The 55,264-nt window shown below is 64.4% G+C and carries 56 protein-coding genes, 1 tRNA gene and 1 pseudogene (1 of these 58 running past the window's edge); 34 read left to right on the top strand and 24 right to left on the bottom strand.

Features of this window, described 5'->3' with window-relative positions; genetic code table 11:
- The first annotated feature begins 264 nt into the window (after positions 1 to 264).
- Positions 265 to 4,020, top strand: coding sequence for a hypothetical protein (locus RT513_RS01810; RefSeq protein ID WP_290689720.1), 3,756 nt, complete (start codon positions 265 to 267; stop codon positions 4,018 to 4,020).
- Positions 4,021 to 4,215: 195 nt separating this feature from the next.
- Here the strand turns inward: RT513_RS01810 and RT513_RS01805 are convergent.
- A tRNA-Ser gene (locus tag RT513_RS01805) sits at positions 4,216 to 4,305 on the bottom strand.
- 152 nt (positions 4,306 to 4,457) lie between these two features.
- Here RT513_RS01805 and RT513_RS01800 point away from each other — a divergent pair.
- From RT513_RS01800 to RT513_RS01770, 7 genes are all read left to right on the top strand, one after another.
- On the top strand, positions 4,458 to 5,324 hold the full coding sequence (locus tag RT513_RS01800) for a hypothetical protein (protein ID WP_290689719.1): 867 nt from the start codon (positions 4,458 to 4,460) through the stop codon (positions 5,322 to 5,324).
- Positions 5,325 to 5,492: 168 nt separating this feature from the next.
- A complete protein-coding gene (rplU, locus tag RT513_RS01795; protein WP_035706553.1) occupies positions 5,493 to 5,873 on the top strand; it encodes a 50S ribosomal protein L21 in 381 nt (126 codons plus the stop codon).
- An 11-nt stretch (positions 5,874 to 5,884) separates the two neighbouring features.
- Entirely contained in the window at positions 5,885 to 6,154 is a 270-nt protein-coding gene (gene rpmA / locus RT513_RS01790) for a 50S ribosomal protein L27 (protein WP_035706550.1), read from the top strand.
- A 213-nt stretch (positions 6,155 to 6,367) separates the two neighbouring features.
- Positions 6,368 to 6,934, top strand: a complete 567-nt coding sequence (locus RT513_RS01785) for a GNAT family N-acetyltransferase (protein ID WP_088216196.1) — start codon at positions 6,368 to 6,370, stop codon at positions 6,932 to 6,934.
- A 91-nt stretch (positions 6,935 to 7,025) separates the two neighbouring features.
- Positions 7,026 to 8,069, top strand: a complete 1,044-nt coding sequence (gene obgE / locus RT513_RS01780; RefSeq protein ID WP_290689717.1) for a GTPase ObgE — start codon at positions 7,026 to 7,028, stop codon at positions 8,067 to 8,069.
- Positions 8,057 to 9,202, top strand: a complete 1,146-nt coding sequence (gene proB, locus RT513_RS01775; RefSeq protein WP_290689716.1) for a glutamate 5-kinase — start codon at positions 8,057 to 8,059, stop codon at positions 9,200 to 9,202. The genes obgE and proB overlap by 13 nt, the downstream gene beginning before the upstream one ends.
- Before the next feature lie 158 nt (positions 9,203 to 9,360).
- Positions 9,361 to 10,596: a glutamate-5-semialdehyde dehydrogenase gene (locus RT513_RS01770; protein WP_409518387.1), complete on the top strand. Its 1,236-nt coding sequence runs from the start codon at positions 9,361 to 9,363 to the stop codon at positions 10,594 to 10,596.
- Positions 10,597 to 10,739: 143 nt separating this feature from the next.
- Here the strand turns inward: RT513_RS01770 and RT513_RS01765 are convergent, their stop codons facing one another.
- The gene (locus tag RT513_RS01765) at positions 10,740 to 10,892 is read right to left on the bottom strand and encodes a hypothetical protein (protein ID WP_290689714.1); all 153 of its coding nucleotides are present in this window, start codon (positions 10,890 to 10,892) and stop codon (positions 10,740 to 10,742) included.
- Positions 10,893 to 10,962: 70 nt separating this feature from the next.
- Here RT513_RS01765 and RT513_RS01760 point away from each other — a divergent pair, with 70 nt between their 5' ends.
- Positions 10,963 to 11,127 (top strand): hypothetical protein, encoded by a 165-nt coding sequence (locus RT513_RS01760; RefSeq protein WP_290689712.1) that lies wholly within the window; start codon positions 10,963 to 10,965, stop codon positions 11,125 to 11,127.
- Positions 11,128 to 11,134: 7 nt separating this feature from the next.
- Here RT513_RS01760 and serS read toward each other — a convergent pair whose 3' ends face one another.
- On the bottom strand, positions 11,135 to 12,427 hold the full coding sequence (gene serS / locus RT513_RS01755) for a serine--tRNA ligase (protein ID WP_290689711.1): 1,293 nt from the start codon (positions 12,425 to 12,427) through the stop codon (positions 11,135 to 11,137).
- Between the two features lie 287 nt (positions 12,428 to 12,714).
- Between serS and yajC the strand changes: the two genes are divergently transcribed.
- From yajC to secF, 3 genes are all read left to right on the top strand, one after another.
- Complete coding sequence (yajC, locus tag RT513_RS01750) at positions 12,715 to 13,047, top strand: preprotein translocase subunit YajC (protein WP_088216191.1); 333 nt, start codon at positions 12,715 to 12,717, stop codon at positions 13,045 to 13,047.
- Positions 13,048 to 13,114: 67 nt separating this feature from the next.
- Entirely contained in the window at positions 13,115 to 14,782 is a 1,668-nt protein-coding gene (gene secD, locus RT513_RS01745; protein ID WP_088216190.1) for a protein translocase subunit SecD, read from the top strand.
- A gap of 1 nt (position 14,783) precedes the next feature.
- The gene (gene secF, locus RT513_RS01740) at positions 14,784 to 15,749 is read left to right on the top strand and encodes a protein translocase subunit SecF (RefSeq protein ID WP_088216189.1); all 966 of its coding nucleotides are present in this window, start codon (positions 14,784 to 14,786) and stop codon (positions 15,747 to 15,749) included.
- Between the two features lie 3 nt (positions 15,750 to 15,752).
- Here the strand turns inward: secF and RT513_RS01735 are convergent, their stop codons facing one another.
- Positions 15,753 to 16,757 (bottom strand): alpha/beta fold hydrolase, encoded by a 1,005-nt coding sequence (locus RT513_RS01735; protein WP_313533456.1) that lies wholly within the window; start codon positions 16,755 to 16,757, stop codon positions 15,753 to 15,755.
- Between the two features lie 109 nt (positions 16,758 to 16,866).
- Between RT513_RS01735 and RT513_RS01730 the strand changes: the two genes are divergently transcribed.
- Genes RT513_RS01730 through RT513_RS01705 form a run of 6 tightly spaced genes read left to right on the top strand, consistent with a single transcriptional unit; the run spans position 16,867 to position 20,050 of the window.
- Positions 16,867 to 17,241 carry an Mth938-like domain-containing protein gene (locus RT513_RS01730; protein ID WP_290689708.1) on the top strand — a complete coding sequence of 125 codons (375 nt, stop codon included), beginning with the start codon at positions 16,867 to 16,869 and terminating at the stop codon, positions 17,239 to 17,241.
- A 60-nt stretch (positions 17,242 to 17,301) separates the two neighbouring features.
- Entirely contained in the window at positions 17,302 to 17,928 is a 627-nt protein-coding gene (gene ccmA / locus RT513_RS01725; protein ID WP_290689706.1) for a heme ABC exporter ATP-binding protein CcmA, read from the top strand.
- Positions 17,925 to 18,581 carry a heme exporter protein CcmB gene (gene ccmB, locus RT513_RS01720; RefSeq protein ID WP_290689704.1) on the top strand — a complete coding sequence of 219 codons (657 nt, stop codon included), beginning with the start codon at positions 17,925 to 17,927 and terminating at the stop codon, positions 18,579 to 18,581. The genes ccmA and ccmB overlap by 4 nt, the downstream gene beginning before the upstream one ends.
- 56 nt (positions 18,582 to 18,637) lie before the next feature.
- Positions 18,638 to 19,375, top strand: coding sequence for a heme ABC transporter permease (locus tag RT513_RS01715; protein ID WP_088216184.1), 738 nt, complete (start codon positions 18,638 to 18,640; stop codon positions 19,373 to 19,375).
- Positions 19,372 to 19,530 (top strand): heme exporter protein CcmD, encoded by a 159-nt coding sequence (gene ccmD, locus RT513_RS01710; RefSeq protein WP_179209232.1) that lies wholly within the window; start codon positions 19,372 to 19,374, stop codon positions 19,528 to 19,530. Before RT513_RS01715 ends, ccmD begins: the two co-directional genes overlap by 4 nt.
- Positions 19,523 to 20,050 carry a DsbE family thiol:disulfide interchange protein gene (locus RT513_RS01705; protein WP_088216183.1) on the top strand — a complete coding sequence of 176 codons (528 nt, stop codon included), beginning with the start codon at positions 19,523 to 19,525 and terminating at the stop codon, positions 20,048 to 20,050. Before ccmD ends, RT513_RS01705 begins: the two co-directional genes overlap by 8 nt.
- Here the strand turns inward: RT513_RS01705 and RT513_RS01700 are convergent.
- Positions 20,047 to 20,757 carry a DUF599 domain-containing protein gene (locus tag RT513_RS01700; RefSeq protein WP_290689701.1) on the bottom strand — a complete coding sequence of 237 codons (711 nt, stop codon included), beginning with the start codon at positions 20,755 to 20,757 and terminating at the stop codon, positions 20,047 to 20,049. The genes RT513_RS01705 and RT513_RS01700 overlap by 4 nt on opposite strands.
- 142 nt (positions 20,758 to 20,899) lie before the next feature.
- Here RT513_RS01700 and RT513_RS01695 point away from each other — a divergent pair, with 142 nt between their 5' ends.
- The gene (locus RT513_RS01695; protein WP_290689699.1) at positions 20,900 to 21,592 is read left to right on the top strand and encodes a serine protease; all 693 of its coding nucleotides are present in this window, start codon (positions 20,900 to 20,902) and stop codon (positions 21,590 to 21,592) included.
- 118 nt (positions 21,593 to 21,710) lie between these two features.
- A complete protein-coding gene (locus RT513_RS01690) occupies positions 21,711 to 22,193 on the top strand; it encodes an Hsp20 family protein (RefSeq protein WP_088216180.1) in 483 nt (160 codons plus the stop codon).
- Between the two features lie 106 nt (positions 22,194 to 22,299).
- Here the strand turns inward: RT513_RS01690 and RT513_RS01685 are convergent, their stop codons facing one another.
- From RT513_RS01685 to RT513_RS01645, 9 genes are all read right to left on the bottom strand, one after another.
- Complete coding sequence (locus RT513_RS01685; RefSeq protein ID WP_290689698.1) at positions 22,300 to 23,595, bottom strand: hemolysin family protein; 1,296 nt, start codon at positions 23,593 to 23,595, stop codon at positions 22,300 to 22,302.
- A gap of 26 nt (positions 23,596 to 23,621) precedes the next feature.
- A complete protein-coding gene (locus tag RT513_RS01680) occupies positions 23,622 to 24,617 on the bottom strand; it encodes a P1 family peptidase (RefSeq protein WP_290689696.1) in 996 nt (331 codons plus the stop codon).
- On the bottom strand, positions 24,617 to 26,215 hold the full coding sequence (locus RT513_RS01675; RefSeq protein ID WP_290689694.1) for an ABC transporter ATP-binding protein: 1,599 nt from the start codon (positions 26,213 to 26,215) through the stop codon (positions 24,617 to 24,619). The genes RT513_RS01680 and RT513_RS01675 overlap by 1 nt, the downstream gene beginning before the upstream one ends.
- Positions 26,212 to 27,033 (bottom strand): ABC transporter permease, encoded by an 822-nt coding sequence (locus RT513_RS01670; protein ID WP_290689692.1) that lies wholly within the window; start codon positions 27,031 to 27,033, stop codon positions 26,212 to 26,214. Before RT513_RS01670 ends, RT513_RS01675 begins: the two co-directional genes overlap by 4 nt.
- Positions 27,030 to 27,977 (bottom strand): ABC transporter permease, encoded by a 948-nt coding sequence (locus tag RT513_RS01665; protein WP_290689691.1) that lies wholly within the window; start codon positions 27,975 to 27,977, stop codon positions 27,030 to 27,032. The genes RT513_RS01670 and RT513_RS01665 overlap by 4 nt, the downstream gene beginning before the upstream one ends.
- A gap of 630 nt (positions 27,978 to 28,607) precedes the next feature.
- Entirely contained in the window at positions 28,608 to 29,924 is a 1,317-nt protein-coding gene (locus RT513_RS01660) for a pyruvate dehydrogenase complex dihydrolipoamide acetyltransferase (RefSeq protein WP_088216176.1), read from the bottom strand.
- An 11-nt stretch (positions 29,925 to 29,935) separates the two neighbouring features.
- Positions 29,936 to 31,315 carry a pyruvate dehydrogenase complex E1 component subunit beta gene (locus RT513_RS01655; protein WP_290689690.1) on the bottom strand — a complete coding sequence of 460 codons (1,380 nt, stop codon included), beginning with the start codon at positions 31,313 to 31,315 and terminating at the stop codon, positions 29,936 to 29,938.
- A 13-nt stretch (positions 31,316 to 31,328) separates the two neighbouring features.
- Positions 31,329 to 32,318 (bottom strand): pyruvate dehydrogenase (acetyl-transferring) E1 component subunit alpha, encoded by a 990-nt coding sequence (gene pdhA, locus RT513_RS01650; protein ID WP_088216174.1) that lies wholly within the window; start codon positions 32,316 to 32,318, stop codon positions 31,329 to 31,331.
- A gap of 159 nt (positions 32,319 to 32,477) precedes the next feature.
- A complete protein-coding gene (locus RT513_RS01645; RefSeq protein WP_088216273.1) occupies positions 32,478 to 32,780 on the bottom strand; it encodes an FtsB family cell division protein in 303 nt (100 codons plus the stop codon).
- Between the two features lie 173 nt (positions 32,781 to 32,953).
- Between RT513_RS01645 and RT513_RS01640 the strand changes: the two genes are divergently transcribed.
- Positions 32,954 to 34,552 (top strand): acyl-CoA dehydrogenase family protein, encoded by a 1,599-nt coding sequence (locus RT513_RS01640; RefSeq protein WP_290689688.1) that lies wholly within the window; start codon positions 32,954 to 32,956, stop codon positions 34,550 to 34,552.
- A gap of 123 nt (positions 34,553 to 34,675) precedes the next feature.
- On the opposite strand, the pseudogene RT513_RS01635 reads toward RT513_RS01640, so the two are convergent.
- The 3 genes and pseudogenes from RT513_RS01635 to RT513_RS01625 form a co-directional block, all read right to left on the bottom strand.
- Positions 34,676 to 34,827 (bottom strand): annotated as a pseudogene (locus tag RT513_RS01635) (pyruvate dehydrogenase (acetyl-transferring) E1 component subunit alpha); the annotation flags it as partial.
- 232 nt (positions 34,828 to 35,059) lie between these two features.
- Positions 35,060 to 35,947, bottom strand: a complete 888-nt coding sequence (locus RT513_RS01630) for a fructose bisphosphate aldolase (protein WP_290689686.1) — start codon at positions 35,945 to 35,947, stop codon at positions 35,060 to 35,062.
- A gap of 102 nt (positions 35,948 to 36,049) precedes the next feature.
- Positions 36,050 to 37,243, bottom strand: a complete 1,194-nt coding sequence (locus tag RT513_RS01625) for a phosphoglycerate kinase (protein ID WP_290689684.1) — start codon at positions 37,241 to 37,243, stop codon at positions 36,050 to 36,052.
- 158 nt (positions 37,244 to 37,401) lie between these two features.
- Here RT513_RS01625 and RT513_RS01620 point away from each other — a divergent pair, with 158 nt between their 5' ends.
- The 4 genes from RT513_RS01620 to RT513_RS01605 all read left to right on the top strand — a co-directional run bounded on the left by RT513_RS01620 (position 37,402) and on the right by RT513_RS01605 (position 40,358).
- Positions 37,402 to 37,911: a peptidylprolyl isomerase gene (locus RT513_RS01620; RefSeq protein WP_035740777.1), complete on the top strand. Its 510-nt coding sequence runs from the start codon at positions 37,402 to 37,404 to the stop codon at positions 37,909 to 37,911.
- The gene (locus RT513_RS01615) at positions 37,904 to 38,536 is read left to right on the top strand and encodes a peptidylprolyl isomerase (RefSeq protein WP_256947357.1); all 633 of its coding nucleotides are present in this window, start codon (positions 37,904 to 37,906) and stop codon (positions 38,534 to 38,536) included. Before RT513_RS01620 ends, RT513_RS01615 begins: the two co-directional genes overlap by 8 nt.
- Before the next feature lie 86 nt (positions 38,537 to 38,622).
- Entirely contained in the window at positions 38,623 to 38,940 is a 318-nt protein-coding gene (locus RT513_RS01610; RefSeq protein WP_290689683.1) for a TraR/DksA family transcriptional regulator, read from the top strand.
- A 62-nt stretch (positions 38,941 to 39,002) separates the two neighbouring features.
- Positions 39,003 to 40,358 carry an MATE family efflux transporter gene (locus tag RT513_RS01605; protein ID WP_088216170.1) on the top strand — a complete coding sequence of 452 codons (1,356 nt, stop codon included), beginning with the start codon at positions 39,003 to 39,005 and terminating at the stop codon, positions 40,356 to 40,358.
- A 30-nt stretch (positions 40,359 to 40,388) separates the two neighbouring features.
- Here RT513_RS01605 and RT513_RS01600 read toward each other — a convergent pair whose 3' ends face one another.
- On the bottom strand, positions 40,389 to 41,747 hold the full coding sequence (locus RT513_RS01600) for a dicarboxylate/amino acid:cation symporter (protein WP_088216169.1): 1,359 nt from the start codon (positions 41,745 to 41,747) through the stop codon (positions 40,389 to 40,391).
- Between the two features lie 215 nt (positions 41,748 to 41,962).
- On the bottom strand, positions 41,963 to 43,165 hold the full coding sequence (locus tag RT513_RS01595) for a pyridoxal phosphate-dependent aminotransferase (RefSeq protein ID WP_290689681.1): 1,203 nt from the start codon (positions 43,163 to 43,165) through the stop codon (positions 41,963 to 41,965).
- Positions 43,166 to 43,241: 76 nt separating this feature from the next.
- On the opposite strand from RT513_RS01595, the gene RT513_RS01590 reads away from it, so the two are divergent.
- Both RT513_RS01590 and RT513_RS01585 read left to right on the top strand, forming a co-directional pair.
- Positions 43,242 to 43,508, top strand: coding sequence for a succinate dehydrogenase assembly factor 2 (locus RT513_RS01590; RefSeq protein ID WP_088216270.1), 267 nt, complete (start codon positions 43,242 to 43,244; stop codon positions 43,506 to 43,508).
- A 78-nt stretch (positions 43,509 to 43,586) separates the two neighbouring features.
- Complete coding sequence (locus tag RT513_RS01585; protein ID WP_290689680.1) at positions 43,587 to 44,087, top strand: MarR family winged helix-turn-helix transcriptional regulator; 501 nt, start codon at positions 43,587 to 43,589, stop codon at positions 44,085 to 44,087.
- A gap of 4 nt (positions 44,088 to 44,091) precedes the next feature.
- Here RT513_RS01585 and RT513_RS01580 read toward each other — a convergent pair whose 3' ends face one another.
- Positions 44,092 to 44,514 (bottom strand): VOC family protein, encoded by a 423-nt coding sequence (locus tag RT513_RS01580; protein ID WP_290689679.1) that lies wholly within the window; start codon positions 44,512 to 44,514, stop codon positions 44,092 to 44,094.
- A gap of 135 nt (positions 44,515 to 44,649) precedes the next feature.
- Here RT513_RS01580 and thyX point away from each other — a divergent pair, with 135 nt between their 5' ends.
- Together thyX and RT513_RS01570 are read left to right on the top strand one after the other, a co-directional pair.
- Positions 44,650 to 45,564, top strand: a complete 915-nt coding sequence (gene thyX, locus RT513_RS01575) for an FAD-dependent thymidylate synthase (protein ID WP_088216166.1) — start codon at positions 44,650 to 44,652, stop codon at positions 45,562 to 45,564.
- Positions 45,564 to 45,884: an arsenate reductase family protein gene (locus tag RT513_RS01570; protein WP_088216269.1), complete on the top strand. Its 321-nt coding sequence runs from the start codon at positions 45,564 to 45,566 to the stop codon at positions 45,882 to 45,884. Before thyX ends, RT513_RS01570 begins: the two co-directional genes overlap by 1 nt.
- Before the next feature lie 252 nt (positions 45,885 to 46,136).
- On the opposite strand, the gene RT513_RS01565 is transcribed toward RT513_RS01570, so the two are convergent.
- Positions 46,137 to 46,343: a cold-shock protein gene (locus tag RT513_RS01565; RefSeq protein ID WP_035706451.1), complete on the bottom strand. Its 207-nt coding sequence runs from the start codon at positions 46,341 to 46,343 to the stop codon at positions 46,137 to 46,139.
- 188 nt (positions 46,344 to 46,531) lie between these two features.
- Positions 46,532 to 48,496 carry a threonine--tRNA ligase gene (gene thrS, locus RT513_RS01560; protein ID WP_290689675.1) on the bottom strand — a complete coding sequence of 655 codons (1,965 nt, stop codon included), beginning with the start codon at positions 48,494 to 48,496 and terminating at the stop codon, positions 46,532 to 46,534.
- Positions 48,497 to 48,642: 146 nt separating this feature from the next.
- Between thrS and RT513_RS01555 the strand changes: the two genes are divergently transcribed.
- Entirely contained in the window at positions 48,643 to 49,200 is a 558-nt protein-coding gene (locus RT513_RS01555) for a cysteine hydrolase family protein (protein WP_290689674.1), read from the top strand.
- 61 nt (positions 49,201 to 49,261) lie between these two features.
- Positions 49,262 to 49,999 carry a carboxylesterase gene (locus RT513_RS01550; protein ID WP_290689673.1) on the top strand — a complete coding sequence of 246 codons (738 nt, stop codon included), beginning with the start codon at positions 49,262 to 49,264 and terminating at the stop codon, positions 49,997 to 49,999.
- 47 nt (positions 50,000 to 50,046) lie between these two features.
- Here RT513_RS01550 and phaZ read toward each other — a convergent pair whose 3' ends face one another.
- Positions 50,047 to 51,375, bottom strand: a complete 1,329-nt coding sequence (gene phaZ / locus RT513_RS01545) for a polyhydroxyalkanoate depolymerase (protein ID WP_290689812.1) — start codon at positions 51,373 to 51,375, stop codon at positions 50,047 to 50,049.
- 206 nt (positions 51,376 to 51,581) lie between these two features.
- Here phaZ and RT513_RS01540 point away from each other — a divergent pair, with 206 nt between their 5' ends.
- The 3 genes from RT513_RS01540 to phaR all read left to right on the top strand — a co-directional run bounded on the left by RT513_RS01540 (position 51,582) and on the right by phaR (position 54,594).
- Positions 51,582 to 53,336 (top strand): PHA/PHB synthase family protein, encoded by a 1,755-nt coding sequence (locus tag RT513_RS01540; protein WP_290689810.1) that lies wholly within the window; start codon positions 51,582 to 51,584, stop codon positions 53,334 to 53,336.
- 117 nt (positions 53,337 to 53,453) lie between these two features.
- Positions 53,454 to 53,918, top strand: coding sequence for a phasin family protein (locus RT513_RS01535; protein ID WP_088216162.1), 465 nt, complete (start codon positions 53,454 to 53,456; stop codon positions 53,916 to 53,918).
- Positions 53,919 to 54,048: 130 nt separating this feature from the next.
- Complete coding sequence (gene phaR / locus RT513_RS01530; RefSeq protein ID WP_088216161.1) at positions 54,049 to 54,594, top strand: polyhydroxyalkanoate synthesis repressor PhaR; 546 nt, start codon at positions 54,049 to 54,051, stop codon at positions 54,592 to 54,594.
- 42 nt (positions 54,595 to 54,636) lie between these two features.
- Here the strand turns inward: phaR and RT513_RS01525 are convergent, their stop codons facing one another.
- A protein-coding gene (locus RT513_RS01525; RefSeq protein WP_290689672.1) for an aminotransferase crosses the window boundary here: on the bottom strand, positions 54,637 to 55,264 show its end. It continues 740 nt past the right edge of the window; only the last 628 of its 1,368 coding nucleotides appear in the window; the start codon falls outside the window, past its right edge; the stop codon is at positions 54,637 to 54,639.

Raw genomic sequence — 55,264 nt, 5'->3', positions numbered from 1 at the left:
TTTTATCCAGATTTGACTGATCCATTGCGCGCGCTGGACCGCAAGCGCCAGCGGGCGAGGAGTACGCCTCTACGCGAGAAATAGTAGTCAATCGGAGGGCGTAGAGCGCTCGTGGAGAGGCGCACTGAAAACTCTCCTCGAACGATTGATCAACTCATGCCGATAAACGTAGATTTCCGGTGGCTAGTACTCCGACCGTTCTCAGTTTGCTCCAAGCTAGTTGCGCTCTCTGGCCGAGAGGCGCCCCAATAAGGACGATCATTCGTGACCCTTTTCGATATCCCATCTTCGCGCTTGGTTGATCTCGGCGACGAGGATCTTCGGGAGCTCGTCGCGCGGCTCTGTGAGGCTGAGAGGGAAGCGCAAGGCGGTCGTCGTACCGACGTCACATGGGGCGGAAGTCAGACCGCCCCCGACGGCGGATTAGACGTGGTTGTGGAGGCGGTAGGAACATTCAGCCCGGCCGGCTTGTTGGTAAGAAAGAAAGTCGGCATCCAAGTCAAAGCGGGCGATCTGCCTCCTGCAGACGTTGGCAAGGAGATGACCAAAGGTGGTATCGTCCGTCCGGCGATATCCGAGCTCGCAAGTCAGCGCGGCGCGTATCTGATCGCTAGCGCGGGTGCGGACTGCTCGGAAGCGATGCTGCAACGACGGCTTGAAGCCATGCGCCAAGCCGTAGGAGACGATCCCAATGGCACCCATCTGCATGTAGCTTTCCTCGATCGCAACGCTCTCGCACGTTGGGTGAGCGCGCATCCGTCGGTCGCCGCGTGGCTCCGTCCAAAGCTCAATCTTCCAACTCTGATGGGTTGGAGGCCATACGGCCGATGGTCTTCAACTCCGAATGGCGAGAACGATGACCTGATATGCGAGGGGGGCCTTGTCTTCCACATTCCGGGCGGCGAAACGACCCGGAGCGTTCCCGATGCGCTCGATGCCATTCGGGATCTGGTTCGCAACGGAAACAAGGCGATACGCATCGCTGGACTTTCCGGGATCGGCAAGAGCCGCATTGTGCAAGCGCTTTTTGAGTCGTCTGGAGCGCGCGGCGTTCTTCCTCAAGGCCAAGCCGTCTATACCGATATCGGAGACTCTCCTGACCCTATCCCCTCGGAAATGCTCGAGGCGCTGATCCAGCGCGGTGTTCCGATGATAATGGTTGTCGACAACTGCCCTCCAGAGACACACCAGCGGCTGGCCCGTAAGCTGTCTGAGAGGCAAGCGAATCCCGTGCGTCTGATCACAATCGAGTACGATGTGCGCACCGACAGACCGGAAGAAACCAACCTCGTTCGCATCGAGGCCGAAGGCTCCGATATTGTGGAGGCCCTACTTAAGCGCCGTCGGGGAACTCTTTCAGCCGGAGATGCAAGTCGCCTTGCCGAACTGGCCCAGGGTAATGCCCGGCTGGCATTCGCGCTCAGTGAAGCTTTGCCTGAGACCGGTACGCTTTCCACATTCAAGGATAGTGAATTGTTCCGTCGGCTTTTCTGGCAACGTAATGCGCCAGACCCGAGCGTCGAGCGCGCGGCGGAGGTTTTGTCGCTCGTCTATTCCTTCAATATGCGTCGCTACGCAGATATTAATGAGTTGGGCTTCCTCGGTGCGTTTGCCGAACTGTCGCGCGTGGCCATGTTTCGACATGCCCAAACCCTTTGCGATAAGGGGCTAGCTCAAACGAGAGGTGATTGGCGGGCAGTGCTGCCACATGCGCTTGCCAACCGTCTCGCCCAGCAGGCGCTGCAATCCATTTCCTGGGAAGATATCGCCGATAATTTTTCCGACAAGCCACGCCTCCGTCTCTCTCTTGCCCGACGTCTGTCCTACCTCCACGCTTGCGATCAAGCGCGCCGGATCGTTAATCGTTGGATGGAGGTTGGCGGGCCGCTTTACGGCGCGGATTGTGACATGGAATTGCTCGGAGCAGTTTGCCATCTGGCGCCGGACGAGACCTTGCGCATTGCGGACGGAGTGATAGCCGCGATCAAGGCTGCGCCCATCGACCTCGCTCACGTCGACGTCTTGACACGGATGATCCTGAAGATCGCGCATGATGAGGCGATGTTCGCCGCTGCATGTGACAGGCTATTCGCGCTTTGGGAGGCTCTCGCAGATAAAGGGACCCATCACGCAGACAGCGCATTGGGAAATCTGTTCGGTCTCTTTCTATCTGGCACGACGGCGCAGACTCAAACACGTCTCGCAGTCGCTCGCAGATACCTCTTCTCGAGCAATTCGAACAAGAACGGTCGTGGCATGACCATGCTACGCTCAGCGTTGCAAACGGGCTCTTGGACTTCGTCCTACTTCTCAAGCGACGATGCGCGGCCCAACCCATATGGCTGGGAACCCACTGAAACCCAGCGGATAGGTTGGTATGAAAACTGGCTGGAACTCGCGGCAAATGTCGCCCTCCATGGGCCTCCGACGATCGTGGCAAGTGCCCGGGATACGTTGGCAGGGGAAATCGACGAAATCTGGAGAGGGTATCCCAGTCTTCGGCCGCAAATCATTCGCATAGCACAACAACTCCATGCATCAACCACTTGGAGCGAGGGGTTGGTTGCGTTCAGGCGCATGCTCTTTGCCATCAGGAGGCAGGGCGCAACGTATCCGGAGAAGGATTTAGCCACGGTTCGCGACCTTGTTGCGTCGATGTCCCCAAAGGACTTGGTGGCTAGTGTTCGCTTAGAGATGACGCAGGGCAGCAATCTGGAGGAAGAATACGAGAATTACCAAGTGGCAGAGAACCAACGGGCAGAACGGCTGGAGGCACTGGGACGAGAACTGGCGGGCTCTCCGGACGTATTGAAGTCCATCGGCCGCAGCTTGCTCGAATGCGAGAACAGGTCCTTCTATTCACTCGGCATCGGTTTAGCGAATGGCGGGGCAGCGCCATCAGCGACGTGGTTAATTCTCCGGGATCTCCATCTGAGCGATGCATCCCGAACGCGACAAACCGGCATACTGACCGGCTTTCTGCAGGGTCTCGACATTGCGGATCCAGCCGCGGCGGCGGGGATTCGCGCTGAATGTCGGGACAACCCCACCTTACGTCGCGAATATGCAGTGTTCTTGCCACGTGGCGCTCTGGCCGCCGACGAAGTGGATCATTTGGTCACGATTGCTGCCGAGGCCCGAACTGCTGCGTCACAGTTAGGCGACTTAATCTGGCGTCCGGACCGCGAATTTACGGATCAAAACCGTGTTCGCTTGTTGCAGGCCATCCTAGACGGCGGGCACGATCCTGAACTAGTTGTGGGCGCGCTTCAGATGCTTGGTCACACTGAAAAGGCGGCCCGCGAAGCCTGGCCGGAGGATCTTCGTGTATTGGGAATCGATGCGGCTGTCGCTTTCATCGGACGAAATAGCATAAGCGCCAAACTTGATCATGACATCGCCGAGGCCCTTTTATACTCCTTGCGGGGCGACGATGGGACAGGCGCGAACCGCGTCATGAGTGAGATCATCGCTAGAGCAAATCGGATGCTCGGCTATGTCCATGATCTGCGCGAAACGCTTGGTGCCTTAGCTGTGCGGACGCCCATCACTTTCCTCAACCATGTCTTCCCTGATGGCATCGAGAAACCGGCGATCAGATTACGTGACGGCTTGCGGTCTGGACCACTGCAACGCCTGCCAGCCGAATCCGTCATTGAGTGGTGCAACCAGAATCCTGATCGTTGGATGCGAATCGCCAACCATGTCTCGCCCTTCGTTGGTGAGAACGGAGGCGATAAACTTTCTCAGTTGGCGACCGCGCTGGTCGATGCCGCGCCTCGATCTCAAGACGTTGTTACAGCATTCTTCGAACGTCTTCGTCCATCCTCCTACTCGCCAGGAGACCTCGCAAATATCGTCGAACGACGCCTCTTTGCGATCGAGGGCCTTCAATGCCATCGCGAAGAGGAGGTCGGGCGCACAATTGCCCGACTCGCGCCGGAGGCGCGCGATTGGATAGCACGTACGCGAGAGTACGAGCGACGCGATATACGCAAAGTGGATGAGAGCTTTGAGTGAGGGAAGCGCCCCGCCGTGCCGCGAGGCATGTCAGGTTTGGGCTCCGGCTCCCCACCGACAGTATCAACTTGCCGGAGTGCATCCCTTCCACCAGTTCCGTTACGCCCCGGTGCATCCAAGCGCATTTCGCATGGCGGGGCTTATGGCGGGTGACTGCCGCAATCGAGAAAATAAAGCAGCAATATCAATGATGATTGGCGGAGAGGGTGGGATTCGAACCCACGGAACGCTTGCACGCTCAACGGTTTTCGAGACCGCCCCGATCGACCACTCCGGCACCTCTCCGCATTTGAGGGTCGTCGCGGCGCTATTAGAGGGTTGATGCAGCGGCTGCAAGTGGTTTTCCGCGTGCGGCAAGCGCTTGGCCTTGGAAATCGGAGGAGGGGCGCATAGAGTTTTGCGGTGTCGATCTCGGCATATCCATCGAGGAGCGCCGGATGTATCGCTTTTCCATCCTTGTCTTGTCTCTCGTGCTGGCGTTCCCGGCGGCGACGGTGACGCCTGTTCGGGCGGAGGGAGCGCCGATTGCGACATCCCGGGCGGAGGTGACACTTCTTCTGGAAGCACTCCATATCGATGAGACGCTCGACACCCTGCGGCAAGAGGGGCTGGCCTATGGGGCTTCCATCGAGGAGGACTTGTTCCCCGGACGCGGTGGCAACCGATGGGCGGAGCTTGTCGCGTCCATCTACGCCCCCGAGCGGCTCAAGCAGGATTTTCTAGCGGGGTTCGCTCCTGCGTTCCTGCGGATGGGTGCGGCCGATCGTCAGGCGGCGCAGATGTTCTTCGCTGGCGCTCTTGGCCAGAAGGTGGTCATGCTCGAGAATGAGGCGCGCGTTGCGCAGCTCGACGAGGCGGTGGAGGATGCCAGCCGCGACCGGGCCGAGGAGATGATCGCACAGGAAGATCCGCGCGTGGCCCTGATCGACCGCTTCGTGGAGGCGAATGATCTCACGGAGGCCAATGTGGTAGGGGCGCTGAACGCGAATATCGCTTTCTACGCCGGGCTGAACGAAGGGCGCGCCTTCGGATCTCCCTTGAGCCAGGAGGACATCCTGAAGGATGTCACCTCTCAGGCAGACGATGTGCGGCAGGAGACGGAGGACTGGCTCTATTCCTATCTGCTTATGGCCTACCAGCCCTTGACGGATGCGGAACTGGAGCGCTACACGGCCTTCACCCTCACTCCAGCGGGGCAGGGGCTCAACCGCGCGCTTTTCGCGGCCTATGACGGCCTGTTCGACGGGGTCTCCCACGATCTTGGCCGAAATGCCGCGCGCTTCCTGTCCGGGCAGGATCTCTAGGCTTTACTTGTCGTCCGACGCTCGCTATAGGACTGCCTCCGGCGGGGAATCTCTCCGTTCCGGGTAATTCTATGTCGTCCCGAAGGGGGCGCGCTGTCCGAGGTGCGGCGATTGCCGCGTGAACGCCGGGTATCGGGACCGAAAGACGCGGTTGAGAAAGGGAAGACCATGTTTGCGGTCCTGAAGACCGGTGGCAAGCAGTACAAGGTGCAGGCGGGTGACGTTCTGCGCGTGGAAAAGCTTGCGGCAGAAGCCGGTGAGAAAGTCCAGTTCAACGATATTCTGGCCGTGGGTGGCGACAGCCTGACCCTCGGTGCGCCCTTCGTCGCCGGTGCTGCCGTGCAGGCGGAAGTGATCGACCAGATCAAGGGCGACAAGGTGATCCACTTCGTCAAACGCCGCCGGAAGCACTCGTCGCAGCGTACCCGTGGGCACCGTCAGCAACTGACGCTCGTCCGCGTGACGGACATTCTGGCCTCCGGCGCTGACGCGAGCGGCGTCAAGGCCGCGATCGGCTCGGGCACCAAACAGCCCGTCGCCGCGGAATAAGGAGAGAGCAGATGGCACACAAGAAGGCAGGCGGTTCGTCCCGCAACGGCCGCGACTCCGCGGGCCGTCGTCTCGGCGTGAAGCTCTATGGTGGCCAGGCGGTCATTCCGGGCAACATCATCGTGCGTCAACGCGGCACCACCTGGTGGCCGGGCGATAATGTCGGCATGGGCCGTGACCATACGATCTTTGCGCTGACCGAAGGCCGCGTGGAGTTCAAGAAGGGCCTCAAGGGCCGCACGTTCATTTCGGTGCGCCCCGCGGTGGAGGCCGCCGAATAAGCCGAACCTTTACATTTCGGATGTAAGCGGGGGTCGGCGTAAAAGCCGGCCCCCCTTCCGCTTCCGGCGGCGCTGCAAGGGCAGGGGGAGCCCGGCGTGCAGGATGCGACAATTTTCCGCTGGGCTCATGGCAAGAATGTGTCTTGCCGCAAAGCCTTCGGGATACAGATCTTTTTGACCGGGTGACGCCCGGAAGGGAATTGGAGGGTTGGAATGAGTGTCAATGCGATCCTGGATGGAAGCGCGGTTACGCCGGTGGAGCCTCAGCCCGTGATTCGGGCGGAGCGGCTCGTGCTGCGTCCGCTGCGAAAATCCGACGCGGGGCTTCTTTCGCTCTACTCCGGCGACCGGCGCGTGGCCGAAGGCACCCGCGCCATCCCCCATCCCTTGCCGCCCGGCATGACGGAGGCCTATATCGCGCGCGCTGAATCGCCCAAGCGGGTGGAGGATGTCTGGGCGCTTGATGGCTCGGAGCAGGGACTGGCCGAGCTTCTGGGCGTGATCAGCCTCACCCACATCGACAACAACCAGTCGGAAGTCGGCTATTGGGTGGCGCCCGCGTTCTGGAATGCGGGTTTCGCATCCGAGGCGATGGCCGCTCTGCTTGGCGCGAACCCGCACAAGTCGCGCACGCTTTTTGCCGAGGCCTTTCAGGACAATCCCATCTCCGCCCGCGTGCTGACCAACGCCGGGTTCCGGTATCTCGGCGATGCCGAAGCCTATTCCATCGCCCGGGGGAGCAATGTGCCCACCTGGACCTATCTCCGCCCGATGACCTGATACGCGCGTCAGCGCAGCTTCCAAAGGGCCGGCTTGAGACTTGCCGGCCCTTCGCCTATTCAAGACCATTCCGCAGACAAGGCGCGCCAGCATGAAATTCCTCGATCTCGCCAAGGTATATATCCGTTCCGGCGGCGGTGGCTCCGGTTGCGTCAGCTTCCGGCGGGAGAAGTTCGTGGAGTTCGGCGGGCCGGACGGCGGGGATGGCGGCCGCGGCGGCGATGTCTGGGTGGAGGCGGTTGACGGGCTGAACACGCTCATCGACTTCCGTTACCAGCAGCATTTCTTTGCGACCTCGGGTCAGCCCGGCATGGGCCGCCAGCGGACGGGCAAGGACGGTGACGACATCGTGCTGCGCGTCCCCGTCGGCACGGAGGTGCTGGAGGAGGACGAGGAAACCGTCATCGCCGATCTGGTGGAGATCGGTCAGAAGGTGCTGCTGGGCCGTGGCGGCAACGGCGGCTTCGGCAACCTGCATTTCAAGAGCTCGACCAACCAGGCCCCGCGCCGCGCCAATCCCGGCCAGCCGGGAATAGAGCGGACGATCTGGCTCCGCCTGAAGCTGATTGCCGATGCGGGGCTGGTCGGGTTGCCGAACGCGGGCAAGTCCACCTTCCTGTCGGCTGTGTCGAATGCGCGGCCCAAGATCGCGGACTATCCCTTCACCACGCTGCATCCGAACCTTGGCGTCGTCGGGGTCGATGGCAAGGAATTCGTGATGGCCGACATCCCCGGCCTGATCGAGGGGGCAAGCGAGGGCAGGGGGCTGGGCGACCAGTTCCTCGGCCATGTGGAGCGTTGTGCGGTGCTGCTTCACCTTGTGGATGGCACGTCCTCCACCATCACGAAGGACTACCGCACCATCATTGCTGAGCTTGAGGCCTATTCGGAAATCCTCGCCGACAAGCCCCGCATCCTCGCGCTGAACAAGGCCGACGCGCTGGATGCGAAGACCCGCTCCTCCCGCCGCCGCGCGCTGGAGAAGGCGTCGGGCGGGCCGGTGCATGTCATCTCCGGTGTGTCCGGCGAGGGGGTGCAGGACGTGCTGCGCATCCTCTGGGCCAAGATCGCCGCCGCACGCGGCGAGACGCCGGAGGGCGAGGAGATCGCGGAGCCCGGCGCATGGCAGCCCTGACCTCGACCGTCGCGGATACCGCTGAACGCCCGGATATTCGCGCGGCGCGGCGGCTGGTCATCAAGATCGGCTCGGCCCTGCTGGTGGATGCCGTATCGGGGCAGCTGCGATCCGACTGGCTGGAGGGGCTCGCCGCCGATGTGGCGGAGGCCAAGGGACGGGGGACGCAGATGATCCTCGTCTCCTCCGGTTCCATCGCCCTGGGACGGCGGGTGCTGGACCTTCCACCGGGCGTTCTGTCGCTGGAGCAGAGCCAGGCCTCTGCCGCCGTCGGGCAGATCCGGCTGGCGCGGGCCTATGAGGAGGCGCTCTCGCCGCATGGGATCACCACGGCGCAGGTTCTGGTGACGCTGGAGGATACGGAGGATCGCCGGCGTTACCTCAATTCCCGCGCGACGATGGAGACGCTCCTCTCTCTGGGCGTCGTGCCGATCGTGAACGAGAACGACACGGTTGCGACGGATGAAATCCGCTATGGCGACAACGACCGCCTCGCCGCCCAGATCGCGGTGACGGTGGGCGCGGACATGCTTGTCCTGCTGTCCGACGTGGATGGCTTCTATACTGCCAACCCCAAGGAAGACCCGACCGCCCGACGGTTCGACCTGGTGGCGCGCATCACGCCGGAAATCGAGGCGATGGCGGGCGATCCGATCTCCGGCCTGTCCAAAGGCGGGATGAAGACGAAGATCATGGCCGCGAAAACCGCCGTCGCGGGCGGCTGCGCCATGGCCATCATGGAAGGTTCGGTGAACCGGCCGCTTACCGCATTGCTGGAGGGCGCGAATTCGACGTGGTTCGTCGGTGAACGCGACCCGCAGGCCGCCCGGAAGCGCTGGATCGGGGCGATGAAGCCGCGGGGCAGCTTCGCGATTGACGCAGGGGCCGCGCGGGCGCTGTCGGCGGGAAAATCGCTGCTCCCCGCCGGAGTCACCGCGGTCTCCGGCCGCTTCGGGAGGGGAGAGCCGGTGGCGATCCACGGACCGGAGGGGGAACGGCTGGGCCTTGGCCTGACACGATACACGGCGGATGAGGCGCGGGCGATCTGCGGGCGCCACAGCGATGAGATCGAGGGCATCCTCGGCTATGCGGGCCGTGCAGCGCTGATTCACCGGGACGACATGGTGCTGTGACGCTGTGACGGTCCTCGGGGGCGCGCTGGCCTGCTGACGGCAGCGCGCGGGTTTTCCAGCGGGATCCGGGTGGCAAAACCCCCGGGACTCCCCTATCTCCAAAGCCTCAGCAGAGGGCCAGAGCCATGGATATTGCGACCACTTCCGCGAAGAACCTCATGACAGATCTCGGACGGGCTGCCCGTTCGGCGGCTGCGGAGCTTGCCTTCGCGCCAGCGGAGAGCAAGCGGGCAGCCCTGCTCGCCGCCGCAGAAGCGGTCTGGCGGGAGCGTGAGGGGATACTGCGCGCCAATGCGGAGGATTTGCGCGAAGCGGGGTCTCGCGACCTCAGCCCCGCCATGATCGACCGGCTGACGCTGGACGAGGCGCGGATCGGCGGCATTGCCGACGGGCTTCGCGCCGTGGCCGAGCAGAAGGATCCCGTGGGGGAGGTGATCTCCGAATGGGATCGCCCCTCCGGGCTGCATATCCGCCGGGTGCGGACGCCGCTGGGCGTCGTGGGCGTGATCTACGAAAGCCGCCCCAACGTCACCGCCGACGCAGGCGCGCTGTGTCTGAAGGCGGGCAATGCGGTGATCCTGCGGGGCGGGTCGGAGAGCCTGAACTCCTCCCGCGCGATCCACGCCTGTATGGTGGAGGGGCTGCGCCAGGCAGGCCTGCCGGAAGCGGCGATCCAGCTTGTGCCGACCCGCGATCGCGCGGTGGTGACGGAAATGCTCCATGCGATCGAATGGATAGACGTGATCGTTCCCCGTGGCGGGAAGGGCCTTGTCGGCCTTGTGCAGCGGGAGGCACGGGTGCCGGTCTTTGCGCATCTGGAGGGCATCTGCCACGTCTATGTGGACGCGGAGGCGGATGTGGAGATGGCCCGCGGGATCGTGCTCAACGCCAAGACCCGCCGGACGGGCATCTGCGGCGCGGCGGAATGCCTGCTGATCGACCGGCAGTTTCATGCGCGCCACGGCGCACCGATGATCGAGGATTTGGTGAAGGCCGGGGTCGAAGTCCGGGCAGAAGGTGAGCTGGCCGACATCCCCGGAACGGTGAGGGCCACCGCCGAGGACTTCGGCAAGGAGTTTCTCGACATGGTGATCGCGGCAAAGCTGGTGGACGGTGTGGATGGCGCGATCGCGCATATCCGCCGTTATGGCTCTCAGCACACCGATGCGATCGTCACGGCGAATGATGCGGCATGGGAGCGGTTCGCGACGCGGCTCGACAGTGCGATCCTGATGCGCAACGCATCCACCCAGTTCGCGGATGGCGGTGAGTTCGGCATGGGGGGCGAGATCGGCATCGCCACGGGCAAGATGCATGCGCGCGGCCCTGTGGGCGCAGAGCAGCTGACGAGCTTCAAGTATCTGGTCGAGGGCAACGGCACCCTTCGCCCCTGATCCGGCGGACGCCGCTGACGCGGCGGCGTTTCCCGAGCCGCGCGCCGCCTCCGGCTCTGCGCGGCGGCGGTGCTCCGATAAGCCGGGTCCCATAGGCGGGAGGTTCCCGGGCCTGCACAGGCCGGGAGCGTCAAGCGGCGTTATTACTGCATGTCGATGGCGGGCTCGTTCAGCAGCGGAGGAATGAGATTGGCCACGAGCGCCGCCGTCTCAACCTTTGTGCGCGGCATCTCATCGGTGAGAGGAAGAGGCCAAGCGGTTGCCGCCATGCGCGTTTCGGCGGCGGCGACTGTCATTCCCGCGGCCAGTTCGCCGCGTTCTGTTGCCCCGAGAAAGAGCGCCCCGCTATGCCGCCATCGTTCCCGCTTGGCGACGTACCCGCTTGTGACGGGCCTGATCTGTCTGTCGCTGTCCCTGCTGCCGGAGATGCCGGTCTGGGAGCGGACGCTGCATATCGTGCCGGTCGTGGTCGTCTCAATGGTTTGGGTGGTCATTCCGCCCATCCAGACGCGGCCGTTCCACCTGCTGTAGGGCGCGCTCAGACGAGCGCACCCTCCGCCGTAATCCGGGTCCGCCCGCCGAGATAGGGATGGAGTGCCGCGGGAAGCTCGACGGAGCCGTCTTCCTGCTGGCCGTTTTCCAGAACCGCGATGAGGGTCCGGCCCACCGCCAGCCCGGAGCCGTTCAGCGTATGGACGAATTCCGGCTTGCCGCCGCCTTCCGGCCGGTAGCGGGCATTCATGCGACGCGCCTGAAAATCCCCACAGACGGAGACGGAGGAGATCTCCCGATAGGTATCCTGCCCCGGCAGCCAGACTTCGAGATCGTGGGTCTTCGTCGCGCCGAACCCCATGTCGCCGGTGCAGAGCACCACCGTACGGTAGGGCAGGCCGAGCTTCTCGAGGATGCCTTCCGCACAACGCGTCATGCGGCCATGTTCGGCAAGGCTGGCGTCCGGTGTGGTGATGGAGACCATCTCCACCTTCTCGAACTGATGCTGGCGGAGCATCCCGGCCGTATCCCGCCCGGCGCTGCCGGCCTCGGAGCGGAAACACTGGGTATGGGCGACGAAGCGGCGGGGGAGGTCTGTCTGCGCGCTGATCGTATCGTTGACGATGTTGGTCAGCGTGACCTCTGCCGTCGGCACGAGCCACCAGCCCTCGCGGGTCTGGTAGCTGTCCTCGCCGAATTTCGGGAGCTGGCCGGTGCCGAACATCATCTCCTCACGCACGAGGACCGGCGTCCAGGTTTCAGTCAGCCCGTTCTCCGTCACATGCGTGTCGAGCATGAACTGTGCCAGTGCCCGCTGCAGCCGCGCCACGGCGCCCGACAACACGACAAAGCGTGCGCCCGACAGTTTGGCGGCGGTCTCGAAATCCATCCCGCCTTGCACGGCCGGAAGCTGGTAGTGCTCCTTCGGGGCGAAGTTGAACTGGCGCGGCTCCCCCCAGCGGCGGATTTCCACGTTGTCGCTCTCGTCCCGTCCCTCCGGCACGTCGGCGAGCGGCAGGTTCGGGATGGTGAGCAGCAGGTCGCGGAGACGCAGATCATCCGCGGCGGCGGCGGCCTGCATGTCGGCGACTTCGGTCTTCTTGGCGGCGACAAGGGCGCGGAGCCGCTCGAACTCCGCCTCATCCCCGCGGGCCTTGGCGGCGCCGACATGTTTGGAAGCGGCGTTCTGGGCGGCCTGCGCCTCCTCCGCCACACGGATGCGGGTGCGGCGCCCCTCGTCGATGGCGAGGATGTCGGACGACATCGGAGACAGCCCGCGCCGGGAAAGTGCGGCGTCGAAAGCGGCGGGATTGTCGCGGATGGTGCGGATGTCGTGCATGATGTCACCGGAGTTGGATCGTCCGGGCCCCGTATGCCCGACAGAGCCGAAGGGGGAAAGGCTTTTCCGCGCCGGATTCCGCTGAACGGCTGCGGGCGGTGTGCCGGGCAAGGCACGGCCCGGAAGGCTGGCCAGAGGTTGGCCAGCGGCTGGCCAGAGGTTGAAACGAACACGGATTCGCGCTGTCCCGCCGCCTTGCGCTCCAGAAACCCCGACTATAGGGTGCGCGCCAGCCTTCCGGGGGGATCTCCGGAGTGACCCAAAGGGCCAGACATCAGGAGGACCCCATGTTCGCAACTCCCGCCTTCGCGCAGGCTGCCGGTTCCGGCGGCGCAGCTTCGGCTCTGACCAGCTTCGTTCCGCTCATCCTGATCTTCGCGATCATGTATTTCCTGCTCATCCGTCCGCAGCAGAAGCGGCAGAAGGAGCACAAGGCGATGATCGAGGCGGTGAAGCGCGGCGACCAGATCCTGACCAACGGCGGCATCATCGGCAAGGTGACCCGCGTCAAGGACGACGGCGAGCTTGAAGTCGAGATCTCCGAGGGCGTGCGGGTGCGCGTTCTGCGCTCCATGGTCGCGCAGGTGCTGTCCAAGACCGAGCCGGTCGCCAACACCTGATCCCATTCACGGGCGGCGTGCCGATTGAGCGCCCGCCCGTCGATCCGTCCCTGAAGCCGAGAACCCCATGCTGCACTTCCCCCTCTGGAAGCGGATCCTGATCTGGGCGACAATCGCGATCGGTATCGCCGTCGCCCTGCCGAACGCTTTCTACGACCGGGTCGAACGTCACAACGACGCCGTCGCCCAATACGACAAGACCGGACAGGCGACCGACCCGGAGACGGTGGAGGCGCTGTCTCTCTGGCCTTCCTGGATGCCGTCGAAGATCCTGAACCTCGGGCTCGACCTCAGGGGAGGGGCGCATCTTCTCGCGGAAGTGCATCTCTCGGACGTCTATGCCGGGCGGATAGACAGCCTCTGGCCGGAAGTGCGCGACGCTCTGGTGCAGGAACGGGCGACGGTCGGTTCCGTGCGGCGGCTGACCTCGGAGCCGGGTGTGCTTCAGGTGCAGATTTCCCAGCCGGAGGGCATGCCCCGCGCGCTGGAAATCGTGCGGACCCTGTCGCGTCCCGTGACCACGCTGACAGGTGTGGGAGCGAGCGACCTCGCCATCAATGCGCAAGGCGACACGATCACCGTGCAGCTTTCGGATGCGGAGCGGCATGCCTCGGACGAGCGGACCATGGCGCAGTCGCTTGAGATCGTCCGCCGCCGCGTCGATGAGGTCGGCACCCGGGAGCCGACCATCGTGCGGCAGGGTGACGACCGTATCCTCATCCAGGTGCCGGGTCTCGGCTCTGCCGATGAGCTGAAAGGCCTGATCGGCACCACCGCGCGGCTGACCTTCAACTCCGTCGTGGGCCGCACGCAGGATCCGAATGCCAACCCCGGTCCCCGCAACAGCCTCTATGCCGCGCAGGAGGAGCCGGGCGTCTATTACATCGTCCAGACGGAGCCGGTGCTTTCCGGCGATCTGCTCACCGACGCCCAGCCCGCCTTCGACCAGAACGGTCGGCCCGCGGTGAACTTCCGCTTCAACGCGACGGGTGCCCGGGTCTTCGGGGACTATACCGCCAACCATATCGGGCAACCCTTCGCCATCGTGCTGGACGACAAGGTGATCTCCGCCCCGGTCATTCAGAGCCATATCGCGGGCGGTTCCGGCATCATCACGGGCAACTTCAGCGTCGAGGGATCGACGGAACTCGCCGTCCTGCTTCGGGCGGGGGCGCTGCCTGCGAAGATGACCTTCCTTGAGGAACGGACGATCGGGCCGGAACTCGGGCAGGATTCGATCGACGCCGGACGCCTTGCGGCGACGGTCGCGATGATCGCGGTCATGCTGTTCATGGTGGCAGGCTACGGTTTCTTCGGAATGATCGCCAACGTGGCGCTCGTCCTGAACCTGATCTTCATCATCGCCCTGATGTCGCTCATCGGTGCGACGCTGACCATGCCCGGTATCGCGGGGATCGTGCTGACCATCGGCATGGCCGTGGATGCGAACGTGCTGATCCTCGAACGGGTGCGGGAGGAACTGCGCAACGGGACACGTCCCGCGCGCGCCATCGAGCTTGGCTATGAGAAGGCGTCCTCCGCCATCATGGACGCGAACGTCACCACGCTGATGATCGCGGTCATCCTCTTCGCGCTCGGGTCCGGGCCAGTTCGCGGCTTTGCCGTAACGCTGGCGCTCGGCCTCGTCACTTCCCTGTTCACCGCGGTCTCCGTCACCCGTCTGCTCATCTCCATGTGGTATGACTGGCGCCGGCCGAAGACGCTGAAGGTCTGACATGTATCGGCTCAAGCTCGTTCCCGACAACACGAACTGGGACTTCTTCCGTTTTGCGCGCGTGGTGTTCCCGGCCTCGATGCTGGCCATGGTCATCGCCATCGCGAGCTGCTTCACGCTGGGCTTCAACTTCGGCATCGACTTTCTCGGCGGCACGACCATCCGCACCGAGGCCAGTCAACCCGTGGACATCGGCGCCTATCGCAATGCGCTGGAACCGCTGGGGTATGGCGATGTGACACTGACGCAGGTCTATGATCCGACCTTTCGGGCGGATCAGCACGTGGCGCAGATCCGCATCCAGGCGCCCGATGACGCACATATGCTGTCCTCGGAGCAGATTGCGGCGGCGGAGCGCGCCCTTCAGGCTGTTGACCCGACCATCCGTTTTCAAGCGGTGGAAACCGTCGGGCCGAAGGTCTCGGGCGAGCTGGTCTCCATGGCGCTGCTGTCTCTCGGCGCGGCGATCATCGGGATCATGTTCTACATATGGATGCGCTTTGAATGGCAGTTCGGCGTCGCGGCGGTCGCGGCGCTTGTGCATGACGCGGTCATGACAATAGGCGTCTTCTCGCTGTTCCAGATCAAGTTCGATCTGACCGTCGTCGCGGCTGTGCTGACGGTGGTGGGCTATTCGATCAACGACACGGTGGTGATCTTCGACCGGGTGCGCGAGAACCTCGTGAAATACAAGAAGCGCAGCCTCAAGGACATCGTGAACCTCTCGCTCAACGAAACGCTGAGCCGGACGATCATGACGACGATGACCACCTTCCTCGCGCTTCTCGTGCTGCTGGCGCTTGGCGGGGATGTAATCCGGGGCTTCTCCTTCGCGATGGTATTCGGGATTTTCGTTGGCTGTTATTCCACGATCTTCATCGCTTCGGTGGTGCTGATATGGCTTGGCGTCGATCGCTCGGACAAGACGGAAAAGGCCGGCAAGGACGCGGCGAAGGCCGCGCCCTGAGCCTCATTCCGCGGTCGGCGGGGCGAGACCGAAGGGTTCGTCCTCCGTCCGCGTGATGAAACGCGCCACGGCATCGGCAAGCCCGGTGGCCAGCGGCACCGAAGGGTTGGAATAGCTGGCCAGATTGGCGGCCTTGTCGCCGGGCGGAACCTCCTTCAGCACATGGTTCATACCGGGGAGCAGCAGGGTCACGGCGTCATTTCTCGCCTGCGTGAGCGTTGCGGCATCGGTCGGGTCGAGTTGCAGATCCTCCCCGCCGGAGACGATCATCAGCGGCCCGCCATAGCGCCGCGTCATCTCTCCCGGATCGTGCGAAAACAGATCGATCAGGTAGCCCTGAATCTGGGGGCCGAGCATCGGCCGGAGCGGTTCCGGGATCTGATCCTCCGGCACGCGCTGGCCGCGTTGCAGGCTGTCGATTGCTGCATCCGCAGCGCTGCGCAGGCTGTCGTCCTCCAGGCTCCGGGTCAGCTGGTCCTCCAGCACCACGGCGAGCGACCGGCCCGGTGTCGCCAGAAGGATCACGCCGCAGAAGGCGCGCTCATCGCTCGCCACCGCGCTCAGGGCAACCAGCCCGCCCTCGCTGTGGCCGATGAGCCAGGTGCAGGGCAGGCCGGTTTCCCCCGCGAGGCTGGCCGCCCAGACGATCGCGTCGCGCCCATAGGCGGCCAGCGTCACGTCATTCGGATCGGAAATCGCAGCGGCGCTTCCGAACATGCCCCGCTTGTCGGCGCGGAGCGTCGCGATACCGCGTTCCGCCAGCGCTTCGGCAAGCTGCTTGTAGGCGTCTGTGTCGAGGCCAAGCGGCCCGTTGCCGTTTCTGTCCGTCGGGCCTGAGCCGGGCAGGATCAGCGCGACCGCCTGCGGCGACTGGGGGGCCAGATATGTTCCGGCAAGGGCCCCCAGCGGTCCGGGGGCGGTCATCTCCTTTTCCGTCAGGCCATCGGCAAGCGCGGGAGAGGCGAGGGGGATAGCCGCGAGAAAAGCGGCGCGAGCGAATTGCAGCATCATGAAACCTCCGCCGGGCAAGATAGTGCCCGATGCCGTTTCGCCAACCGATACCCTGTGAAACCGGGAGGATTGGCGGTATCATGGTTGCGACACTGCGGAGGGTGAGATGCGCCTCAACGAAATCGTTTACAACGATGCGCGACCGATTGATGGCTATGGGCCGGGGTTCTTCCGCGTTGCCGGAAAGGTGCTGGAGGGGCCGGTGCTGGTTTCCGCGCAGGGTGCGGCGACCTGGGGCGGGCTGGAGGACGTGGCTCCGCTGCTCGCGCTCAAGACGAAGATCGACGTGCTGTTCATCGGCACAGGGGCGGAGGTCGCCTTCCTTCCCCGCGCGCTTCGCGAGCAACTGGAAGAGGCGGGTCTCGCGGCAGAGGCCATGGCCACGCCCGCCGCTGCCCGGACCTACAACGTGCTCCTTTCCGAAGGACGGCGGGTGGCAGTGGCGCTTCTCCCCGTGATGGCGCCGCCTGCCGGTGCGTGATCGCCGCATCCGCCACATGGGCGGCTTTTCCCGCTCTCTGGGATAGGCTATCCGGCGAGTATGACGCTTAAGGTAAGAGATCTGGCCTGCGCGCGCGGCGGGATACCGGTGCTGGAGGGGGTGAGCTTCACGCTTCCCGGCGGCGGCGCTCTTGTGCTGCGCGGCCCGAATGGCATCGGCAAGACAACGCTGTTGCGGACGCTGGCCGGATTGCAGCCGCCGCTTTCCGGCACGATTTCCGCTCCGCCCGAGGCCATCGCCTATTCCGCCCATGCGGACGGGCTGAAGGCGACGCTGACCGTAACGGAGAACCTCGCCTTCTGGGCGCGGCTGCATGGACAACGTGAGATCGGCCCGGCGATGGAGACTTTCGGCCTCGGTCCCCTGCGCGAACGTCCGGCACAGAACCTCTCGGCGGGTCAGCGGCGGCGGCTGGGCCTTGCGCGGCTGCTGGTCACGGGGCGACCGATCTGGCTGCTGGATGAGCCGACGGTTTCGCTGGACAGCGAGGGCGTGACGCTTTTCGCGGATGCGGTGCGGGCGCATCTGGCCGGCGGCGGTGCGGCGCTGATCGCGACCCATGTCGATCTGGGTCTTGGCGCGCCGCCCGTGATGGACATCGCGGCCTTCCGGGCGCGGGCCGAGGCGATGGGGGATTTCGACCTGGCCTTCGGGGATATCTCGTGATAGCGCTTCTGCTGCGGGACCTGCGGCTTGCCTTCCGCAGCGGCGGCGGCTTCGGGCTCGGGCTTGCCTTCTTCCTGATCCTTGCCGTTCTGGTGCCGCTGGGGGTCGGCCCGGAGGGGAGCACGCTGGGGCGGATCGCGCCCGGCATCATCTGGGTGGGTGCGCTGCTCTCCGCGCTGCTGTCGCTCGACCGGATTTTCGCGCTGGATCATGAGGATGGCTCGCTCGACCTCATCGCCACTGCGCCTATTCCCCTGGAGGGCGTGGTTTTCATCAAGGCGCTGGCCCACTGGCTGACGACGGGGCTGCCGCTCACCCTCATCGCGCCGCTGCTGGGGCTGCTGCTGAACCTGCCGTTGCAAGGCTATCCCTGGCTGCTGGCCTCGCTCGCGGCGGGGACGCCTGCGCTCTCGGTCATCGGGACCTTCGGCGCGGCGCTGACGGTGGGCTTGAAGCGGGGCGGGTTGCTTTTGTCCCTGCTGGTGCTGCCGCTCTACGTCCCGACGCTGGTCTATGGGGCAGAGGTGGTGCGCCGGGGGGCGGAGGGATTTTCGCTTGCCACGCCGTTCCTTCTGCTCGGCGGCATCACGGCGGGGGTGCTGGCGCTTTTGCCCTTCGCGACGGCCGCGGCAATTCGTATCAACCTCAGGTGACTGTGCGGGACGCCCAAAACCATGCTAGACCCATGACGACACAGGAGCAGAACAGGATGCGCGCGACCTCGCTCTGGGAATATGCCAATCCCGTCCGTTTCATGCAGACTTCCGCCCGGCTGCTGCCGTGGTGCGTCGGGCTGACGGTGGTCTGTCTGGCTGTCGGGCTTGTCTGGGGCTTCTTCCTGACGCCGGACGATTATCGCCAGGGCTCCACGGTGAAGATCATCTTCCTGCACGTGCCCGCAGCACTCATGGCGATCAACGCCTGGCTGATGATGCTGGTCGCGTCGCTGATATGGCTCATCCGGCGGCATCACGTTTCCGCGCTGGCGGCGCGGGCAGCGGCGCCGGTGGGCATGGTCATGACCCTGATCGCGCTGTTCACCGGGGCGGTCTGGGGCCAGCCGATGTGGGGAACGTGGTGGGCCTGGGATCCGCGGTTGACCTCCTTCCTCATCCTCTTTCTGTTCTACCTCGGCTATATCGCGCTTTGGCAGGCGGTCGAGGATACGGATACCGCGGCCGACCTGACTTCGGTGCTCTGCCTTGTCGGTTCGGTGTTTGCCGTGCTGTCGCGCTATGCGGTGAACTTCTGGAGCCAGGGGCTGCATCAGGGCGCCTCGCTCAGCCTCGACCGCAAGGAGAATGTGGACAACGCCTTCTGGATACCTCTCGTCATCTGCATGGCGGGCTTCGCGTTGCTGTTCCTGACGTTGGTGCTGATACGGACGCGGACGGAGATCCGGGCCCGCCGCCTCAAGGCGCTGGAGCTGCGGGAGCGGATGGCATGATGCCGGATCTCGGGAAATACGCGGCTTCCGTGCTGTCGGCCTATGGCGTGACCTTCGTGCTCCTCGCGGGAACGGTGGCCCTGACGCTGCTTCGCGGCGCGAAGGTGAAGCGGCGGCTGGAGGAAGCGGAAGAAAGGCGGCGCGGTCGTGGCTAGAATATCTCCCCTCGTCCTGATTCCGCCGGTGGCCTTTGCGGGGCTGGCTGCCCTGTTCTTCTTCGGCATGGGCCGGGATGATACATTGCCCTCCACCCTCGTGGGTCGTGAGGCCCCCGCCATCGCGGTAACCCCGCTGGGGAAGGATGCAGGCTTCGACACGGCGGTGCTCAAGACGCCGGGGGTGAAGCTTGTCAACTTCTGGGCAAGCTGGTGCGCCCCCTGCCGCGCCGAACATCCCATGCTGGAGAAGCTCGCCGCCGAGGGGGTGCCGATCTACGGCATCAACTACAAGGACGATCCGGCAAAGGCGCTGGCCTTCCTTCAGGAGCTGGGCGACCCCTTCCACGCCATCGGTGCGGATGCCTCCGGCCGCATGGCGCTGAACTGGGGGGTGTACGGCGTGCCGGAAACCTATGTGATCGACAGTGCGGGCAAGGTCGTCATGCGCTTTGCCGGGCCGATCACCGCGGGGGAACTGGACCGGACGCTTCGTCCCGCCATTCAGGGCGCGCGCTAGATCCGCATCGTCTGGATCCCCGCGAGCAGCACCTCCCGCGAATAGGAGCCGTATTCCCGCCGCCAGATCACGGCAAGGGTGATGATGGTGCTCACCATCAGCGCCAGCGGCCCGCCCAGCCAGCCAAGCGCTGCCAGCGCGAAATAGATGGAGCGAAGCCCCCGGTTGAAGCCGCGTGCCGCACGGATGTTGATCTCCGCCGCCTGATCCGCGATCACCGTGGCCTTGGGGTCGTCGGGATCGTTCGGAACCGCTCCCATCAGGATGGTGCAATAGCCAAAGAGCCTGTGCGCCCAGAGGAATTTCAGAAACGCGTTGGTCACGAAAAGCAGGACCAGCAGCATCTTCACCTCCCATACCACGGGGGTGAGTTCGCCAAGCGTCAGGTCTTCCGCCACATTGCCCACCCGCTCCCGGTTGCCGATGAGCGCGAGGCCGCCACCAATGGCGATCATCCAGGCGGAGGCGAGGAAGGATGTGCCTTGCCGCAGGCTCGCCATGACATTCGCATCGAACAGGCGCGGGGTGCGGGTGACGAACTGCCGCATCCATTCGCGGCGGTAGTGTTCCATCAGGGTCGCGACGGACAGGCGGGGAGCGTCCGTCCGTTCGATCAGGTAACCGCTGACCAGCCAGACCAGCAGCAGCAGGCCGACGGCAATGGCATCGGCGAATGTGAACGGAGTGAATGTGAAGATATGCTGCATCGAACCTGACCTTTGCCGAACAGTCTCACGCCTCTCGGCGCGGGGCCAGAGCGCATGCGGCACGGATGTGGCTTGTTGCGTGGAGTGATGTAGAATTCCCCGGCGAGGGCCATTTCGCGACATCCTGAAACCGGAGCCTGTCATGGCGAAATCTGCCCGTCTCCCACGCCTGATTGCCGGGGCGGTGATGCTTTCGGCGATGCTTTCGGGCGCGTCTTCCGCAGGCGCTGTGGATTGGCCAGCCGTCGGTCGTCTCGATTCGGGCAGGAGCGTCTGCAGCGCCGTGCTTATCGCGCCAGATCGCGTGCTGACAGCGGCGCATTGCGTGAGCCTTCCCGACGGGGCACCGTTTCCTGCGGAGAACATCGTCTTTCGCGCCGGCCGCTCGCAGGGCACGGAGGTGGCGCAGTCTGTGGCGCGGCGCGTCGTGCTCCATCCCGATTATCTGCCGGGGGCGGAGGCGCGCAGCCGTCTTGCCTCGGATATCGCGCTGGTCGAGTTGCTGACACCCCTTCAGGTGCAGCCGATACAGCTTGAGCAGGCGTTATTGCCGCCGGAAGAGCTGACCGCCATCACCTATTCCCGCCAACGGCCGGAGGAGCCTCCGCAGGTGTTGTCCTGCCCGCTGCTCAGGCGGAGCCTTGGCGCGTTGCTGATCGACTGTGGTGTCACGGGCGGGGCCTCGGGGGCGCCCTTGATCGCGGGGTCGCTCGGGGCAGGGCGGCTCGTCGGCATCGTCGTGGCGCGGGGCGAGGCAGAGGGCCGGGGCATCGCTTTCGCCGTCCCCGTCGCCGATGCGCTTCCCACGCTGGAGAACGCCGCCCGAACCCCTTGAAACGCCACTGTCGCTTTCCCAGATCAGTGTCACCGGGATGCCCAACAAGGGGCCCGGTTAACCGCGCCTTGCCCTGCCCGGGAAGGCAGCCAAGACATCGCTCAATGGAGGATGATCCATGCGAACCTTTGATCTCGCCCCGCTCTATCGTGCAACCGTGGGTTTTGACCGTATCGCCGACCTGATGGACAGGGTTCTGGCGGCCGACGTTCAGCCCGGTTACCCCCCCTACAATATCGAAAAGACCGCCGAAAACGGCTACCGTATCTCCATCGCCGTCGCCGGCTTCTCGCCCGAGGAAATGTCGGTCGAGATGCGCGACAACGCGCTTATCGTCAGCGCCCGCAAGGTGAAGGAAGATGGCGAACGCAGCTTCCTGCATCGCGGTATCGCGACGCGCGCGTTTGAGCGCCGTTTCGCCCTTGCCGATCACGTGCGTGTCTCGGGCGCGACCCATGCCGACGGCATGCTGCACATCGACCTGGTGCGGGAAGTTCCCGAAACGCTGAAACCGCGCAAGATCGAGATTACCTCGACGCTGTCCGCGCCGAATGCCATCGAGGCCAAGGAAGCGGAAGGCGAAGGTCAGGCCGCCGCCTGATATTCCTTGAGGGCCAAGTTTTCGGGGGGCGCGCATCTTGCGCGCCCTTTCCGTTTCAGCCGCCTGTGTTGCGCAGACCAGACTGAAGATCGATCCGCCTGCGGGGTCAGCCCTCGTCGGCAGACTGCTCGGGCGGGATGACCAGCACCTTGTCGATCCGCCGTTCATCGAGATCGACCACTTCGAACTTCCACCCGTGCCGCTCGAACGTGTCTCCCAGCGCGGGCATGCGCTGCAACTCGTCCAGCACCAGACCCGCCACGGTGGCGTAGTCGGCATCGGGCTTGCGCGGATAACCCAGCCGGTCGGAGAATTCGTCCACGGACATCCAGCCCGCGATGAGGTAGCTGCCGTCGTCGCGCAGAAACAGGGCAGGCTCGCCCGTCTCATCCTCATCGAAAACGCCAGCGATGGCCTCCAGCACGTCGCCGGTGGTCACGATCCCCTCGAACTCGCCGTATTCGTCGAAGATCAGCGCGATGTGCGGTGGCGAGCGGCGGAGCACTTCGACGACATCCAGCGCTTTCGCGCGATCGGACACCACGGGGACTTCCCGCATGAGATTGGCCACGCTGAACGGGCGGTCCGTCGTCCGCGCCTCGAACACGTCGCGGGAAAAGATCACCCCCGGCACGTCATTCGTCGTCTTGTCCCGCACTGGCAGTTTGGAGAAGCGCGATTTGTGGAGCGTCGCAAGCACTTCCTCCTCCGTCGCGTCGAGATCGACCATTTCCACGTCCCGGCGCGGCGTCATCAGCCCGCGTGCGTTGCGGTCGGCCAAGCGCATGACGCCGGAAAGCATGGCCGATTCGCCCGTTTCGATGACGCCCGCGGACTGGGCCTCCGAAAGGACGGTGCGGACCTCCTCCTCCGTGACCTTGGACTCCTCGCTATCCGTCTGGCCGAGCAGCCGGAGAACGGTGCGGCCGGACAGGTCGAGAAACCAGACGAGCGGAGACGCGATCTTCGCCAGAACGGCCATGAGCGGCGCCACGCGCGACGCGACGTTCTCCGGGTTCCGAAGCGCGATCTGCTTGGGCACCAGCTCCCCGATGATGAGGGACAGGTAGGTGATCGTCACCACCACGATCAGCACGCCGAGCGCGTCGGCGCTCGCTGGTGAAAGCCCATGCGTGCGGAGCCATTCGGAGAACCGTCCGCCCAGCGTGGCCCCGGAAAACGCCCCTGACAGCACGCCGACCAAGGTGATGCCGATCTGAACCGCAGACAGGAAGCGGCCCGGATTTTCAGAGAGATTGAGCGCGATTTTCGCCCCGCGGCTGCCCTTGTCGGCCAGCGTGCGAAGGCGTGCAGGTCGAGACGAGACGATGGCCAGCTCCGCCATCGCCAGCACGCCGTTCACCAGAATGAGGACGAGAACAATGAATAGTTCAAGGAACAAGGGGGTGGCCTTTCCTGTGCCGCATTTCAATCGTGAGCATGACGCGCGGCCCATGACGGCTGCCGGTCGCCCGGCGCGGGGCGGGCGGCGTGTATGGCGCGGGCAATCGCGCGGGCAAGGCAGCAGGCTGCGGCATGGCCGAGACGATACAGGTCCGCACCCCCTTCTGCCAGAGGCTGCGCGCCGGTCGCCGCGGCAAAGACCAGATCGCCGTCGAACAGGGTGTGCGAGGGGACGATGGCCCGCGCCATGCCGTCCTGAGCGGCGGTGGCAAGCCGCGTGGCTTCCGCCTGTGTGAGCCGCGCATCGGTGGCGACGATGGCGATGGTTGTCGCCTCTCCCAGTCGCTTGCCCGGCCCTTCCACGTCCTGCGGCGGTAGTGGGGAGGGCAGGCCGAGGCCACCGAACTCCCCTTCCATCTCCCACGGCGCGGCCCAGAACTGCGGCCCGTCGCCCAGCGTCACGGAGCCGAGAGCGTTCACGGCAACCAAGGCGCCCACCGTCAGCCCGCCTTCAAGCACCAGGGAGGCGGAGCCAAGCCCGCCCTTCCAGTTCCGCGTCGTGGCTCCCGTCCCTGCGCCGACACTGCCGATATCGAACCCGGGCGCCGCGTTGGCGAGCGCGGCACGGCCAAGCGCCTTGTAGGGGTTCTCCCGCCATGACTTGTCGCCGCCGTTGGTCAGGTCGAACAGGATCGCTCCGGGAACGATGGGCACCCGCTGATCGCCTACGGTAAACCCGCGGCCCGCCTCCCGCAGCGCGTCGGCCACGCCGGACGCCGCGTCGAGACCGAACGCCGACCCGCCGGAAAGGACAAGCGCGTCCACCTCCTGAACCAGCCGGTCGGGGGCAAGCAGGTCGGTCTCCCGCGTGCCGGGTGCGCCGCCCATCACGGAAACGGCGGCGATGAACGGTCGCTCCCCCACAAGCACGGTCGCGCCGCTTTTCAGCCGGGCATCGGAGGCGTTGCCCACCGACAGCCCCGTGACATCGGTGATGAGATTGCGCCGCCCGGGCCGCATTACGCCGTCTCCTCCAGCCAGCCCGCGGGGATGCGGGGGGTCGCTGCGATCAGTTGCGCCGTGTAGGCTTCGCGCGGGGCATCGAAGACCTCGGCCGTCGGACCTTCCTCGATGATGCGGCCCCCGCGCATGACCATCACCCTGTCGGTTATCCCGCGCACCACGGCAAGATCATGGCTGACGAACAGGTAGCTCAGTTTCAGACGTTCCTGCAGATCGGCGAGAAGATCGAGGATCTGCGCCCGCACGCGGACATCCAGCGCGGAGACCGCCTCATCCAGCACGATGAGCGCGGGCCGGATGATGAGCGCGCGGGCAATGGCGATGCGCTGGCGCTGACCGCCCGAGAATTCATGGATGTATTTCCGCATGTCATCGGGCGAAAGGCCGACCTCCACCAGCGCCGCCGCCACGCGTTCCCGCTGTTCCGCACGGGGGCAGGGGCGCAGGTGAAACGGCTCGGCCACCAGCCGTTCGACGCGGTGGCGCGGGTCGAAACTGCCGAAGGGATCCTGAAAGACGACCTGCACCCGCGCACGCTGGCCATGGCTCATCCGGCCAGCGACGACCGGTTCTCCGCCAAGGCGGATTTCCCCCGATTGTATCGGGTCGAGACCCAGAATGGCGCGGGTGAGGGTGGATTTTCCGCACCCGGATTCACCCACCAGCCCGACGCTTTCCCCTTCCCGCAGAGTAAGGCTCACGCCGTCCACCGCCCGCAGCGTGCGTTGGGTTCCGAGCAGCCCGTCGCGGGGCAGGGGATAGGCGCGGACCACATCCCGCACCTCCAGCAGCGGTGCGCCGAGAGCAGGGCGCGCACGTTCTGGCACATGGGCGGATGCGGCGAAAAGCTGGCGCGTATAGGGCGCGCGTCTTTCCCGGAACACGGTTTCCGTCGGACCCTGCTCCACGATGCGGCCCTGGCTCATCACGGCCACCCTGTCGGCCATGCGGGCGACAACGGCAAGATCATGGGTGATGAGCAGCAGGCTCATGCCCTCCTCCGCCACGAGATCCTTGAGCAGCTCCAGGATCGCCGCCTGTGTCGTCACGTCGAGCGCGGTCGTCGGTTCATCCGCGATCAGCAGCTTCGGGCGGAGCGCCGTGGCCATGGCGATGCAGACCCGCTGCCGCTGACCGCCAGACAGCTCATGCGGGAAACGGTCGAGCGGCACGCGGGTCGCGTCCAGCCCGACACGGTCGAGCCGTGCCCGCGCGATCTCCAGCGCTTCGGACCGTGAGGCGCGCCGGTGGACGACGAGCGTCTCGGCCACCTGCGCCCCGATAGTCTGCATCGGGTTGAGCGCCGTCATCGGTTCCTGGAAGATCATGCCGATCTCCGCGCCCCGGAGACGGCACATCTGATGCTCGGAGAGCGGGAGCAGATCCACCCCGTCCAGCAGGGCCGCGCCCCGCACCTCGGCCCCGTAGGGCAGCAGCGCCATGAGCGCCAGCGCGGTCATTGATTTGCCCGACCCGGACTCGCCCACCAGCCCCATCACCTCACCCGCCCCGATATCGAAGGAGACGTCCCGCACCACCGGCGTGCCACGGATGGTGACGGCAAGATCCCTGACGGAGAGCATCGGCGCGCTCATCTGCCCCGCCTCAGACGCGGATCCAGCACGTCGCGGAGGCCGTCGCCCATCAGGTTGAGGCCGAGCACCGTCACCACGATCGCCAGCCCCGGCAGGATGGCAACATGGGGCGCGAGGGCCACCAGCGTCTGCGCCTCTGCCAACATCCGCCCCCAGGACGGGATCGGCGGTTGAGCGCCGAGGCCGACATAGGACAACCCGGCCTCCGCCAGAATGCCGAGCGAGAACTGGATCGTCGCCTGCACGATCAGGAGGTTGAGGATATTGGGCAGGATATGCTCCAATGAAATCCGCGCGCGCCCCTTGCCCGCGACCTGCGCGGCGCGGACGTAGTCGAGCGTCCACAGGCTCAGCGCTCCTGCCCGCGCGACGCGGGCAAAGACGGGAATGTTGAAGATGCCGATGGCAAGGATCGCATTGACGGCGGACGGTCCCAGCACGGCGGTAATCAGGATGGCGATGACGAGGCTCGGGAAAGCAAAGATCACGTCGTTGCCGCGCATGATCGCCTCGTCCAGCAGGCTGCCCCGGCTTGCGGCGGCGGCAAGTCCCAGCGGCACGCCGATCACCACCCCGATCCCCACCGCGATCAAGGCGACGGAGACCGAGGTCCGTGCCCCGACCATCAGCATGGAGAGGATGTCGCGCCCGAGCTGGTCCGTGCCGAGCAGGTAGCCCGGCGTGCCGATGGGCTTCAGCTTCGCGGCTACGGCCAGCGTCTCCACCGAATGCGGAGTCCAGAACAGCGACAGCAGCGCCGAGAGCAGCACGATGAGCGACAGAACCCCGCCGACAACCAGAGAAACCGGTAGCCTCACGCGCGCGCCCTCAACCGGGGATCGATGAGCATATAGGCCAGATCAGTCAGGAAGTTCACCACGATGACGGTGAACACCAGCAGCATGACAGCCGAGCGCACGACGATCAGATCCCGCTGGGTGATGCCCTGAAAGATCAGCCGCCCGAGGCCTGGAAGATAGAACACGTTCTCAATGATGATTGCGCCCGCCAGCAGAAAGGAGAACTGCAGCCCCAGAATTGTCAGGACCGGGATCAGCGCGTTGCGGAGCGCGTGGCCCAGAATGGCGCGGCGGAGGCTCAGCCCCTTGGCGCGCGCGGTGCGGATGTAATCCTGCCCCAGCGTTTCTATCAACGCAGACCGCATGATGCGCGCGAGGATGGAGGCCTGCGGCAGCGCGAGGGCGATGGCTGGAAGCGTCAGCGACTTCACCACCGGCCAAAGACCCGCGCCCCAGCCCGGAAAGCCGCCGGAGGGGAACCAGCGGAGCGTGATCGAAAAGAGCAGGACCAGCAACATCGCGAACCAGAAGTTCGGCACCGCGATGCCAAGCTGGGTCACGCCCATCACCGACCAGTCGGTTACGCTTCCCCGGCGCGATGCCGCAAGCAGGCCGGCTGGCAGACCTATGAGAACACTCAGCACAAGCGCATACAGGGCGAGGGGGAGGGAGACGGCAACCCGCTGTCCGATCAGCTCTCTCACCGGTACGCGATACGTATAGGACGTGCCGAAATCGCCTGCCGCCATACCGCCCATCCAGCGCAGGTATCGCTCGGCGACGGGCCGGTCCAGGTCCATTTCCCGGCGCAGGGCGGCAATGGTGTCGGGCTCTGCGTTCATGCCCAGCATGAAGGTGGCCGGATCACCGGGCACGCTCTCGATCACGGCGAAGATCGCCACGCTCGCAACGATGAGGCTCAACAGGAGCGAGGTGATGCGGGACAGGGTGAAGCGGAGCATTGGGACCAGACGTGTTACGCCGAAGCGTAGAGGTCGCGCCGCGCGGGGTCCAGATGTTTTGCGGGGGCCGCCCCGAGGCTCATGGTCCGTCTGGGTGGAAACTCGGTATCGTGCAGGAGCCAACCAGGGTGATCAACCGCCTGACCCCGCAAACGATCCGCCGGGTGGAGAAGCGCTTGCCGCGATTCTCTCCGTGCATGCGCGAGGGTCTTTAACAGGGTGCTGGAAAAAGTATCCCGAGGTTGCTCCGGGGCGGAGATCTTTCTCCACATGGTTGAGGAGTGCCCCGGAAACTGCACGTTCTGGCGCGTGACGGGGCAGATTTTTTGGCTTTCAATGCAAGCTAGGGGAGGTGGCGACTTTTCAGCATCCTGTTGGCGGGGTGCTGAAAGAGGACCTCGAGGTTGCTCGGGGGCGGAGATCTTTCTCCACATTGTTGAAGAACTCCCCGGAAACCGTAGGTTTTGGCTCGTGACCGGACCGACTTCCTGGTTTTCAACGCAAGGCCGGCGCTTGATAGAAGCCGCCGTCGCGGAAGGGGGCCGCAGGTGGCCGGGAAAGAGGCTCCCTACCCGTAAGGCAGGGAGCCGAAAAGGTCAGGAATTTCCCGCCCGCAAGGCGGGAAAACAGTCAGGCCACCATCAGGATCGGGTTTTCCAGCAGGTCCGCCATGGCCTTGAGGAATTCCGCCCCCAATGCCCCATCGATCACCCGGTGATCGACGGAGAGCGTGACGGACATGACCGTGGCCACCTCTATCTCACCATCCTTGCCGACGACCGGCTTCTTGACGCCCGCTCCGACGGCGAGGATGGACCCGTGCGGCGGGTTGATGACGGCATCGAAATTGTCGATCCCGTACATGCCGAGGTTGGAGATCGCGAAGCTGCCGCCCTGATATTCCTGCGGCGCGAGCTTACGGTCCCGCGCCCGATGGGCAAGGTCGCGCATCTCCGCCGACAGGGCGGAGAGAGACTTCTTGTCCGCGTCGCGGATGACCGGCGTGAACAGCCCGCCCTCCACCGCCACGGCCACCGCCACGTCGGACGGCTTCAGCTTCAGGATGCGGTCGCCCGCCCAGACGGCATTGGCATCCGGCACCTGCTGCAACGCGACTGCGCCCGCCTTGATGATGAAGTCGTTGACCGACAGCTTCACCCCCCGGCCCGCAAGCTGGTGGTTGAGGGTCTGGCGGAACTCCATCAGCGCGTCGAGCCGGATGTCGCGGCGCAGATAGAAATGCGGGATGGTCTGCTTGGCCTCGGTCAGCCGCGCGGCGATGGTCCGGCGCATCCCGTCGAGTGTCACTTCCTCATAATCGCGGTCGGCGTAGAGCTTCTTGACCGTGTCCGCAGAGGCGCCGGTCGGCATGGCCGCTTTCTGCGGTTCGGGTTTCTGCTCCGGTGCGGATGCCTTGGCCTCCGCCGTCGCGGGGGCGCTGGCCGGCTTGCCGGGTTTCGCCGTCTCCACATCCGCCTTCACGATCCGGCCATGCGGGCCGGAGCCGGAGAGGGCGGCAAGATCAATGCCCTTTTCCGCAGCGATCCGGCGGGCGAGGGGGGAGGCGAAGACCCGCTCTCCCGCTGCACGGGCGGGTGCTTTTTCAGAAGCCTTGGGAGGAGCCTCGGGCACCGCGGCGGCCTGCTTCGGGGCCTCCTCCGCCTTGGGCGCGGCCTTGGATGCGGGCGCATCCTCCACACTCTCGCCTTCCTCCACCAGCACGGCGATGGGCGCGTTCACTTTCACGCCCGCAGTGCCTTCCGGGACGAGGATCTTGCCGATGACCCCCTCGTCCACAGCCTCGAATTCCATCGTGGCCTTGTCGGTTTCTATTTCCGCGAGGATGTCTCCGGAGGAGACGGTGTCCCCCTCCTTGACCAGCCATTTCGCGAGCGTCCCCTCCTCCATCGTGGGAGACAGGGCGGGCATCAGGATTTCAGTCGCCATTCTCTCCCCCTTCAGCGGTAGGTGACTTTCTTGACCGCCGCGACGACATCGTCCGCGGTGATCAGCGCCAGTTTCTCAAGGTTAGCGGCATAGGGCATGGGCACGTCCTTGCCCGCGCAGTTGATCACGGGTGCGTCGAGCCAGTCGAATGCGTTCTCCATGATATAGGCCGACAGGTGGTTGCCGATGGATCCGACGGGGAAACCTTCCTCCACCGTCACGCAGCGGTTGGTCTTCTGCACGGAGGCGAGGATCGTATCGTAGTCGATCGGCCGCAGCGTGCGCAGGTCAATGACCTCCGCCGAGATGCCTTCTTCCGCCAGCTTGTCCGCCGCCGCCAGCGCATGGCTCATCCCGATGCCGAAGGAGACGATGGTGACATCCGTGCCCTCCCGCCAGATTTTCGCCTTGCCAAAGGGGATGGTGAAATCTTCGAGGTCCGGCACCTCGAAGGAGCGGCCATAGAGGATCTCGTTCTCAAGGAAGATGACCGGGTTCGGGTCGCGGATCGCGGACTTGAGCAGGCCCTTGGCATCGGCCGCGGAATAGGGCTGCACCACCTTCAGGCCGGGGATCTGCGCATACCATGCGGCATAGTCCTGGCTGTGTTGGGCGCCCACGCGGGCAGCGGCACCGTTCGGGCCGCGGAACACGATCGGACATCCCATCTGACCGCCCGACATGTAGAGCGTCTTGGCGGCGGAGTTGATGATCTGGTCGATCGCCTGCATGGCGAAGTTGAATGTCATGAACTCCACGATCGGCCTCAGCCCGCCGAAAGCCGCGCCGACGCCGATACCGGCGAAGCCGTGCTCCGTGATCGGCGTGTCCACCACGCGGCGCGCGCCGAATTCGTCCAGCAGCCCCTGGCTGATCTTGTAGGCGCCCTGGTATTCGCCGACTTCCTCCCCCATCAGGAAGACGATGTCGTCGGCGCGCATTTCCTCCGCCATGGCCTCGCGGAGCGCCTCGCGCACGGTCATGGTTTTCATCGGCGTGCCGTCCGGCCAGTCTGGTGTGGTGTCGGCGGCCTTCTGCGGATGCGGCGCGGCTTCCACGGCAGATGTGGCCTTCGCTTCCGCCGGAGCCTTCGCTTCGGAGGGCGTCTCTGACTTCGCCGGGGCGGGTGTCGCGGTGTCGGCGCTCTCGCCTTCCACCACCAGCACTGCGATGGGGGTGTTGACCTTCACCCCGGCGGTGCCCTCGGGGATGAGGATCTTGCCGACCGTGCCTTCATCCACGGCCTCGAATTCCATCGTGGCCTTGTCGGTTTCGATTTCCGCGATGATCTGGCCGGAGGACACCTCGTCCCCCTCCTTGACCAGCCATTTCGCGAGCGTGCCTTCCTCCATCGTGGGAGACAGGGCGGGCATCAGGATCTCGGTTGCCATTCTGTCTTTCCCCTCAGGCGTAGATATCGGTGTAGAGTTCGGAGAGATCGGGCTCCGGGCTTTCCTTGGAGAATTCGGCGGCCTCGTTCACGATGCCCTTGATCTCCTTGTCGATGGCCTTGAGGTCGTCCTCCGTCGCGTGGCCGCCCGTCAGCAGCAGCTCGCGCACGTGTTCGATGGCATCGCGTTCTTCGCGCATCTTCTGCACTTCCTCACGCGTGCGGTACTTCGCGGGGTCCGACATGGAGTGGCCGCGATAGCGATAGGTCATGACTTCAAGGATATACGGCCCGTTCCCCGCGCGGCAATGCGCGACGGCCTTCTCGCCCGCGGCGCGCACGGCCAGCACATCCATTCCGTCTACCTGTTCGCCGGGAATGCCGAAAGCCTCGCCGCGGCCGAACAGGGTCTTGGACTTGGTGGAGCGTTTGACGCTCGTGCCCATGGCATACTGGTTGTTCTCGATGACGAAAACCACCGGCAGGCTCCACAGTTCGGCCATGTTGTAGGTCTCATAGACCTGGCCCTGGTTGGCCGCCCCGTCGCCGAAATAGGCGAAGGTAACGCGGCCATTGCCCAGATACTTGTCAGCGAAGGCAAGGCCCGCGCCGATCGGCACCTGCGCGCCCACGATGCCATGGCCGCCGTAGAAGTGGCGCTCCTTGGAAAACATGTGCATGGAGCCGCCCTTGCCCTTGGAGTAGCCCCCCTCCCGGCCGGTCAGTTCCGCCATGACCCCTTTCGCATCCATGCCACAGGCCAGCATGTGCCCGTGGTCGCGGTAGGAGGTGACACGCTTGTCGCCCTCTTCCGCTGCGGCCTCCAGACCGACGACGACGGCCTCCTGCCCGATGTAAAGGTGACAAAAGCCTCCGATAAGGCCCATTCCGTAAAGCTGTCCCGCCTTTTCCTCGAACCGGCGGATCAGCAGCATCTCCCGATAGTATTGGAGAAGCTCGTCCTTGGACACGTTGGGCTTCTCGGCGGGTTTCCTGGCGGCCATGCGCAACTGCTCCCTCTGGGTAATAGTTCACCATTAAACCATTTTCGGAAGATGGCAAGTCGGGCATGCGCTGCCCCGCCCTGCGACCTGTCCTGCGAGTGGGAAAAGGGGGCAGACTGCCCCTTGGTTCCCGTTCGCCGGTGTTGATTTCCCACTGGTTCAGCGGATGACGATCTCGTCCTGCCGCGTATAGCCCAGCACGTCGCGCGCCTGCTGGTCGAGCAGATCGAGATCGAGATACTGGTCGGAGAGCCGCCGCGTACGGTTGCGCAACTCGTCCACCTCCGACTTCAGCCGGTCACGCTCCTCGGTGAGCTTTTCCGCTTCGGCCATGATCTGAACCCGGCTGAACACGCCGTGATCCCCCTGAACGGCGGCGAAGGTGAAATAGGTCGCCAGCGTGCCCGCGACCACGAAATACATCACCGCTCCGAGCGGGGGGCGCTTTCGCTGGCTGCTCATCATCCTGTCCCTCCGCCGGGTGTCCTGCCGGGGTTCGTCATAGCGTCTCTCGCGGACGTTTCCACGCTAGAGTGTCGCACAGGCACGGCGGAATGCAACCATCTGCGCGCGTTGCACCCTTGCTCCGTGCAGCGGATCGCCTAGGCTCAGGGATTGGTTGGGGGAGGGGAGCCATGCAACCTGTCAGCCGTCTGTCCACGCATGAGGTGGAGAACCAGCCCGACGCGCCGGGGGACCGTGATCTGTGGCGGGACGATCCGGCCCTGCGCGCCGCCGTGGAACGGGAGGGGGGCGATGCGGAGTTTCTTGCCCGCCACGGGGGCGAACTCGGAAGCGCGGCTTGGCGGGAGGCGGCGCGGGATGCCAACCGTGTTGCGCCTGAGCTGCGGCTTTACGATGTGGGCGGACGGCGCTGCGATGAGGTGCACTTCCACCCCGCGTATCACGACTTTCTGCGGCTGGGGCTGGGGGCGGGCTATGCGGCACTTCCTTGGGAAGGCGCGCGTGGCGGGCACGTGAGCCATGCGGCGCTGGTCTATCTTCACAGTCAGGTGGAGCCCGGCACCTGCTGCCCGATGACCATGACCTATGCTGCGTCGGCGGCCCTCGGTGCGGCGCCGGAGATTGCGGCGCGCTGGCTGCCGGGCCTCCGGTCCCGCGACTACGATCCCCGTCTGCTGCCGGCGGGGGAGAAGGCGGGTCTGACGCTCGGCATGGCGATGACGGAGAAACAGGGCGGGTCGGACCTGCGCGGCTCCTCCACCCGCGCGGAGCGGACAGACGGGGGCTGGCGGCTCACGGGGCACAAGTGGTTCTGCTCCGCGCCGATGTCGGACGGGTTCCTCACGCTGGCGCAGGCGGTGGAGGGGTTGACCTGCTTTCTCGTCCCCCGCTGGCTGGAGGACGGGCGGAACGCTATCCGTCTGCGGCGGCTGAAGGACAAGCTCGGCAACCGCTCCAACGCCTCGGCGGAGATCGAATATGAAGGGGCCTTCGCGGAGCCTGTGGGGGAGCCGGGGCGGGGCGTGGCGACCATCATCGCAATGGTGCATCACACGCGGCTGGATACGGCGCTGGCGCCCGCGGGCCTGATGCGGGCCGCGCTGGTGGAGGCGCGGGACTGGGTCTCGGGCAGGCGGGCCTTTCAGCGGCGGCTCATCGACCAGCCATTGATGCGCGCCGTGCTGGCGGATCTCGCTCTCGACTGGCTGGGCGCCGTGGCGCTTGGCTTTCGCGTTGCGCGGGCCTTCGATGAGGGCGATGCCGCCTTTGCCCGGATCGGGGTGGCGCTGGCCAAGTTCATCGCCAACAAACGCTGCCCCGTAGTGGTCGGCGAGGCTTTGGAAGTCCGGGGCGGCATGGGCTATGTCGAAGATACTGGCCTGCCGCTTCTTTACCGCGAGGCCCCGCTGAATGGCATCTGGGAGGGGTCGGGCAATGTCATCTGCCTCGACATCCTGCGGACGCTGGCCCGCGACCCGGCTGCCGCCGCGGCGTTGCAGGCTGAACTGGAGGCGGCGCGGGGCGGCGATTCCCGCTACGATCGGGCGCTGACCGCCCATGCGGCGCGCTGGCCGGGGCTGCCGGAGGAGGCGGAGGCGCGCTGGTTCGTCGAGCGGCTGGCCGTGCTGCTGACGGCGAGCCTGCTCCTTCGCGCGGGCGATGCGGCGGTTTCCGGCGGGCATATGATGACGCGGGTGGAGGGGGAGAGTGGCCGGATACCGGGCAGCGTCTCCGGTCTCGACACCGGGGGCATTCTGGATTGGCTTTAGCGGGTGGCCGAAAGTCTTTCAGACCTGCTGGGCCGGAAATCGACCGCAATCTGACGAAATCCAGGCGGCAATCTCCACAATCGGGATCATCACAGGGCAGATTTCCGATTTTCAGAGCATAAAGATCGTCACCTGCGCTCCCACGATGCCATGGCCGCCGTAGAAGTGGCGCTCCTTGGAGAACATGTGCATGGAGCAGCCCGTGCCCTTGGAGTAGCCCCCTCGCGGCTGGTCGGTTCCGCCCTGACGCCTTTCGCATCCATGCGGCACGCCAGGGAGAGTAGAGAACTTTACAGGCCGCTGAAAAAGGCTTTTTCGCCGGTGTTGAAGTAGAAATCGTTCGCCATCTGAAGAAATCCAGCCGGAAATCCATATATTACCGGGCGTTTCCGGGCAGATTTTCCGATTTCCGGCGCATAGCATGACACTTCAGGGCTTTTTCAGCAGCCTGTTAGCGCATGAAAAAGGCCCCCGCGAAGGGGGCCTTTATGATCCACCGTACCGGGCTCAGCCCGCGATGGACGCCTCGTAGGTGGTCTGCACGGTCTCACCCAGAACACGGTCGAAATCCGCGTCGGCCTGCTCCGCCGACAGGCCTTGCGTCAACGCGCGGGAGAAGGAAGCGATGATCCCGGTGTTCTGCGCCAGCTTGGCGTTCGCCTCCTCCCGGCTGTAGCCGCCAGAGAGCGCCACGACCTTCAGCACTTTCGGATGATCGACCAGCGGCTTGTAGAAGTTCGGGACGGTAGGCAGCGAGAGTTTCAGCATCACCGGCGCGGAAACCGTCTCCAGCCCCTTGAGCAGCGCATCGCGCAGCAGCGATTCCGCCTCCGCCTTGTCGGCGATGGAGATCGTCACCTCCGGTTCGAGGATCGGGACAAGCCCGTGGGCCAGAACCTGCTCGCCCACCTCGAACTGCTGATCCACGATCTTCTGGATCCCCACCGGGTTCGCGGCGTTCACCACGGAGCGTTCCTTGGTGCCGAAGATCCCGGCCTTGGCCGCCCTGCCGAGCAGCGCGTCCAGCCCCGGCATCGGCTTCATGAGCTGCACGCCGTCGGCTTCGGCCTCAAGCCCCTTGTCGATCTTCAGGAACGGCACCACGCTGCGGGTTTCCCACAGATAGGTCGCGGTCGGCGTGCCGTCGATATCCCGGTCCATGGTCTGCTCGAACAGGATCGCGCCCACGACCTTGTCACCGGTGAAAGCGGGGGACTTGATGATCCGCGCGCGCATGGCGTGGATCAGGTCGAACATCTCGGTTTCGCCCGAATAGGCGCTCTCCTCGATACCGTAGAGCCGGAGCGCCTTGGGGGTGGATCCGCCAGACTGGTCGAGCGCGGCGATGAACCCCGCGCCCTTCTTGATCTGCTCGGCCTGTTTAGCATTCGGCATGGTCATATCCCTGAAAATGGCTTGGAGGGGCGTCATTTTCAGGTCTAGCCGGAGCTTCGCGGCCCCGCAATCTCTGGTGGCGCTAACGGCTGCCCGGAGGCGTCAGACCATGTCCAACGCCTTGACGCCCGGCAATTCCTTGCCCTCCATCCACTCCAGAAACGCCCCGCCGGCGGTGGAGATATAGGTAAAGTCACCTGCCACCCCTGCCTTGTTCAGCGCGGCCACCGTATCGCCGCCACCGGCGACGGAGACGAGGCTGCCCTCCCGCGTCAGCTTGGCCGCATAGCGTGCGGCGGCGGTCGTTGCCCTGTCGAACGGTTCAAGCTCGAATGCGCCGAGCGGGCCGTTCCAGATCAGCGTCCGGCAGGCGTCGAACACCTTCTCCAGCTCCTTCACCGTCTGCGGTCCGGCGTCGAGGATCATCGCATCCGCCGGGCAGTCGTCGGCGGGCAGGATTTCATGCGGCGCATTCGCCTTGAACTCACGTGCCACGACGATATCGACCGGCAGGTGGATGGTGCAGTTGGCCGCCTTCGCACGGGCGAGGATGTCGCGTGCGGTATCCGCCATGTCGGGTTCGGCAAGCGACTTGCCAATCTGCTTGCCCTGCGCGACGAGGAAGGTGTTCGCCATCCCGCCGCCGATGACGAGATGGTCCACCTTGGTCACCAGATTGCCCAGCAGGTCGAGCTTGGTGGACACCTTCGCCCCGCCCACGATCGCCACCAGCGGCCGTTTCGGATCGCCGAGCGCCGCGGCCAGCGCGTTCAGTTCCGCCTCCATCTGCCGCCCCGCGCCGGAGGGGAGGAGCTTCGTGATCGCCTCGACCGAGGCATGGGCGCGGTGAGAGACGGAGAAGGCATCGTTGATATAGATGTCGCCCAGCCGGGCAAGCTCCCGGGCAAAGACCGGGTCGTTCTTCTCCTCCCCCTCGTGGAAGCGGGTGTTTTCGAGCAGCACGACCTCACCCGGGCGGGCCTTCTCGATCACCTCCTCCGCGCGGGAGCCGGTGCAGTCCTCTGCAAAGACGACCTTGGTGCCGAAGGCCTTTTCCATCGCCGGCATGATGACCTTGAGCGACATCGACGGCACGACCTTGCCTTTCGGGCGGTCGAAATGCGCGAGCAGGATCGGCCTGCCGCCCTTGTCCAGCACGGAGCGGATGGTGGGCGCGATCTTCTCGATTCGCGTGGCATCGGTCACCTTGCCGTCCGCCACGGGGACGTTCACGTCCACCCGGATGAGGACGCGTTTGTCTTTCAGGTCGAAATCGTCGAGCGTTTTCCAAGCCATGTGCTGTTCCTCGCAGTGGTCGCCGCGGTATCTCGCCCGAAGGGGCGGTGTGCGTCAACTCGCCCATATGTCTGTGCCCGTGACCGGAGACGACGCTTTACCCTTTTCCTTGCGGGTTCCAGCTACTAGGTTGCGCCCAAAGCCAAGGAGGGCAGGCCATGGCCGAGATCAAGGATCCGGAAAACACAATTATCATCGAGCTGAAGGACGGCCCCGTCGTCATTGAGCTTCTCCCCGATGTCGCTCCCAAACATGCGGAGCGCATGAAGGAACTCGCCCGCGCGGGCAAATACGACGGTGTCGTGTTCCATCGCGTGATCGACGGGTTCATGGCCCAGACGGGCGATGTGGAGAACGGCAACGCGACCGTCGAGACGTTCAACCTGCGGCGCGCGGGCACCGGCGGGTCGGACCTGCCGGACCTTCCGGCGGAATTCTCCCGCCTGCCGCATGATCGCGGAACGCTGGGCGCCGCCCGCGCGATGGACCCGAACTCGGCCAACAGCCAGTTCTTCATCAATTTCAAGGACAACCATTTCCTGAACGGTCAATACACGGTCTATGGCCGCGTGATCGAGGGGATGGAGAACGTGGACAAGATCAAACGGGGCGAGCCGCCGGCAGAGCCGGACCGCATGATCTCCGTCAAGGTCGCCGCGGATGGCTGAGAACGACCTCGTCCGGCGCGGGATGTTCTTCGGGGCGGCGGTTGCCGTCGCCCTTGCGACCTTCGGCACGTTCAGCATCGGCGCGACCTTCCTGGGCCGGGCGGATGCGGCGGCGGAGGATGGTCCCGGCCCGGATCTGGTGATCCAGGTGGAGGGGCAGGCGAAGGGCCGCGTGGTGATCGACCTGCTCCCCGATGTTGCGCCCGAGCATGTCAAACGCATCGTCGCGCTGGCCGAGGCCGGAAATTACGACGGCGTCGTGTTCCACCGGGTCATCGAGGGCTTCATGGCCCAGACCGGCGATGTGCAGTTCGGCAAGCATGCCGGCGATACCTCGCGGGCAGGGATGGGCGGTTCCGACCTGCCGAACCTGCCGGCGGAATTCTCCAACCAGCCATTCAAGCGCGGCACGGTCGGCATGGCGCGGTCGCAGGATCCCAATTCGGCGAACAGTCAGTTCTTCATCATGTTCGATGACGCTCCGCATCTTGACGGGCAATATACCGTCGTCGGCCGTGTGGTCGAAGGCATGGATGTCGTGAACAAGATCAAGCGCGGCAACAGCAGCCGCAACGGTGTCGTGACCGATCCCGACTGGATGGCCAAGGTCACCGTGGAGAAATAGGCCGCACGGTCATTCGATGCTGGCCATTTGAACCGAAACCCGCCCTGATGCGTTGTCAGGGCGGAATTCTGACAAGGGAGAGCCAGATGAAATCGGATGCCGAACGCCGTACTCAGCTTGATGAACGGCTTGCCGAACTCGAAGACCGCGTCGAGGATATCGACGAGGAAATCGGCTCCGAAGACAGCGATGACTGGGAGGATCAGGCGTCCGAACGACAGGGCGACGAAGTGCTCACCGGTCTCAGCGAATCCGCGGTGAACGAGATCCGCATGATCAAGGCGGCGCTCAAACGGCTGGACGAGGGCGAATACGGCTACTGCACCATCTGCGGGAAGCGTATCTCGGAAGACAGGCTCGACCTCATTCCGGCGACGCCCTTTTGCAAGGACGACGCGCGCTGAGATACAGCGCCGCACAAAGACGATTGCTCTGATCACGGGCCTCCGATACGGAGGCCCTTGCCATGTCAGACCGCATCCCGATCCTTTCGCATGTCAAGGCGCTGCTTGCGCTTGGTATCCCCCTGATCGGCAGCAATGTCGCGCAGGTGGCGTTGCATGTGAGCAATACGGTGATGCTCGGATGGTATGATGTCACCGCACTGGCGGCGGCGACGCTGGCCACCGCATCCTACGTGGTGTTGTTCTATTTCGGCGCCGGATTTGCGCAGGCCGTGATGCCGCTGGTGGCGGAGGCCGCGGGCACGAGGGATGAAACCACCGCCCGGCGCGTGACCCGGATGGGGATGTGGCTGTCCGTGCTCTACGGCATCCTGCTGCTCCCCGTCATGTTCTGGTCGCGGCCGCTTTTCGGGCTGCTGGGGCAGGATCCGGTGGTTTCCGAGCTGGCGCAGACCTACCTCCGCATCGTAGGCCCGGCGATCATCCCGGCGCTGGTGGTCATGGTGCTGCGCAGCTATCTCGCGGCTCTGGGGCGGACGCAGGTCGTGCTCTGGGTGACGCTTGCGGGGCTTGCGGTGAACATCGTGGCGAACTGGGCGCTGATCTTCGGCAACTGGGGTTTTCCCGAGCTGGGCATCGCGGGGGCGGCGACGGCCTCGGCCCTTGTGCAGCTCGTGACGATGGGGCTGCTGGCCTTCTACGCGGCATGGCTTCCCGAACTGCGCCACAACCGGCTGTTCCAGCGGATATGGAAGCCCGACTGGCAGGCATTCGGCCGGGTCTTCTGGCTCGGCTGGCCGATCGGGCTGACCAGTCTGGCGGAATCCAGCCTGTTCACGGCGGCGGCGGTCATGATGGGCTGGATCGGGCCGAAGCCGCTCGCCGCGCATGGCATCGCGATGGAGTTGACCGCGCTTGCCTTCATGCTGCATGTGGGCCTGTCCAACGCGGCTACCGTTCGCACCGGCCGCTTTCTGGGTGAGCGGAACTGGCCGGAACTGCGGCGCGGCGCGGTTGTGGCGCTCTGCCTTTCCGCGATCTGCGGTGTGGGCATCATCGTGACGATCCTGACCATTCCCGGACCGCTGATCGAACTGTTCCTCTCCCCGTCCGAGACGGATCGGGAGGCGATCATCGCCATCGGAACCGCGCTTCTGGCCGCCGCGGCGGTGTTCCAGTTCGGCGATGCGGCGCAGGTAATGGCGCTCGGTCTTTTGCGTGGGGTACAGGATACGCGGGTGCCCATGTTCATCGCCGGGCTCAGCTACTGGATCGTCGGTGTCCCGGCGAGCTATCTGCTGGGCTTCCATTTCGGGCTGGGGCCGCAGGGGATCTGGTATGGGCTTGCCGTGGGCCTGATCCTGGCCGCGATGCTGCTGCTCCTGCGGTTCTGGACGCGCGCGCTCCGCCGAGAATGAGAAGGCGCGCCAATGGCGCGCCCCTGATGCTCAGTCTTCCGCCAGTACCGCATCCTTCAGACCGGGCGGCATGTGCCCGGTGGGAAGGGGCCGTCCATCGGCCTTGCCGGGATGTCCGCCAAGGGCAGCGTTCAGCTTTTCCGTATCCAGCTCGTTCTCCCACCGTGCGACGACGATAGTGGCGACGGCGTTGCCGATGAAGTTGGTCAGTGCACGGCATTCCGACATGAACCTGTCCACCCCGAGGATCAGCGTCATCCCGGCGACGGGCACCGAGGGCACCACGGAAAGCGTTGCCGCAAGAGTGATGAAGCCCGCGCCCGTGATTCCTGCAGCGCCCTTGGACGACAGCATCGCCACGGCCAGAAGCAGAAGCTGCTCCCCCCAGCTCAGGTGGATGTCCATCGCCTGCGCGATGAACAGGGCGGCCAGCGTCATGTAGATGTTCGTGCCATCGAGGTTGAACGAGTAACCCGTCGGCACGACCAGACCGACGACGGAACGGGAGGCGCCCGCACGCTCCATCTTCTCCATGAGCGAGGGCAGCGCCGCTTCGGAGGAGGACGTGCCGAGGACGAGCAGCAGCTCCTCCTTCAGATAGGCGATCAGCTTCAGGATGGAGAAGCCGTTGTACCGCGCGACCGCGCCCAGAACGACCAGCACGAAGATCAGCGCGGTGATGTAGAAGACCGCGACCAGGAAGAACAGGTTCACCACCGTGCCGATGCCGTATTTGCCGATGGTGAAGGCCATCGCGCCAAAGGCGCCGATGGGAGCGGCCTTCATCAGGATCGCCACCAGCTTGAACACCGGGACGGTGAGCTGCTGAAGAAACTCGGTCACCGGTCGGCCCAGATCGCCCACCGCCGCCAGCGCCAGCCCGAAAAGGACGGAGATGAACAGCACCTGGAGGATGTCGCCATCCGCGAAGGCGCCGACCAGCGTCGTCGGGATGATGTTCATCAGGAACCCGGTGATGGTCGAATCATGGGCCTTTGCCGCGTATTGCTGCACGGCGGAAGCGTCGAGCGAGGCCGGGTCGATATGCAGGCCAGCCCCGGGATGCAGCGTATTCGCAACGATGAGGCCGATGATGAGCGCCAGCGTGGAGAAGGTCAGGAAGTAGAGCATCGCCTTGCCCGCGACGCGCCCGACCTTCTTCATATCCGTCATCCCGGCGATCCCGGTGGAGACGGTGAGGAAGATCACCGGAGCGATGATCATCTTCACCAGCCGGACGAAGGCATCGCCGAGGGGCTTCAGCTGTTCGCCGAACAGCGGCCAGTAATGGCCGAGCAGGATACCCGCGACGATGGCCACGAGCACCTGAAAATACAGGTGACGATAGAAGGGAAGCGGCTCCGCCGGAGCCGTGGTTGTCGGGTGCATGCTGATCCTCCCATGCGTGTCGCGGGTCGGCCAGGTTCCTCGTCCTTGCCGGTCCCATCCGTCTTGGCGACGGAAATGGATATCAGCCTGCATGCGCGCCGGAGGGGTGCGAATCAATCGGGGCCGGCGGTCAAAACCAGCCGGCCCCAAAGGCGGTGGGTGGATCTCCACCCATTATGGCTCGGGCAGCGGGTGGAAATCCACCCAATGCGCGCTCAGCGCAGCGAGGCGCAGAAGTCCTTGATCCGCGTGCAGGCTTCTTCGAGCACGGCGTCGGAGGTGGCGTAGCTCACGCGGAAGTTGGGGGACAGGCCGAAGGCCGCGCCGAACACCACGGCCACGCCCTTTTCCTCCAGCAGCGCGGTGGCGAAGGTCTCGTCGTCCACGATCTCCGCCCCGGCGGGGGAGGTCTTGCCGATGCAGCCCGCGACGGAAGGATAGACGTAGAACGCGCCCTCCGGCACCGGGCAGGTGATCCCGTCCGCCTCGTTCAGCATCCTGACCACCAGATCACGGCGCCGCTCGAAGGCGAGGCGGCTCTCCGCGATGTAGTCCTGCGAGCCGTTCAGCGCCTCCACCGCCGCCCACTGGCTGATCGAGCAGGGGTTGGAGGTCGATTGGGACTGCACCTTGCTCATCGCCTTGATGAGCATTTCCGGCCCGCCAGCATAGCCGATCCGCCAGCCGGTCATCGCATAGGCCTTCGACACGCCGTTGCAGGTCAGGGTGCGGTCATAAAGCCCCGGCTCCACCTCGGCGGGCGTGACGAACTTGAAGTCGCCGAACACCAGATGCTCATACATGTCGTCGGTCATCACCCAGACATGCGGATGGCGCATCAGCACGTCGGTCAGCTCCTTCAGCTCCTCCCGGCTGTAGCCTGCCCCGGAAGGGTTGGAGGGCGAGTTGAAGATGAACCACTTGGTCTTGGGTGTGATCGCGGCTTCGAGCTGCTCCCCGGTGATCTTGTAGCCGGTCTGCATCGGGCCTTCGATGAACACCGGCTCGCCGCCTGCAAGCAGCACCATGTCGGGATAGGATACCCAGTAGGGCGCGGGGATGATGACCTCGTCGCCCGCGTTCAGCGTGGCGACCAGCGCATTGTAGAGCACCTGCTTGCCGCCCGTGCTCACCGTTATCTGCGAGGGTCTGTAGCTCAGGCCGTTTTCCCGCTCGAACTTGGCGCAGATCGCCTTCTTGAGCTCGGGGATACCGTCCACGGCGGTGTATTTGGTCTTGCCCTCGTCAATCGCGCGCTTGGCGGCGTTCTTGATGTTCTCGGGGGTGTCGAAATCCGGCTCCCCCTGCGACAGGCCGATGATGTCGCGGCCTTGCGCCGCAAGCTCGCGCGCGAGGTTTGACACGGCGATCGTGGGGGAGGGTTTGACGCGGTCGAGCGTTTCCGACAGGAAGGGCATGGCGGGGCTCCGGCTGGGAAGGGTCGGCCCGCTTTAGGGCGCGCCGTGCGTCCGATCAAGGCCGAAGAGGATGATCATGACCGAGACCCGTGAAAACCGGCTGAAACGCCTCAGGATGCGGTCATGGCGGCGCGGGATGAAGGAGATGGACCTGATTCTCGGCCCCTGGGCGGATGGCGCTCTGGAGGGTCTGTCGCCAGAGGATCTCGACCTGCTGGAGAACCTGCTGGAGGAGAACGATCAGGATCTCTACCGCTGGGTCGTCTCGGGCGGAGCGCCGGAGACGCTTTCCCCGCTGCTCGACCGGATCGCCGCCCATGCTCACGCGCGGTTTCGCGGCTGACGCGGGGCGGACGCCTCCTTAACCGGATATTGGTAATTCGTGTCCATTCTGCTGCAAATGCGACAGACGGAGCGAGACATGACCATCGTCCAGAAACTGCCCCAGCCGCCCACGGATGACCTGCCGTTCACCGGCTATCTCGACATCCTGAGCCTGATCGAACGGCTGCACCGCCTGCTGCTCGATGTCATCAAGGATGAGTTCGAGCGGGTCGGCGTGATGGAGATCAACGCGGTGCAGGCCCTGCTGCTGTTCAACATCGGTGAGAACGAGGTGACTGCGGGGGAACTGAAAAGCCGCGGCTACTATCAGGGCTCCAACGTGAGCTACAATCTGAAGAAGCTCGTGGAGACGGGCTACATGCACCATCAGCGCTCGCAGATGGACCGCCGTTCGGTGCGGGTGAGCCTCACGCCGAAGGGGCGTGAGGTGCGGAAGGCGATGGAGGACCTTTTCGCCCGTCACGTGAACGGGTTGGAAGCGCGGGGCCGGGTGCATGCGCAGGGTCTACGCTCCACCGGAGAGGCGCTCCGCCGGATGGAGCGGTACTGGACGGATCAGATCCGCTATATCTACTGAGCGCTTACCAATGCCCGGTGCTCGGCATGGATGCCCAGGGTTCCGCCGGAGCCAGCGGCTCGCCCGCCTGAAGAAGCTCGATGGAGACATTGTCGGGGCTGCGCACGAAGGCCATGCGCCCGTCGCGCGGCGGTCGGTTGACGGTCACGCCCTGATCCATCAGCTTCTGGCAGAGCGCGTAGATATCCTCCACCTCGTAGGCAAGATGGCCGAAGTGGCGGCTGTCGGAGGGAAGATCGGCGTCGCCGTCCCAGTTCCAGGTCAGTTCGACCGGCGCCTGTTCATCTCCCGGCGCGGCCATGAACACCAGGCTGAACCGTCCCTTGTCATTGTCGATGCGCCGGATTTCCCGCAGCCCGAGCAGGTCATAGAAGGCCATGGACTTTTCGAGGTCCAGCACCCGGACCATCGTATGCAGATATTTCATATCGTCTCCTTGCGTAGTGCCTGAAGCTAGCGCAGTCGGCTCCGGTCTGGAAGTCGGCTTGCCGGGGCGCGTCACGGGGGCTATGGTCTCCACGTTCCCACCATATCTTGTGGCCATTCTATCGGAGACCCCATCATGCCGATCAATCCCGACCAGCAATCCCAGATCGATGCGCTGCGTGCCACCCCGCGTCAGACGCTGCGCGCTGTGTCGGAGGGGATGGAGAAGCACCTCTACCTTGCCCATGAGGTGCTCGACCACGGCTTCGTGCGCGTAGTGGATTACATGGGCGACGATGCCGCCATCGTGCAGGCCGCCCGTGTGAGCTACGGCGCAGGCACCAAGGCCACGCGGGACGATGCGGGGCTGATCCGCTATCTCATGCGCCACTGGCACTCCACGCCGTTCGAGATGTGCGAGGTGAAGCTGCATGTGAAACTTCCGATCTTCGTGGCGCGACAGTGGATCCGGCACCGGACGGCCAATGTGAACGAATATTCCGGCCGCTACTCGATCCTGGACAGGGAGTTCTACATTCCCGCGCCCGAGCATCTGGCCGCGCAGTCGCGCAAGAACCATCAGGGCCGCGATCAGGTGCTGGAGGGGGAGGAGGCCGAGCGCGTGCTTTCCTTGCTCAAGGAGGATGCGGGCCGCGCCTATGACCATTACGAGGCGATGTTGAGCGAGGAGGGGCAGCAGGGTCTCGCCCGCGAGTTGGCCCGCATGAACCTGCCCGCAAACATCTATACCCAGTGGTACTGGAAGACCGACCTGCACAACCTCTTCCACTTCCTGCGGCTTCGCGCTGATTCGCACGCGCAATATGAAATCCGGGTCTATGCCGATGCGATCTGCCGCATCGTTGCGGACTGGGTTCCGCATGCTTATGCGGCGTTCGAGGATTACCGCATGGGGGCGGTTCAGCTTTCGGCGAAAGGCGTCGATGTGTTGCAGCGCCGCCTGCGGGGGGAGACGGTCACCCAGGAAACCTCCGGCATGTCCAAGGGCGAATGGCGGGAGTTCGCCGCCGTCTGGGGAGAGGCGGAGTGATCACCCTTTACGGCATTTCCACCTGCGACACCTGCCGCAAGGCGCTGGCGAGCCTGCGGGAGAGGGAGGACGTCACCTTTCACGATATTCGCAAGCAACCGCTCTCCGGCATGGAGATCGGGCGCTTTCTGACAGCCTTCGGGGACAAGCTCGTCAACAGGGCCTCGACGACATGGCGCGGCCTGTCGGAGGAAGAGCGTGGCCAGTCTCCGCAGGCGCTCCTCGCCGCACATCCGGCCCTCATGAAACGGCCGGTGATAGAGGGCGGGGATCGCCTGACCCTTGGCTGGCAGGAAGACGTGCGGAAGCTCTGGCTCTGACGCTTGCCCACCTCAACGGCAGGCACCGGGAACGGGCCCGTAGTTACCTGCCTGCCGCGGTGACTGAAGACCAAGGCTTTTCCAGGACGGGCCGGCGTTCGGGGCAGCCAGGCTCGCGGGTTGCTCCTGCATCTGCAGGAGGTCCGGGGCGGGCGTCGGTTTCCCAGCCGGCCGCGGACTGCAAGCCACGAATGGGAACGGCCCGGAACCGCATGACGCGTGTTCCGGGCCGCCCGAATGATGGTGGCGCTGTTAGAGCAGGCGCAGGTCCGAAGCCGACGAACGCCCGTCGCGGCCGGATTGAAGTTCGTAGCCGATCTTCTGGTTGTCGTTCAGGCCTTTCAGCCCGGCACGTTCAACGGCCGAGATATGCACGAACACATCTTTGCCGCCATCGTCCGGGGCGATGAAGCCATAGCCCTTCGTCGTATTGAACCATTTCACGGTGCCAGTCGGCATTCCGTCTCTCCTTTTAGAACTCCCGACGCGGGACTGCGGCGGGCCGTGCTGCCGGGTCTTCCAAGTCTCCGGCTGCCTGGGTCATCAGGAGGCGGTCGCAGAAAGTCCGTTGTCACGGACAGAAGGAATGACTCATCCCCCGCCAAAATCAAGACGGTTTCTGCACAAGGTCGTTGGGCGCGCGGCTTTTAGCCCTGCGCCGGGGGGCTCGCAAGGTCGGGTGCGAGGGCTTCCCTCGCAAGTTGTTCCACCGCCGCATCAAGCGCCAGCGACTCGCTCCGGTTCTCGCCCAGACGACGGAGGGAGACCGTGCGCTCTTCCACTTCCTTCATCCCGATGGCCAGAATGACAGGCACCTTGCCCACCGAATGCTCGCGGACCTTGTAATTGATCTTCTCGTTGCGGGTATCCGCTTCCGCCCGAAGTCCGGCAGCGCGGAGAGATTCAACGATCTCAATTACATAATCATCGGCATCCGACACGATAGAGGCGACCACCACCTGCCGGGGTGCAAGCCAGAACGGCAGCTTGCCCGCGTAGTTCTCGATCAGGATGCCGATGAACCGCTCGAACGACCCCAGAATCGCGCGGTGCAGCATGTAGGGACGGTGTTTGCCGCCGTCCTCGCCCACGTATTCCGCGCCAAGGCGCGTGGGCAGGTTGGGATCGACCTGGAAGGTGCCGCACTGCCACTCCCGCCCGATGGCGTCGGTCAGCTTGAAGTCGAGCTTCGGCCCATAGAACGCGCCTTCGCCCGGATCGACGACATAGGGCACGCCCACATGCCGGATCGCCGATTCGAGCGCGTTCTCCACCTTGTCCCAAGTCTCGTCTGATCCGATTCGCACATCCGGCCGGGTAGAGAGCTTGATGTCGAACTTCTCGAAGCCGAGGTCGCGATAGACGGAGGCCAGCAGCGCGATGAAGCTCGCGCATTCCGCCTCGATCTGATCCTCGGTGCAGAAGATATGCGCGTCGTCCTGGGTGAAGCCGCGCACCCGCATCAGCCCGTGCATCGAACCCGAAGACTCGAACCGGTGGCAGGAGCCGAACTCCGCCAGCCGGAGAGGCAGGTCGCGGTAGGACTTCAGGCCCTGATTGTAGACCTGCACGTGGCAGGGGCAGTTCATCGGCTTCAGCGCATTGATGCGCCGTTCCTTGTGTTCATCCTCGTCCACCTCGACGATGAACATGTTCTCGCGGTAGGCTTCCCAGTGGCCGGATTTCTCCCACAGCACACGGTCCACCACCTGTGGCGTGCGAATTTCGCGGTAGTCCGCACGGGCCAGCCTGCGGCGCATGTAGTCTTCCAGCGTGCGGTAGATCGTCCAGCCGTTCGGGTGCCAGAACACCATGCCGGGTGCTTCCTCCTGAAGATGGAACAGGTCCATCTCTTTGCCCAGCCGCCGGTGGTCGCGCTTCGCCGCTTCCTCCAGCATGGTGACATAGGCTTTCAGGTCGTCGCGGTTGCGGAAAGCGACACCGTAGATTCGCTGGAGCTGCTTGTTGTTCGAATCACCGCGCCAGTAGGCTCCGGCGACCGACATCAGCTTGAACGCATCCGGCGGCACCTGCCCGGTGTTCTGGAGATGCGGGCCGCGGCAGAGGTCCTGCCAGTGGCCGTGCCAGTACATGCGGATCTTCTGCTCTTCCGGGATCGCCTCGACCAGCTCGACCTTGAACGGTTCGTGGCGTTCCTCGTAGTAGGCGATGGCGCGCGCGCGGTCCCAGACCTCCGTCTTCACCGGGTCGCGGAGCGCGATGATCTCCTTCATCCGCTTCTCGATGGCGCCCAGATCTTCCGGGGTAAAAGGGTCCTCCCGGTCGAAGTCGTAATACCAGCCGTTCTGGATTACGGGGCCGATGGTGACCTTCACCTCCGGCCACAGCTCCTGAACCGCGCGCGCCATGATATGCGCAAGGTCATGCCGGATCAGTTCCAGCGCCTGCGCCTGATCCTGCATAGTATGGATCTCGATGGCGGCATCGAACTCGATCGGCCATTGCAGGTCGAAATGCGCCCCGTTCACCGTGGCCGAGATCGCCTTCTTGGCCAGCGAGTTGGAGATGGAGGCCGCGACCTCGCCCGGCGCGGTGCCGGCGGGGTAGTCGCGCTTCGATCCATCGGGAAAGGACAGGGAAATCTGGGCCATGAAAGGCTCTCCTCGTCGGTCTGGCGCCCACGGAACGCCCGGTTGCGGGTTGTCCCGTCTCTCTAGGGCCGCGCTGCGCGGGATGTCAACCGCATGGCGAAAGGCGTCTGCCATGCTATGACGGAGACAACAGAGGAGGAGAGATCATGGGCGAAGTGGCCTTGCTGATCGTCGACATGCAGAACGACTACTTTCCCGGCGGGCGCTGGCCGCTGGAGGGAGTGGAGGAGGCCGCAGCGCGCGGCGCGGGTCTTCTCGCCGCCTTTCGCGCAGCAGGGGAGCCCGTGATCCATATTCGCCACGAATCGACGCGGGAGCCTGCGCCCTTCTTCACTCCGGGAACCCCGGGGGCGGAGATCCATCCGGCTCTGGCACCCGAGCGGGGGGAGGCCATCATCGTGAAGAACTTCCCCAACAGCTTTCGGAGCACGGGTCTTCATGAAGTGCTGGAGGGCTGGCGCGCGGAGCATCTGGTGATCGTGGGGGCGATGACGCACATGTGCATCGACGCAACCGTTCGTGCGGCCGCCGATCTTGGTTACCGGGTGACCGTCGCGGGAGACGCCTGCGCCACACGCGCGCTGGAGTTCCGTGGCAGGGAAGTGTCTGCGGAGGAGGTGCAGACGGCCTTCCTTGCCGCTTTGGCATTTGGTTACGCCTCTGTCATCACGGCGGATGAGGCCGCGGGCCTTGTTTCGGCCTGAGAGCTTGCGGCAGGGCGGCGCGGCTGGCATCACGACCCGGAAGGTTTCGGAGGATGCTGCCATGCCCGATCATCTGCTCACGCCGGAGGGCCGCAGGCTCGCTTACAACCGCATCCCCGGTCGCGGGCCGGGTGTTGTGTTCCTGGGCGGACTGCGGTCCGACATGACCGGGACGAAGGCGCTCTATCTGCAGGATTGGGCGGAAACGCAGGGGCGTGCCTTCCTGCGCTTTGATTATTCAGGCCACGGCCAGTCCTCCGGCACCTTCGAGGAAGGCGCGATCGGCGACTGGTTCGAGGATGCGCGCCATGCGATCAACCAGCTGACGGAGGGGCCGCAGATCATCGTCGGCTCGTCCATGGGAGGGTGGATCGCGCTCCTGCTGGCGCGGTCGATGCCGGAGCGGGTGGTGGGGCTGGTGACAATCGCCGCCGCGCCCGACTTCACCGAGGATGACATGTGGGGGGGCATGAGCGATGCGGAGCGGGAGCTGCTGCTTGCCCGCGGCTATGTCGAGCAGCCCTCAGACTATGACGGGCCCTATCGCATCAGCCGCCGGTTCATAGAGGATGGCAGGGATCGGCTGATCCTCCGAAGCCCGCTGCCGCTGCCGTTTCCCGTCCGTCTCCTGCATGGGACAGGCGATGAAACCGTGCCGTGGGAGCGGGGGATGCGGGTGCTTGAACACGCCAAGGGCGGGGACATCCGGCTGACGCTGGTCAAGGATGCCGATCACCGGTTTTCGACGCCGGAATGCCTCGCCCTCATCACCGTGTCCATAGGCGAGGTGCTCGGGTAGGAGGCTGCCGGGCTCAAGATACCGCCCGGCAATCCATTGACCCTCTCTCAGACCGGAACCGTATCCGGCGCCGCGCCACTGCCGGCGGAGGGGGAGACCACGCTTGCCTTGCGGCGCGGTGCGGCCTTTGGCTTTGCATCCTGCGGCTTGCTGGCGCGATCCAGAAAATCAAGCACATAGGGGCGGATGTTCTTGCGCCAGGAGGAGCCTGCGAAGATGCCATAATGGCCGGCATTCGGCTCCAGATAATAACCCTTCATCTCCTCCGGCAGGCCGGTGAGCAGGTCGAGCGCGGCCTTGCACTGGCCGGGGGCGGAGATGTCGTCCTTCTCTCCTTCGACGACGATGACCGCCGTCCTGTCGATCTTGCCGATATCCACGTGTTCGCCTTCGATGGTGAAGACATTCCGCGCCACCTCACGATCCTTGAAGATGCGTTCCACCGTGGAAAGGTAGAATTCCGCCGTCATGTCCATGACCGCAAGATATTCGTCGTAGAACCGATTGTGCTGATCGTGGTCGCCAGCGGTGCCCTGCGCGACGGCGAGGATCTGGTTCGTGAACGCCTCCGTATGACGTTCCCGGTTCATCGCGATGAAGGAGGAGAGCTGAAGCAGCCCGGGATAGACCAGCCGCCCCACGCCCGGATATTTGAAGCCGACACGTTCTATGAACAACCGCTCGAGCTGGCCCATGGTGACGCTGTCGCCGAAATCGGTCACTTCGGTCGGTTTTGCCGCCGGATCGATCGGCCCGCCGATGAGCGTCATGGACTGGGGCTGGGCCTCCGGCTCGTGCTGCGCGAGCCAGGCCCCTGCGACAAGCGTCAGCGGGGCGGGCTGGCAGATGGCGATCACATGAATATCCGGCCCGAGATGGCGGATGAAATCCACGAGCGTGAGGGTGAAATCCTCAACGTCGAACTTGCCCTCGGACACGGGAATGTCGCGGGCATTGCGCCAGTCGGTGACATAGACCTCGCAGTCGGGCAGCAGGCTCGCCACGGTTGAGCGGCACAGCGTCGCGTAGTGGCCGGACATCGGCGCGACGAGAAGCACGCGCCGTGCCATCTGCTCCCGTCCCTCGACCTGAAAATGGACGAGGTCGCAGAACGGTCGCCGCGCGACGACGGTTGTTTCCACCACCAGATCGGTGCCATCCCCGCCCGTGACGGTGCGAATTCCCCAGTCCGGCTTTACGACCATCCGGGAGAAGCTCCGCTCCGCCACCTCTCCCCAAGCCGCCATCAGGGCGAGCGCGGGATTCGGGATGGGGGCGAGGGCGGGGTAGCTTGCCATGGCGCGGGCCGTTGCGCCCAGCCACTCGCTGGTGTTGCGCAAGGTTTCCATCATGTCATAGCCGGTCATTGTCTTGATCATCGCGCTCTCCTGCCAAGTGCAGCCTGGGGCAATTCGTCGCTTCCCCCCCAGTTTGGGCGACGCTATGCTTCTTATAAGTTTAGGGGGGAGCCAGGGAGATGACAACGGGAACGCGTGGTCGTTCGCGGACCGGCAAGGCGACGGGGGAGGGTGACGTAACGGAACCCCCGCCGGAACTGACACCAGCGGACCATCTCGAACGCATGAACGAAAGCCTCGCGCGGGTGGAGGAGCTTCGTCAGCGAATGATCGCGGCACTCGCCCGCCGCAAGCCGATGGATCCCGGACTCTCCGGCCCGGGTGGCGATCTCTTCATGAAGGCCGCCACGGGTTACATGGCGGAGATGATGCAAAATCCCGGCCGGATCCTCGAACATCAGATCGGCTACTGGGGCAAGGCCGTCCGTCACTACATGGATGCGCAGCAGGCACTGAATACCGGTCGCCTCACACCACCCGATGATCGCGGGCCGCGCGACCGGCGCTTTGCCAACCCCCTCTGGGACAGCCATCCGTTCTTCAATTACGTAAAGCAGCAGTATCTGCTTTCGGTGGAAGCAGCGCATCAGGCCGTGGCCGACATGCAGCTTGACGAAAAGGAGCGGCAGAGGGTCGATTTCTTCACGCGGCAGATGCTCGACATGTTGTCGCCTACGAATTTCTTCGGCACCAACCCCGACGCGCTGGAGCGGGCGGTCGCGACGGATGGGGAATCGATCGTCAAGGGAATGGAAAATCTCGTCGCCGATCTGGAGGCGAACGAGGGGGAGCTTCTGGTGACGCTGGCGGACCGGCGGGCTTTTCAGGTGGGCGAAAACCTTGCCACCACCGAGGGCTCCATCGTCTTCCGCAATCGGCTTTTCGAGCTCATCCAGTATTCGCCGAAGACGGAGACGGTGAAGCAGCTTCCGCTCATCATCTTTCCGCCGTGGATCAACAAATACTACATTCTTGACCTCAAGCCGCAGAACTCCTTCATCCGTTGGGTAGTGGGGCAGGGATACACGGTTTTCGTCGTAAGCTGGGTCAACCCGGACGAGTCGCTCGCGGATGCCGGTCTCGATACTTACATCGAGGAAGGCTTCCTGAGAGCGATCGAAACCGTGCGCGACATCACCGGTGAAGAACAGGTGAATGCGGTCGGTTATTGTATTGCTGGCACGACCCTGGCGCTGACGCTGGCATTGCTCCGCAAGCGGGGCCTGAATCCGGTGAAGTCGGCCTCTTTCCTGACGACGCTCACGGATTTCTCCGATCAGGGGGAGTTCACGGCCTTTCTGTCCGACGATTTTGTCGATGCCATCGAACGGCAGGCGTATGAGAAGGGGTATCTGGCCGCCTATTTCATGGCCAAGACCTTTTCCTATCTGCGGGCAAATGATCTGGTCTATGGCCCGGCGATCCGTAGCTACATGATGGGCGATGCGCCTCCGGCGTTTGATCTGCTGTACTGGAACGGAGACTCGACAAATCTGCCTGCTCGAATGGCGACGGAATACCTGCGCTGGCTTTGTCAGGAGAACCGATTCGCTGAGCAGGGCATTCGCCTTTGCGGAGAGGTTCTCACCTTGTCCGACGTGAACGTGCCTCTGTGCGCCGTGGCCTGTGAAGCGGATCACATCGCGGCCTGGAAGGCCAGCTTCGCGGGCATCTCCCGCATGGGAAGCGGGGACAAGACCTTTGTGCTCGCGGAATCGGGCCATGTCGCCGGGGTCATCAATCCACCTGGCAAGGACAAGTACGGGCATTACCTCGGGAAGGCACCGGAGGGCGCTTCGGAGGAGTGGCGCTCTTCCGCGCAGCGCCACTCCGGGAGCTGGTGGCCGAGCTGGGAAGGCTGGCTTCGTCAGCGTGCCGGAGCGGACGTGGCTGCCCGCTTGCCGGGAACGGGCAACCATCCTGTCCTTGGCGATGCACCAGGGGAATATGTGCGGGCCAAGGTATCCGCCGGCCAATAACTCCCTGACATACCGGCCTTTTAAATTTTCTGCACCGCAGCGAAAAAAATCTTGAAATGCCGCGGTGCAGAACATACCTTTGGCTCAGCGCGCAGCATAGTATTTGTGGAGGGAAAAATGGCTAAAACTCAGGATTTCACCAAGATGGTGCAGGATATGATGTCGGCATTTCCGGTGGACGCCCATGCGTTCCAGGAAGCATTCAAGACCCAGGCTGCTCTGGGCGAGCGGATGACGAAAGTCGTGCTCGAAGCTGCAGAGAAATCGACGGAAATCTCCAGCCGCTGGACGAAGGAATCGATCGCGAAGGTCGGCGAACTCGCCCGCGTGAAGGAAGAGCCGGGTGATTACTCCAAGGCGCTGTCAGAGTTCGCTTCTTCCTCGGCGGAAATGGCTGCCGAAAATCTGGCGGCCTTTGCCGAAGTGGCGAAGAAAGTGCAGATGGAAACTGTCGAGCTGATGCTTGCCGCTGGCAAGGACATTTCGGAAGACGCGACCGCCGCGGTGAAAAAGGCGACCAGCGAAGCTACGGCTGCTGCTGCCCGCGCTTCGAAAGTGGCACCGACGGCTGTCAAATCCTGATCGGTTTGACAATCTGTTAAGTAAGGACGGGCCATGGCCCGTCCTTTTTCTTTGCGGGAGGAACGAGGCAGGTTTCTTTTTGGAAATCTCTGGCCTAGATTCCATCTGACAAGTGACGGGGGGATGGAAGGTGGCAGAGAACGAGAAGCCGCTGCTGATCAAGCGGTATGCAAGCCGCAGGCTCTACAATACCGAAACCAGCGATTACGTAACGCTGGAGGATATCGCGCGGTTCATCCGTGACGGGCGCGAAGTGAAGATCGTTGACCTGAAGTCCGGCGATGATCTCACGCGCCAGTATCTGCTCCAGATCATCGCCGAGCATGAGAGCCGGGGTGAGAATGTCCTGCCCCTGACGGTGCTCACCGATCTGGTGCGCAGTTACACCACTCAGGCACAGAGCGTCGTGCCGCAATTCCTCGCCATGTCCTTCGACATGCTGCGTGAGGGGCCGAGCCGGATGATGGAAGGGTTGACCACCTATCCCAATCCGATGTCGGCCATGCCGGGATTCGAGGCGATGCAGCGCCAGCAGCAGGCGTTTCTGAAGACGCTCATGCGGGGATGGGCCCCCCCCACGACCAAGGAGGAGGAGCCGGTTTCGACTTCCTCCGAACTGGCGGATATCAAGCGTCAGCTTGCCGAACTTCAGGAGCGGCTTTCCGGCCGGAAGTGAGGCTGGCAGCCCGCCCCGTTCCGGGCGGGCCGCAATCGCCGGTCAGGCGACTTCCGCAAAGACCTGCTTCAGCGCGGCTTCCAGTTTTTCGAACATCTCATCCATCTGAGTCTCTGTCATGATGAACGGAGGGCAGAGAACGATGGACTGTCCCAGCGGCCGACAGATCAGCCCATGATCCGTGCAGGTATTGGCGATCCGCTCGGAGACCGAGAGTTTGCCGTCAAACGGCGTCTTGGTGGCCTTGTCCTTGACCGCCTCCAGTGCGCCCATCAGACCCTTGCCCCGCCATTCGCCGATGTTCGGGTTTTCCGCCAACCGGGCAAGCCCGGCCTCGAAGCGCGGCGTCAGTTCACTCGCGCGATCCGCCAGCCCTTCGTTCATGATGATATCGATGGCCTTCAGCGCTACCGCACAACCGACGGGATGGCCCGAGGCGGTGAAACCGTGCGGAAATTCCTCGATCGCTTCGGAAGCGGCCTGCATCCGATCAGCAAGATCCGGGCCGAGGATGATCGCGCCCATCGGGAAATATCCCGCCGTCAGCGCCTTGGAGGAAATGATGGCATCCGGCACGAAGTCGTAGGTCTCACACCCCCAGGTATTGCCTGTCCGGCCGAAACCGCAGATCACCTCATCGGAGATGAGCGGAATGCCGTATTTCTTCAGG

This window comes from Haematobacter sp., from assembly GCF_032102465.1.
In the GTDB taxonomy this organism is placed as follows: domain Bacteria; phylum Pseudomonadota; class Alphaproteobacteria; order Rhodobacterales; family Rhodobacteraceae; genus Haematobacter.
Note: the sequence above shows the minus strand (reverse complement) of the source record. Positions and strands in the feature narration are given on the sequence as shown.

Coding starts and splice junctions, on each gene's coding strand:
- RT513_RS01585 (WP_290689680.1), top strand. CDS start 43,587: ATGACCATCGTCCAGAAACTGCCCCAGCCGCCCACGGATGACCTGCCG.
- rplU (WP_035706553.1), top strand. CDS start 5,493: ATGTTTGCGGTCCTGAAGACCGGTGGCAAGCAGTACAAGGTGCAGGCG.
- RT513_RS01700 (WP_290689701.1), bottom strand. CDS start 20,757: ATGCAGCATATCTTCACATTCACTCCGTTCACATTCGCCGATGCCATT.
- RT513_RS01735 (WP_313533456.1), bottom strand. CDS start 16,757: ATGCTGCAATTCGCTCGCGCCGCTTTTCTCGCGGCTATCCCCCTCGCC.
- RT513_RS01600 (WP_088216169.1), bottom strand. CDS start 41,747: ATGCACCCGACAACCACGGCTCCGGCGGAGCCGCTTCCCTTCTATCGT.
- proB (WP_290689716.1), top strand. CDS start 8,057: ATGGCAGCCCTGACCTCGACCGTCGCGGATACCGCTGAACGCCCGGAT.
- rpmA (WP_035706550.1), top strand. CDS start 5,885: ATGGCACACAAGAAGGCAGGCGGTTCGTCCCGCAACGGCCGCGACTCC.
- RT513_RS01625 (WP_290689684.1), bottom strand. CDS start 37,243: ATGGCTTGGAAAACGCTCGACGATTTCGACCTGAAAGACAAACGCGTC.
- RT513_RS01540 (WP_290689810.1), top strand. CDS start 51,582: ATGAACGAAAGCCTCGCGCGGGTGGAGGAGCTTCGTCAGCGAATGATC.
- RT513_RS01655 (WP_290689690.1), bottom strand. CDS start 31,315: ATGGCAACCGAGATCCTGATGCCCGCCCTGTCTCCCACGATGGAGGAA.
- RT513_RS01675 (WP_290689694.1), bottom strand. CDS start 26,215: ATGAGCGCGCCGATGCTCTCCGTCAGGGATCTTGCCGTCACCATCCGT.
- obgE (WP_290689717.1), top strand. CDS start 7,026: ATGAAATTCCTCGATCTCGCCAAGGTATATATCCGTTCCGGCGGCGGT.
- RT513_RS01550 (WP_290689673.1), top strand. CDS start 49,262: ATGCCCGATCATCTGCTCACGCCGGAGGGCCGCAGGCTCGCTTACAAC.
- RT513_RS01715 (WP_088216184.1), top strand. CDS start 18,638: ATGCGCGCGACCTCGCTCTGGGAATATGCCAATCCCGTCCGTTTCATG.
- pdhA (WP_088216174.1), bottom strand. CDS start 32,318: ATGGCCGCCAGGAAACCCGCCGAGAAGCCCAACGTGTCCAAGGACGAG.
- RT513_RS01690 (WP_088216180.1), top strand. CDS start 21,711: ATGCGAACCTTTGATCTCGCCCCGCTCTATCGTGCAACCGTGGGTTTT.
- ccmD (WP_179209232.1), top strand. CDS start 19,372: ATGATGCCGGATCTCGGGAAATACGCGGCTTCCGTGCTGTCGGCCTAT.
- RT513_RS01615 (WP_256947357.1), top strand. CDS start 37,904: ATGGCTGAGAACGACCTCGTCCGGCGCGGGATGTTCTTCGGGGCGGCG.
- RT513_RS01680 (WP_290689696.1), bottom strand. CDS start 24,617: ATGCGGCCCGGGCGGCGCAATCTCATCACCGATGTCACGGGGCTGTCG.
- RT513_RS01610 (WP_290689683.1), top strand. CDS start 38,623: ATGAAATCGGATGCCGAACGCCGTACTCAGCTTGATGAACGGCTTGCC.
- RT513_RS01595 (WP_290689681.1), bottom strand. CDS start 43,165: ATGCCCTTCCTGTCGGAAACGCTCGACCGCGTCAAACCCTCCCCCACG.
- yajC (WP_088216191.1), top strand. CDS start 12,715: ATGTTCGCAACTCCCGCCTTCGCGCAGGCTGCCGGTTCCGGCGGCGCA.
- RT513_RS01765 (WP_290689714.1), bottom strand. CDS start 10,892: ATGACAGTCGCCGCCGCCGAAACGCGCATGGCGGCAACCGCTTGGCCT.
- serS (WP_290689711.1), bottom strand. CDS start 12,427: ATGCACGACATCCGCACCATCCGCGACAATCCCGCCGCTTTCGACGCC.
- thyX (WP_088216166.1), top strand. CDS start 44,650: ATGCCGATCAATCCCGACCAGCAATCCCAGATCGATGCGCTGCGTGCC.
- RT513_RS01590 (WP_088216270.1), top strand. CDS start 43,242: ATGACCGAGACCCGTGAAAACCGGCTGAAACGCCTCAGGATGCGGTCA.
- RT513_RS01535 (WP_088216162.1), top strand. CDS start 53,454: ATGGCTAAAACTCAGGATTTCACCAAGATGGTGCAGGATATGATGTCG.
- RT513_RS01800 (WP_290689719.1), top strand. CDS start 4,458: ATGTATCGCTTTTCCATCCTTGTCTTGTCTCTCGTGCTGGCGTTCCCG.
- RT513_RS01620 (WP_035740777.1), top strand. CDS start 37,402: ATGGCCGAGATCAAGGATCCGGAAAACACAATTATCATCGAGCTGAAG.
- secF (WP_088216189.1), top strand. CDS start 14,784: ATGTATCGGCTCAAGCTCGTTCCCGACAACACGAACTGGGACTTCTTC.
- secD (WP_088216190.1), top strand. CDS start 13,115: ATGCTGCACTTCCCCCTCTGGAAGCGGATCCTGATCTGGGCGACAATC.
- RT513_RS01695 (WP_290689699.1), top strand. CDS start 20,900: ATGGCGAAATCTGCCCGTCTCCCACGCCTGATTGCCGGGGCGGTGATG.
- RT513_RS01645 (WP_088216273.1), bottom strand. CDS start 32,780: ATGAGCAGCCAGCGAAAGCGCCCCCCGCTCGGAGCGGTGATGTATTTC.
- RT513_RS01630 (WP_290689686.1), bottom strand. CDS start 35,947: ATGCCGAATGCTAAACAGGCCGAGCAGATCAAGAAGGGCGCGGGGTTC.
- ccmA (WP_290689706.1), top strand. CDS start 17,302: ATGACGCTTAAGGTAAGAGATCTGGCCTGCGCGCGCGGCGGGATACCG.
- RT513_RS01555 (WP_290689674.1), top strand. CDS start 48,643: ATGGGCGAAGTGGCCTTGCTGATCGTCGACATGCAGAACGACTACTTT.
- RT513_RS01605 (WP_088216170.1), top strand. CDS start 39,003: ATGTCAGACCGCATCCCGATCCTTTCGCATGTCAAGGCGCTGCTTGCG.
- RT513_RS01565 (WP_035706451.1), bottom strand. CDS start 46,343: ATGCCGACTGGCACCGTGAAATGGTTCAATACGACGAAGGGCTATGGC.
- RT513_RS01785 (WP_088216196.1), top strand. CDS start 6,368: ATGAGTGTCAATGCGATCCTGGATGGAAGCGCGGTTACGCCGGTGGAG.
- RT513_RS01770 (WP_409518387.1), top strand. CDS start 9,361: ATGACAGATCTCGGACGGGCTGCCCGTTCGGCGGCTGCGGAGCTTGCC.
- RT513_RS01660 (WP_088216176.1), bottom strand. CDS start 29,924: ATGGCGACTGAAATCCTGATGCCCGCCCTGTCTCCCACGATGGAGGAG.
- RT513_RS01730 (WP_290689708.1), top strand. CDS start 16,867: ATGCGCCTCAACGAAATCGTTTACAACGATGCGCGACCGATTGATGGC.
- RT513_RS01580 (WP_290689679.1), bottom strand. CDS start 44,514: ATGAAATATCTGCATACGATGGTCCGGGTGCTGGACCTCGAAAAGTCC.
- RT513_RS01665 (WP_290689691.1), bottom strand. CDS start 27,977: ATGCTCCGCTTCACCCTGTCCCGCATCACCTCGCTCCTGTTGAGCCTC.
- thrS (WP_290689675.1), bottom strand. CDS start 48,496: ATGGCCCAGATTTCCCTGTCCTTTCCCGATGGATCGAAGCGCGACTAC.
- RT513_RS01640 (WP_290689688.1), top strand. CDS start 32,954: ATGCAACCTGTCAGCCGTCTGTCCACGCATGAGGTGGAGAACCAGCCC.